The organism is Corynebacterium hansenii (assembly GCF_030408795.1).
Taxonomy (GTDB): Bacteria; Actinomycetota; Actinomycetes; order Mycobacteriales; family Mycobacteriaceae; genus Corynebacterium; species Corynebacterium hansenii.
In genome coordinates this window covers 2803633-2860322 of record NZ_CP047211.1, presented here as the reverse complement: position 1 = coordinate 2860322, position 56690 = coordinate 2803633, and the positions used below count along the sequence as shown (strand labels likewise).

Here is a 56690-nt window from a genome sequence, read left to right as displayed (position 1 = left end):
TCCACGTGGTCCCCGTTTCGGCCCTCGTCGGCGACAACGTCGTGGACCGGTCGGAGCGCACGCCCTGGTACGGGGGTCCGAGCGTCCTGGAGATCCTGGAGGGCCTGGAGACCGGCGCCGGGCGCGACGGCGATTTCCGGCTGCCGGTGGAGTACGTCATCCGCGACGCCGCGACCGAGTACCGCGGGTACGCCGGGTGCATCGCCGCCGGATCGGTGGCCGTGGGCGACCGCGTCGGATTGCCCGGCGGGCGCGAGGCGGCGGTCAGCCGAATCACCGTCGCCGGCGAGGACGCGGAATCGGCTGCGGCGGGGGAATCGGTCGCGCTGAGCCTCGACGCCGAGTTCGACCTGGCGCGCGGCGATCTGATCTCCGGCGGCGACCGGCCGGAGGACGTCCGCCGCTTCGCCGCCGTCGCCGTGCATCTCTCCGATGCCCCGCTGGCCGTCGGGCGCGTGGTCGAGGTGCGGTACGGGGCGGCGCTGGTCCGCGGCCGCATCGCGTCGGTGGATGCGCTCATCGACGTCGAGACCGGGGAGCCGACAGGCGTGGCCGATTCGCTGTCCGCCAACGACGTCGCCGAAGTCACGGTGGAGGTGGCGCAGCCTTTGCCCGTCGAGCGCTACCGCCCCGGCGGCCGCGTCGGGGCGTTCCTGCTGGTGGAACCGGGTACGGGCGACACGCTGACGGCGGGCCTGGTTAGGTGACGGCGCTCATCCTCGTCGCGCATGGCTCCCGGCACCCGCGGGCGGAGCCGTGCCTGGCGGCGCTGGCGGAAGCCGTCGCCGCGCGGGTGCCCGCCGCCGACGACGTCCGCGTGGCGTGGCTGGAATTGGTCGCCCCCTCCTTGCGTGACTTGTGCGCCGAGTTCGCCGGCCGGGGGATCCGCGACGCGGTGGTCGTGCCGCTGCTGTTCACGGAGGCCTTCCACCGCACCGTCGACCTGCCCGCGCAGGCGGCGGACGCCGGAGCCGCGACGGGGGTGCGCCTGGACGTCCGCGATGGCATCGGCCTCGGCGAAGGCGTGAAGAAGGCAGTGGTCCGCTCCTTCCTCGCCGCCGCCGACGACCCGCGCGATGATGTTCTGCTCGTCGCGGTCGGGTCGTCGTCGCTGGCGGCGAACGATGCCGTGCACCGCTTCGCCGCCGAGCTCGACGGGATGGTGCCGGGCACCGTGCGCGCGGCGTTCTCCGTCGGCGCCGGGACGCCGTCGGCGGCGGAAGCGCTGGGCGGCGTCGTCGCGGGCACCGTGGTGGTGCCCTTGTTCACCGCGCCCGGGCTGCTGTGGGACCGCGTGCGCGACCGGGCCGCCGAGGTGCCTGGGACGACGTGTGCCGAACCGCTGGGGGAGTTGCTCGCCGACGTCGTCCTCGCGCGATGGCTCGATGGTAATTTCGGCGAAAGAACCCGAGGGAAGGAACGCCCGGCCCCGTGTCCGGCAATGAAGAGATGAGCGAAGAAGCGGGAGCTTCGAATGACGGCACCGCCAGCCGTCAGGTGATGTTGATCTGCTCCGGCATCGGGATCGTCCTGTACTCGCTGTTCGGCGTGGCGCCGTTGTTCGTCGGGTACCACGTGGGGCTCGAGATGCTCCCCTGGTTGCTCGTCACGTTGCCGTTGATTCCCGTCCTCGTCGTGGTGTACCTGATCATCGCGGTGGTCCGGCGGGCGAAGGCGCCGATCATCGCCGGCGGACTGACCCTCGCCGCGAAAGTGGGGTTGTTCTCCAGCATGTTCGTCTCCGGTTTGGCGGAGTACGCGGAGCCGATGTTCGAGTTCCTGGCGTTCGTCCCGCTCGTCGGATTGATCGCGATGCTCATGGCGGCCTGGTATTTGCCGACGCGACCCAATGTGCGCGAATGCGCATGAAATCATTAAATGAAACTACCTATATGATGTTAGGTTCCTGTTAATCCCTGAATCATGGGCTTGAAGGGCATCGAAACAGGAGGCTGCGCATGTCCGTGAAGAAGATCCTCGTCGGCTTCGTGGCGGTGGGCTCGCTGGCCCTCGCCGCGTGCGGGACGGGAGACGCCGGAGACGACGGATATCCCACCACGCTGAAGCTGGCGGACAAGGACACCGCCGACAATTTCCACCCCGCATCCGGCTACGGGCAGACCGGCATCAGCCCCATCTACGACGGGCTGCTCAAGCCCGATGCGTCCGCCGGCTCGGACGTCATCCCCCGCCTCGTGCCCGCGCTGGCCGCCGAGGAGCCCAAGGCCAACGCCGACGCCAGCGAATGGACCGTGAAGCTGCGCGAGGGCGTGACCTTCCACGACGGCACCGCCTTCGACGCCGCCGACGTGAAGGCCACCTACGACGTCGCCCGCGACGCGTCGAAGGGCTCGAAGGTCTCCATGCGCTACGACGTCATCGACGAGGTCAAGGTCGTCGACGACAACACCGTCACCTTCAAGCTGGCCTACCCCTACGGCGGCTTCGCCTCGCGCCTGACCCTGGCCATCGCCCCGTCCGAGCTCGTCGGCGAGGGCGACGTGGTCAACGGCCCGCTCGGCGAGAAGCCCGTGGGCACCGGCGCCTACAGCGTCACCGAGCGCACCGGCGACCTGGTCCGCTACACCGCCAACCCCGACTACTGGGGCGGCAAGCCCGAGGTCGGCGAATTCCTGGTGACCCTCGCCTCCGACGACGCCGCCCGCGCCCAGCGCGTGGCCTCCGGCGAACTCGACGGCGCGCACGTCCCGCCGTCGGTGGCCAAGAACTTCGAGGGGCGCAGCGGCGTCGAGGTGGTCACCGCCACCACCGCCGACTGGCGCGGCATCTCGCTGCCCAAGCACCCGTTCCTCAAGGACCCCGCGGTGCGCCGCGCCCTGAACCTCGCCGTCGACCGCGACGCCATCGTGTCCGGGCCGCTGCTGGGCAAGGGCCGCGCCATCTCCACCGCCGTGCCGGAGATCTACGGCGACAGCCACAACCCCGACGCCACGTTCGGCCACGACACCGCCGAAGCCGAGCGCATCCTGGACGAGGCCGGCTGGCGCAAGGGCGCCGACGGCGTGCGCGAGAAGGACGGCGTCCGCGCCGAAATCCCGCTGTACTACTCCGGCGAGGACACCCTGCGCCGCGACGTGGGCATCGAGTTCTCGGCCCAGATGGCGCGCATCGGCGTGAGCTTCCCCACGACCGCGTCCACCTGGGACGACATCACCCCGCGCCTGGGCGAGGCGGCGGCCGTCCTCGGCGGCGGCTCCGCCCCGTGGGACGTGGACATGTTCGCCTACGACCTGCTGCACACCCGCGAGGCCGCCACGTCCGAGTACTCCAACCCCGGCGACTACGGCAGCCCCGAACTCGACGCGAAGCTCGACGAGGCCCGCCGGGCCACCGACGCCGGCGAGCGCGCCCGCCTCTACCGCGAGGCCCAGGCGATGTACGCCGAGAACCCGTCCAACATCTTCCTGGCCACCATCGACCACGTGTACCTGGCCAAGGAGAACAAGTGGAACCGCGGCTCCACCATCCTCGAGCCGCACATCCACGGCGCGACGTGGGGCCCGTGGTGGAATCTGCGGGACTGGAAGAAGTGAGCGTGGCGGGCGGATTCACCGAGCACCGCGACAACCTCGGGGGCCTGGGCCGGATGGTCGCCGCGCGAGCGGCGATCATCGCCGCGACGACGGTGCTGGTCTCCTTCATCATGTTCGGCCTGGCGGCGCTGTCGCCGTTCGACCCGCTGGCGTCCTACCTGGGCACCGGCTACGCGGAACTGTCGCCGGCCGAACGCGCCGACGTCGCCGCCGCCATCGGCGCCGACCAGTCGTGGTGGCGCCAGTGGCTCGACTGGTTCACCGGCGTTTTCACCGGTGACCTCGGTTTCTCGCGCTCCTACGGCCGCCCCGTCGCCGACGTCCTGTCCGAGCGCCTGCCCTGGACGATCCTCCTGTCGGCGACCGGCATGACCATCGCCGTCGCGATGGCCGTCGCACTGGGCACGTGGGCGGGCCGCCGCCCCGGCGGCGTGGTGGACAAGGCCGTCGTCGCGTTGGGCGTGTTCATCGGCGCGACGCCGTCGTTCATCTACGCCCTCGGCGTGGTCCTGATCTTCGCAGTCACCCTCAACGTCATCCCCGCGGGCGGCGCGTCGCCCATCGGGGAGCAGCCGTCGCTGTTCTCCATCGGCCCCTACCTGATCGCCCCCGCGCTGGTGCTGGCCGTGACGCAGCTGCCGTGGCCGCTGCTGGCCGTGCGGCAGGCGACCGTCGAGGCGATCGGCTCGGACGCGGTGGAGAACGCCCTCGTCCGCGGCGTGCCCCGCACGGTGGTGCTGCGCCGCCACATCGCCCCGATGTCGCTGATGCCGCTGGTCACCCTCGTCGGCGGGCGCCTGTCGGAGCTCGTCGTCGGCGCCGTGATCGTCGAGGCCGTGTTCAGCTGGCCCGGCCTGGCCGAGGCGACCGTCGAATCGGCGAAGGCCGTCGACTTCCCGCTGCTGGCGGCGACGACCGTGCTGACCACCGTGCTGGTCATGGGCGGCAGCCTCGTCGCCGACGTGACCTACAAGCTCCTGGACCCGAGAGTGAGGGACGTGTGATGGGCGCGAAGTCCAAGGTGAAATACCTGCCGCTGGCCATTCTGCTGGCCTACGCGTTCCTGGTGCCGCTGATCTCGCCGGCGCCGACCGCCGATTTCTCCCGCGCGCTGCTGCCCCCGGGCGGCGAGTGGATCGCGGGCACCGACCACTACGGTTTCGACCTGTGGGCGCGCACGGCCGCGGGCCTGCGGGTGTCGCTGTTCATCGGGCTGGTGTCGGCGTGCACCGCCACGGCGATCGGCCTGATCATCGGCCTGACCGCCGCGGTGCGCGGAGGCTGGGTCGACCGCGTGCTCATGCGCGGCACGGACACGGTGAACTCGATCCCGCACCTCATCCTCAGCGTGGTCATCGTGGCTCTGTTCAAGGGGTCGATCCCGGCGCTGGTGCTGGCCATCGCCCTGACGCACTGGCCGCAGGTCGCCCGCGTGGTGCGGTCGACGGTGCTGGCCGTGCGCGAATCCGAGTTCGTCGCCGCCGCGCGCGGGGCGGGCGCCCGGGGCCGCAGCGTCCTGGTCGGCCACCTGCTGCCTGTCGCGGCGGGCCAGGCGGTCATCGCCATCGTCATGCTCACCCCGCATGCCGTGTGGCACGAGTCCGCGCTGTCCTTCCTCGGCCTGGGCCTGCAGCCCGACCAGCCGTCGCTGGGCACCCTGCTCGACCAGGCCCGCGGGGACATCCTCCGCGGCGCATGGTGGGCGCTGGCCGTCCCCGGCACGGTGCTGCTCGCCGCATCCCTGTCCCTGCTGACGCTGGTGCCGCGCGACATCCTCGTCGGCCGGTCCGCGAAGGAGCCCGCATGACCGGAACAGTCAAGGAAGCCATCGCCGGCGTCGTCGATTACACCGTCGCCGTCGGCCCCGAGGGCGACGCCCCGATCGTCCGCGACGCGACCGTCCACCTGGTGGCCGGCCGCGTCCACGGCCTGATCGGCGGCTCCGGCGCCGGCAAGTCGACCATCGGCCGCGCCATCGCCGGCCTGCGCCCCCGCGGCGCCCGCACCACCGGCCGCGTCATCGGCGAGGGCACGGCCGGCCTGGTCCCGCAGGCCCCGGCGTCGTCGTTCACGCCGGTGCGGCGCCTCGGCCCCCAGCTCGCCGAAATCCTCGCCGCGAACGGGGGCGACGAGGGGGACGTCGCCAAGCTCCTGCACCGCGTCCACCTGCCCGCCGACACCGCCCGCATGTTCCCGCACCAGCTGTCCGGCGGCATGGCGCAGCGCGCCGCGATCGCCGCGGCGCTGGCCACCGGCCGGCCCGTGATCGTCGCCGACGAGCCGACCAGCGCGCTCGACCCCGAGCTGACCGCCGGCGTGCTCGGCCTGCTCCGCGAGGTCGCCGACGACGGCCTCGCGGTGCTGCTGATCAGCCACGACATCGAGGATCTGCGCGTCGCCGGCCTGTGCGACGACGTCAGCGTCATGCGGCGCGGCGAGATCATCGAGCAGGGCCCCGCCGAGCGCGTCTTCGCCTCGCCCGCCCACGACTACACCCGCGCGCTGCTGGCCGCGCTGCCGTCCGGCGGCATGCGCCTGACCGCGCCCTACGAAAGGGGCTGACTTGCTGTCCGCACAAGGAGTTTCCGTCGCCTTCCGGGGGCGGCCCGTGCTTTCCGACGTTTCCGTCGACATCCGGCCCGGCCGCATCCTCGGGCTCGTCGGGCCCAGCGGAGCGGGCAAATCGACGCTGGCGAAGGTGCTGTCCGGGCGCCTCGACCCCGATGCGGGAACCGTGGCCGGCGGCGGCCCCGTGCGCGTCGCCATGATCGGCCAGGCCCCGCGCGACGCCTGCGACCCCCGGTGGACGCTGCGGCGGACCATCGGCGAGCCGTTCCGCATCGCGGCGGGCGGGCGCATCGGCCGGGAGGCGCCCGGCGAACGCGAAGCCGTCGACGCCGCCGCGGATTCCGTGCTCCTCGACGCCGCGCTGCTGGAACGCCTGCCCGCCGAAGTGTCGGACGGCCAGCTCCAGCGCGCCGTCATCGCCCGCGCCCTGGTGCAGGAGGCGAAATACCTGATCTGCGACGAGCCGACGTCCATGCTCGACCCCATCACCGCCGCCGGAGTCGTGTCCGTGCTGCGCGAGCGGGCCGGCGACGGCGCCGGCGTCCTCTTCATCTCCCACGACCACCGGCTGCTCGGCGCGATCGCCGACGAGGTCATCGAACTGGGGTAGGGGCGGGCCGCCGCCGGCAACTGGCACGATGGGGGAATGGCAAACGACGGACTGATCAAAAAGACCAGTGCGCTGATCGGCGTGGCGGCGGCGGTGCTCGTCGTCGTCGAATTCATCGGCGTCGACGCATCACCCGGCCCGTGGATCGCCTACGTCACGGGCGCCTACGGGATCCTCGCGGCGATCTACTGCATCATGCGGTTCATGCTGAGAAAGTGGGCGGGGGCGGCGAGCGGACTCATCCTCGCCGCCGGCACCGCGTCGTTCTTCGTCCTCACCGAACCGACGGCCATGAACACCGCCGGATTCGCGGCCGTCATCATCGGCGCCGCCGCCACCGGCATCACGGCGCTGACGGGAAAGTGACGGGCTACTCGCCGCGGGTGGCCTCGACCATCTCGTCCCACTCGACGATCTTCTTGCGCTCGCGGCCCTCGGCCTCGCCCAGCTTCCGCTCGGCGGCGTCGAGGGAGTACCAGCCGTCCCACGTCACGTAGGGCACGCCCTTGGACTCCAGGAACGCCAGGGCGTCGTCCTCGCCGGGCTTCGACGGGGCGAAGGCGTTGCCGGCGTCGTAATCCTCCAGCAGGTTCGCGACGGTCTCGTTGGCGTCGCCCTTGGTGTTGCCGATCAGGCCGACGGGGCCGCGCTTGACCCAGCCGGTGGTGTACAGGCCGGTGATGTGCGCCGCGTCCTCGCCGACGCCGTCCAGCACGCGGCCGCCGGCGTTCGGGATGACCGCCTTGCCGTCGTCGAACGGGATGCCCGGCAGCGCGTCCGAGCGGTAGCCCACGGCGCGGTACACGGCGCCGACCGGCCAGTCGGTGAACTTGCCGGTGCCGCGGACGCCGCCCTCGCCGTCGAGTTCCATGCGCTCGGTGCGGATGCCCGCCACCTTGCCGTCCTCGCCGAGGATCTCCACCGGCGACTCGAAGAAGTGGATGAAGAGCTTGTGCGGCGCGCCCTTCGGCTCGCGGATGGCGTAGTTCTCGATGATCGAGCACACCTGGTCCACGATCTTCGACTCGCGGCGGCTCGACTCCGAGGCGGCGTCGTAGTCGATGTCCTCCGGATTCACCACGACCTCGATGGTCGGGGAGTGGTCCAGCTCCTTCAGCTCCAGCGGGGTGAACTTCGCCTGCGCCGGGCCGCGGCGGCCGAACACGTGGACCTCGCGCGCCTTGTTGGTGCGCAGGGTCTCGTAGACGTTGTCCGGGATCTCGGTGACGTGCAGCTCGTCGCCCGTCTTCGCCAGGATGCGGGCGACGTCCAGGCCGACGTTGCCCACGCCGACGACGGCCACGGACTCGGCGGACAGGTCCCAGTCGCGGCGGAACAGCGGGTTGCCGTCGTAGAAGCCGACGAATTCGCCGGCCCCGTGGTGGCCCTCGAGGTCCGCGCCGGGCACGTCCAGGTCGCGGTCTCCGACGGCGCCGGTCGCGAACACGACGGCGTCGTAAAGCTCCTTGAGCTCGTCGAGGGTCACGTCCTTGCCGAACTCCACGTTGGCGATGAGCCGGACCTCGGGCTTGTCCAGCACGCGGTGCAGGCTCTTGATGATGCCCTTGATGCGCGGGTGATCCGGGGCGACGCCGTAGCGGATCAGCCCGAACGGGGCGGGCATCTTCTCGTACAGGTCGATGCTGACCTCGCGCCCGGACTTCATCAGGGCATCCGAGGCGTACACGCCGGCGGGGCCGGAACCGATGATGGCGACGCGGAGGGGACGGGACATGCTGAGTTGGACCTGCTCTTCTCGGGGATCGGATCCGTGCGTGCCGGATCGTGGGGCGGATCGAGATTTCCGCACCATACTAATGCTGACGGGCAAGAACCTCCATCTTGTGTGAGGTGAACCTAAGCCGGGGCGTCTTCCGGTGTGACTCTGGTCACGTATCACGCCCAAATGTGACGGTCATGGTGGACCGATCCGGCTAATAGGGGTACCCAGGTCGTTTTGGCCGTTGCGCGGTCGATGTAAGGTGACTCACAATTCGGGCAGAGAAAGAATCTTGACTCACTGAACCCCGGGATTCGCGCAGGTGGATCGAACCGGGTCCATAGGCGTGCGCCGAATCCGGCGCACGGGAAAGGACGCAAACCGTGAGCGAAAACTCGAACGCGGCCACGGCGGTGCTCGTCACCTCCGTCGACCAGGCAGGCGACGATCGCGAGGTCATCGAGGCGGTGTCCTCCGCCTTGGGCGGGGCCCGCGAGGTGCGGACGGTGGGCGCCCAGTGCGGCGTCACCGCCGATGAGGTCGTGGGCAACCCCGACCACGCGCTCGGGCAGATCGTCACCGCCGTCGAGTCCGAGCGGGCCTCCGGCGAGCAGCCGATGGTGCTCACCGCCACCGGCAACCTCGACTTCGACGCCCGCGTCGCCGCCGTCACCGGCTCCGGCGTGATCCTCGTCGCCAACGGCGAGGGCTGCACCGGCGACGCCGCGCTCACCCGCATCCGCATGGCCGTCGCGGAGCTGCGCGCCCGCTACGCCGCACCGCTGGCCGTCGTGCTCACGGGCACCGTGGCGGAGAAGCCGAAGCTGGATGTGCCCGTCGTTTCGCTTGACGACGCCGACGCGCTCGCGTCCGCCCTCGGCGCCGAAGTCCCGGTGATCATGACGCCGCAGCGCTTCCAGTGGTGGCTGCTGAAGCAGGCGAAGGAGAACCGCCGCCACATCGTGCTGCCGGAGGGCGAGGACGACCGCATCCTCATCGCCGCCGGCGAGCTGCTGGCCTCCGACATCTGCGACCTGACCATCCTGGGCGACCCGGAGTTCATCCGCGACCGCGCCCGCGTGCTCGGCCTGGACCTGTCCAAGGCCTCGCTCATGGACCCGGCGACGTCGGAGCACCTCGACGCCTTCGCCGAGGAGTTCGCGGAACTGCGCAAGTCCAAGGGCATCACGCTCGAGGAGGCGCGGGAGACCATGAACGACATCTCCTACTTCGCCACCATGATGATCCACAAGGGCCTCGCCGACGGCATGGTCTCCGGCGCGGCCCACACCACGGCGCACACCATCAAGCCGTCGTTCCAGATCATCAAGACCAAGCCGGGCGCCTCGACCGTGTCCTCGCTGTTCCTGATGGTCATGGACGACCGCCTGTGGGGCTTCGCCGACTGCGCCGTGCTGCCCAAGCCGACGCCGGACCAGCTCGGCGAGATCGCCGTCGTCTCCGCGGAAACCGCGTCGAACTTCGGCATCGAGCCGCGCGTGGCCATGATGTCCTACTCCACCGGCGAGTCCGGCACGGGCGAGGACGTCGACCGCGTCAAGGAGGGCCTGGCCAAGGCCCGCGAGCTGGCCCCCGAACTCGCCGTCGACGGCCCGCTGCAGTTCGACGCGGCCATCTCCCCCTCCACCGCGAAGAAGAAGATGCCGGACTCGGCCGTGGCCGGCAAGGCCACCGTCTTCGTCTTCCCCGATCTCGACGCCGGCAACATCGGCTACAAGATCGCCCAGCGCTGCGGCGGCGCACTCGCCATCGGACCGATCCTCCAGGGCCTCAACAAGCCGGTCAACGACCTGTCGCGCGGCGCGACGGTCGCCGACATCGTGAACACCGTCGCCATCACCGCCATCCAGGCAGGAGGGAACTAAGCCATGTCGCGTCACGCCCTGGTCATCAATTCCGGATCCTCGTCCATCAAGTTCCAGCTCGTCGACCCGTCGAAGGACGCCACCGAGCCGCCCTACGTGTCGGGTCTGGTCGAGCGCATCGGCGAGGAGAACGGCACCATCGTCCTCAAGGTCGGCGGCGAGAAGATCGAGGTCACCGAGCCGATCACCGACCACGCAGACGGCCTGGACAAGGCGTTCCAGCTGATGGACGACAACGGCTGCGGCCCCCACTCCGTGGAGATTGCCGCGGTCGGCCACCGCACCGTCCACGGCGGTAAGCTCTTCTCCGGCCCGCAGCTGATCAACGACCAGATCGTCGAGATGATGCGCGACCTCATCCCGCTGGCGCCGCTGCACAACCCGGCGAACATCGTCGGCATCGAGGAAGCCCGCAAGCTGCTGCCGGACGTGCCGCACGTCGCGGTGTTCGACACCGGCTTCTTCCACACCATGCCGCCGGCCGCCGCGCTGTACCCCCTCAACGCCGAGGTCGCCGCCGAGCACGACATCCGCCGCTACGGCTTCCACGGCACCAGCCACGAGTACGTCTCGGGCCAGGTCCCGGCGCTGCTGGGCAAGGACCCGCGCGAGGTCAACCAGATCACGCTGCACCTGGGCAACGGCGCGTCCTGCGCCGCCATCCGCGGCGGCGAGGCCGTGGACACCTCGATGGGCATGACGCCGCTGGCCGGCCTGATGATGGGCACCCGCACCGGCGACATCGACCCGGGCATCATCTTCCACCTGTACCGCCAGGGCATGTCCATCGACGAGATCGACAACCTGTGCAACCGCCGCTCCGGCCTGAAGGGCGTCTCCGGCGTCAACGACTTCCGCGTGCTCCAGGAGCGCATGGACGACAACGACCCCGACGCCTGGGCCGCGTACCAGATGTACGTGCACCAGCTGCGCCGCTACATCGGCTCCTACATGCTCATCCTGGGCCGCCTGGACGCCATCACGTTCACCGCCGGCGTCGGCGAGAACCACGTGGGCATCCGCCGCGACTCGATGGCGGAGCTGGAGAACTTCGGCATCAAGATCGACCCGGAGCGCAACGCCGGCCCGAACGACGGCCCGCGCGTCATCTCCACGGACGACTCCACCGTCAAGGTCCTGGTCGTGCCGACCAACGAGGAGCTGGCCATCGCCCGCTACGCCATGGCCTACGCGAAGTAGCGTCGCGCCCCTCACCGGGGACGGGAAAACCCGCCGGATTCATCCGGCGGGTTTTTCGTGTGCGGAGAAGCGGGATCAGTAGATGTAGACCGAGTCGCCGACCTGGAGGTTCTCGAAGAAGAACTTGGCGGCCTCGTGGGACAGGCGGACGCAGCCGGCCGACTGGACGCCGGTCGAGCCCTCGTGGAAGGCGTGGCCGTTGTTGGTGAAGTACACCGCGTACGGCATCGGGGCGTTGTTGAACTCGCGGGAGATCTCGTCCTTGACCTTGCGGGTCACCTTGAAGGAGCCCTTCGGGGTCTCCTGGCCGGGCTTGCCGTGGGACATGCCGGCCGGGCCGTAGAGCAGCTTGCCGTCCTGCTGCAGCCAGGTGCGGTTGCCGGAGAGATCGACGCAGGCGCGGGCCGTGGCCGGGCACGGGGACTCCGGCGGGGCGTCGGCGGCGCGCTCCTCCTGGGCCGGCGCGGGGGCCGGGGCGGGCGCGGGAGCCGGCTTCGGCTCGGGCTTCGGCAGCAGGGGCTCCACGGCGTCGCGGATCTCGCCCGGAACCTGGGCGCGGTCCATCAGGCCGTCGATGTCGGCCCGCGAGGGGCCGGGGGCGACGTTCCCGAAGTCCGGGAGGGGCTGGGCGCCGGCCACCGTGGGGGCCATGGCGAGGCCCGCGATGACGGCCAGCGGCGCGACCATGCGCGCGATGCGGCGGAGGCGGGAGGGCTTGCGGTGGTTTCCGGTCATGAAGCGCACTTTACTGCGCCCGCGCCATGCGCAAAAGCCGAATTCCGGTGCTGGGGGTGCCGGATCAGCGCCAGGTGCGGGGGCGGATCAGGTTCGCCATGTCCACCAGGCGGTACCGGTGCCGGGGGAACGGGGACGACCGCGCCAACTGCCTCAGGCCGGCTTCGAGGCCGGCGCGGAGACCGGCGACGGTGAACGGGACGTCGAAAAGCTCGTTCCTGCTCGCCGCGTGGTCCAGTCCGCTGGCCCGCAGCCAGTTCAGGGCCGCCACCATCACGGCGATGCGCAGCTGCTCCAGCCGCGGCTCGTTGGTGGGCAGCTCCACCAGGCGGCGCGCGGCGCGGCGGATGCGCGACTCCGTCAGCGTCTCCGGGGCGCCCGAGGTCAGCAGCAGGATCGTGGTCAGCCGCGCCAGGCGATGGTGGCGCGACGCCGCCGGCACGCGGTCGAGCATCGAAATGGCCATCTCCTGCTGGCCCTCCACCGTCAGCTGGCGGGCCAGACCGAACGCCGAGGACACCGTCGTCGGGTTCGTCGCCCACACCATCGCGTACAGGCGGGTGGCGTGGAAGCGCATCGAGGCGTGGTCGGCGGCGTTCGTCGTCCACGTCTCCGTCAGGTGGCGCAGCATCGACTCGGGGATCTCGTCCAGCTGCTGGTCCAGATTCGCCGTCGCCCGCGCCGTCACCGGGTCCAGGACCTGCTGGCGCGAGATGCCCGCCCGCTGCTGCAGCAGCTCCAGCGTCGCCGCCAGCGCCAACTTCGGGGCGGGCTCGCCGGGCAGCATGGCCAGCACGCGGTTGAAGGACTCGAGCGCCGAATCGTAGTCGTCGAGAAGCAGTTCCGTGACGCCCGCGTACCAGCCCCACCGCCAGTCCTTCTTCAGCCGCGGGGGAGCGGAGCGCAGGCCGTCGCGGGCCTCCTCCGTCGAGCCGAGGTCCAGCTGCGCGCGGACGATGGCCAGGGGGATCTCCACCGACGCGGAGTTCTCGGGGTTCTGCAGCGCCGCGGTGAGGGTGTCGATGAGCTCGCCCGGCTCGGTGAACGACGACGCCGACAGCAGCCGGGCGCCCGGGTCCGTCGGGTCGACCAGCGGCACCGGCAGCGCGGCGGTGATCTCCTGCGGCGTGATGGTGACGTCGCGGGCGATGCCGTCGACCAGCTGGTCGGTGCGGAACACCCGGTGCTTCGTGCCGTACGTCGAGCGCTGCGGCGAAAACAGCGTGCCGATGTGCGGGTACTGCACGCCGTCGCGCACCGCCAGGATCTCGCGGAGCACGCCGGTGAGCTGGATGGCCATGTCCTCGGCGCTGGTGAAGCGGGCGTCGGGGTCCTCGTCGCACGCGCGCAGCAGCAGCCGGTACAGCGACAGGTGGCGGCGGAACAGCGGCACCTCCATGGGCGTCGGCAGCCCCGGGTCGTAGACGCCGCCCGTCGACGGCAGGTCCGTGATCAGCGACGCCAGCGTGCGGCCCACCGTGTAGATGTCCGACGCCACGGTCGGGCCCGTGCGGCCCACTTCCGGCGCCTGGAACCCGGGCGTGCCGTAGATGTGGCCGTAGGCGCCGATGCCCGTCACCGCGCCGACGTCGATGAGCTTCACCTGGTCTTCGGTGAGCAGCACGTTGTCCGGCTTCAGGTCGTTGTAGACCACGCCCCGCGAATGCAGGTAGTCCAGGGCGGGCAGCACCTCCAGGATGTAGCCGACGGCGACGTCGACGGGCATGACGCCGTCGGGCTGGGCGCGCTTGCGCTGCCGCAGCGACGGGCCGCCGACGTACTCCATGACGATGAACCCGGTGTCGGTCTCGGTGGGCTCGATGAAGTTGATGATCTTCACGATCCCCGGGTGCGTGATCTCCGCCAGGAACTCCCGCTCGGCCTGCACGACCGCCAGGTCGCGCTCGTTGGACGACGCCATCATGCCCTTGAGCACCACCCAGCGGTCGGACACGTTGTGGTCCTGCGCCAGGTAGATCCAGCCGAGGCCGCCGTGGGCGATGGGGCCGGCGATCTCGTACTGCCCTGCGACCAGGTCGCCCGGGCTGAGCGTCGGGGTGGGCTTGCCGGTGGCGGCGACCTTCTCCGGCTCCATCACGGCGTCGCGCGGGTTGGTCGGCGGGATGAACGGCAGCTGCACCATGCCGTCGGCGACGGTGCGGCCCTGGCGGGCGCGGCTGCGGCGCTCGCGGAACGTGTCGAGGGCGCGGCGGTGCGACTCGGCGGACGGGTCGGGGGCGGTCGCCGCGGGGCTTGGCGACGGCCCGCCGCCGGCGTCGTCATCGTCGTCATCCGCGAAGGGGTCGAAGGGCGTGGCGACGGTGCCCGGCTCGGAGTCGTCGGCGAAGGGGTCGAAGGCGACGGCCTCCGTCGGCGGCGCGGTCTCGTCGGCGAAGGGGTCGAACGTGACGGCCTCGGTGGGCGGGGCGGTCTCGTCGGGGCCGGGATTCGCGTTCGCGCGTTCGGGGTCCGTCATCGCTCCACCTCCGCATACGTGCCCGAGGGCTGGAAACCGCCGGGCAGGAAGGCGCCCAGCCACGTGTCGTAGAGCTGCTGCCACGTGCCGTCGCCGCGGATGCGCTCCATGGTCAGATTCACCTGCGAAGCCAGGCCCACGTTGCCCTCCTTGACCCCCACGGCGTAGTTCTCGGTGCTCAGGCCCCGGCGGACGATGGCCGTGCCGGGGTCCTGGTCGTTGATGCCGGCCAGGATCGTGTCATCCGAGACCACCGCATCGGCCTGGTGCTGCTGGAGCGCGACCAGGCAGTCCGACCAGCTGCGCACCAGCAGCAGCATCGCGCCGGGCGCCTCCTCGCGGACGATCTCCTCCGGCGTCGAGTCGGCGGCGACGCACACCCGGCGGCCGTTGAGGTCGGCGGCCGAGGAGATCGCGCCCTCCTGGTTCTCGGCGTCGGAGGCCGGCACGAGGATCCCCGCCCGCGCCGTCAGGTACGGCGCGGAGAAGTCGACGGCGGCCTCGCGGTCGGGCGTGACGGACATCGTGCGCACGACGGCGTCGACGCGGCCGCTGTCCAGGGCCTCGATGCGCTCGGTCGAGTCGACGTAGCGGAACTCCACCGCGTCCGGGGAGCCGAAGATGTCGCGGGCGATCTCCTGCGCCAGCGCGACTTCGAAGCCCGCGAGTTCGCCGGTGGTGGAGTCGCGGAAGCCCAGCAGGTTCAGGGACTGGTCCACGCCGATGATGATGCGCCCGCGGTCGACGATCTCCGGGATCCGGTCCTCCGCCGGGCCGGTGCCGGGGGCGGGGGTCGCGTCGGGGACGACGCCGTTGGGCAGGTTGGGCGGGCGCGAATCGGCCTTCTCGTACCGGGACTCCGGGGGCAGCGGCATGCCGCCCTGGGCGCCCTCGATGATCTCGTTGAAGGGGTCGCCGACCAGCGGCGCCTGCGGGGCGCACGCGGCGAGCGCGAAGGAGGCGGCGAACAGCGCCGCGGCGAGGGGGCGGGATCGGCGCATCACAGGTACTCCAGCAGGCGGTGGCGGAAGCCGACGACGACGCAGATGGTCGCGCCGATAGACAGCAGCACGACCACGGCGGACAGGGCGGCCGACGCCTGGCGGGCGTCCTCGATTTCGCGGCGCAGCTCCAGGCGGGCGTCGGCGATGGCGGTCTGCAGCGCGGCGTCGAGCTCGCCGAAGGCATCGGCCGACGAATGCGGCAGCGCCCCTTCGACCGTCGCCGCCTCCACCGCGCCGGCGTAGTCGCCGCGGTCGAGGCGCGAGCGCATCTCGGCGTGGCCCTTGCGCCACTCCAGGAGCGCCGTCCTGGCCTTCCCGGCGGCGGCGCCGGGGTCGCCGGACTCGTCGATGAGGTCGCCGATGTTCGTCGCCGCTTCGTCGAAGTCCGCGACCTCGCCGGGCTGGCGGCGCACCAGCGCGAGGGTCTCGGAGGCGCGGGCCTGCTGCGCGGCGATGCGCGCCTCGGTGAGCGTCTGCACCGGCGAGTAGGAGCCGCCGAAGGACGTCGACCCGCGCCACGACAGCGTCGTCGCCAGCGAGACGGCCAACAGCGCGATGACCATGAGCGCCGTCGCCGCCGTCAGCCCCATGTTGAACAGCCGGCCGGTGCGGCGCGTCATGCGCCACTGGACGAACAGCAGCATCAGCACCGCCGCCAGCAGGCCGGACAGCGGCACCCACGGCAGGCCGGTGAGCTTCGCGCGGTCGGCCGCCACCGACTGGCTCGTGTCCTCGTACAGCGCGGCGGCGGCCGGCAGGATCTCGGAACGCATCAGCCCCGACGCCTCGGCCAGGTACGCCACGCCCACCGGATGGCCCTGGCGCGCGTTGGCGCGGGCCGCCTCCACCAGACCCGTGTACACGGGAATGAGCCGCTGCACGGTCGCGATGTTGCGCATCGACTCGCCGTCGACCTCCGTGATGCCGGCCGCGGCGCGCGTGCCGGCCAAGGTGGCCTGTGCGATGGCGTCGTCGTAACGCTCCCTGAGCTGCGGTGCGCTGTCCAGGCCGCCGCGGCTGAACGACGTGTTCGCCGACGCATCGGCGATGGTCAACGCCGAGTACAGGTTCTGCGCGGCGTTGGCCTGCGGCTCCGACGCCGACGACACCGTGGACAGCTGCTGCTGGCGGTGGTTCGTCGACTGCGACATGGCCAGGCCGGCCGCCAGGATGGCGACGATGAGCACCACTGCGGCCAACGTCAGCCGCCCCGGCGACGTCAGCAGGAAGGACATGGTCCGCTTCGGGAAATCCAGCGCCGGGGCCATCCGCTCGCCGAGGATCGACCCGAACGTCGTCGTGCCGCCGCCGAGCTCGAGATCGTCGACGCGCTCGTCCGGATCGCGGTCGTCCTTCGGGGCCTGCGGGGGCGGGTACATCGCCGGCAGAACCCACGGGGGATCGCCGGACGTGCGCTGCGGAGTCGGCGCCGGCGTGGAGTCGAGCCCGGACCCGCCCGGGGACCGGCGACCCGTGAACCGCGTTCTGCGTGGTCGGTGCCGGACTTCGGCGGCATCTGCGGCCATTGCGCGTCGCCTCCCGTCGGTGCAGATCAGTCCCCGCGAGCGCGGGGGAGCTCTGTTACAGATGTTAGTACCGTTGCCATGTGAGGCAAGGCACAGGGAGGGGTGCCCGCGGCGACCGCGTACCCTTGGGGCCATGCTTCACGACGGCAATGGCTGGGCCGCTGGCCCCGACGGCTCCAGATTGTGGGGGAAACTCGGCGCCGCGGGGCTGCTCCTGCTCACCCCCGGCGGGCGGGTGCTCATGCAGTACCGCGCCGAATGGACGTCGTGCCCGCTGACGTGGGGGGTGCCCGGCGGCGCCCGCGATTCCCACGAGACCGCCGCCGAAGCCGCGCTGCGCGAGTCCGAGGAGGAAACGGGGATCACGGCCGATCAGGTCCGCGTCCTCGACGCCGAGGTCACCGCCGGGCCCTACCCGGCCGACCCGGAGCGCCCGGAGCTCACCGGTGACTGGACGTACACCACCGTGTACGCCATCGCCGACCATGAGCTGGAGACGTTCCCCAACGCCGAGTCGCTGGACCTGCGGTGGGTGCCGTTCGACGAGGTCACCGACCTGCCGCTGCTGCCGGCGTTCGCGCGGTCGTGGCCCGGCGTGCGCCAACGGGCGGAGGAACTGCTGCGCGCGGCGCTCGGAGACTAGCGGTCTGCCAGCGCCGCCAGCCCGGAGGCCACGGCGGTGACGGACAGGACGGCGGGCCAGGCCCCGATCTTCTTGGCGGCAGGGTGCGACGCGCCGAAGGCGCCGACGTATGCGCCGAGCAGCCCGGCGGTGGCCAGCGGGCCCTTGCGGGCGTACCAGGTGCGGGCGGAGTAGATGCCGGCCGCGGCGAGGATGACGCCGCCGAGCGGGCGGATGCCGGTTTCGCGGGCGGTGAGCCACCCGCCGATCAGGCCCGTCGCGATGAGCGGGGCGGTCTGCACGTCTTCGGCCTTCTTCAGTTTCATGTCCATGGGGGCCAGAGTATCCGCGCTAACCTGGCGGCATGCTGAACAATGTTCCGGACGGGGTTTCGGGGGGCCGCGCGCGGCGCCGCGCGATGCTCGCCGATTCCGCCTTGTACCTGGTCACCGATGCCCGGCGCCACATCGATCCCGGGTTCGGCGAATTGGCCCGGTTCGCGGATGCCGCGCTGGCGGCCGGCGTGGACATCATCCAGTTGCGCGACAAGGGGTCGGCGGGCGAGCGGGAGCTCGGGGCGATGGAGGCGGCAGAGGAGCTCGCGGCGCTGGCGGTGCTGCGCGAGGTCGCCGACCGCCACGGCAAGCTCCTCGCCGTCAACGACCGCGCGGACATCGCCATCGCCGCCCGCGCGGACGTGCTGCATACGGGGCAGAAGGATTTGCCCGTCGCCGTCGCTCGTGCGCTGATCGGCCCGGACATGCTGCTGGGCAAGTCGTGCAACACCCCGGAGCAGGTCGACGCGGCGAGCGCGGACCCGGACCTCGATTACTTCTGCACGGGCCCGGTGTGGGCGACCCCGACGAAGCCCGGGCGCCCGGCCGCGGGGTTGGACCTGGTCCGGCACGCGGCGGGGGTCCTGCGTGACGACGCCCATGCGCACCCGTTCTTCGCCATCGGCGGAATCGACCCGGGCAATGCCGCGGAGGTCGCGGCGGCGGGGGCCTCGAAGATCGTCGTGGTCCGAGCCCTGACCGGGGCGGCCGACGACGCCGAGCTGCGCGGCAACGCGGCGGCGCTGCGGGAGGCGGTGGGCGCGCGATGACGGCCCGCAACCTCGCCCACGTCGCCGTCGTCGGCGCCGGCGTCATCGGCCTGTCCACCGCGTTCCGGCTCGCCCGCGCCGGGCACCGCGTGAGCCTCCACGCGCCGAGTGCGGCGACCGGCCCGAGCTGGGTCGCCGGCGGCATGTTCGGCGCCTTCACCGAGGCGTGGCCGGGGGAGGAGACCATGCTCCACCTCGGCGCGGCGTCGCTGGAGCGTTGGCTGCCGCTGCTGGAGGACCTCGAGGGCGCGCCGGCGGAGCGGTCGCGCATTCTCACCGGCCGGGGCACGGTGCTGGCCGGCGTGGATGCGGCGGACGCCGCCGACGTCGAATCGATCGCCGCCACCACGGAGGCCCACTACCCGGGCGCGCTGCGCCACGTCACGCGCCGGGAGCTGCGCGAGCTGGAGCCGTCGCTGGCCCCGGTGCTGCGCGGCGCCGTGGTGTGCGACGACGAATGGAGCGTGGACAACCGCCTGCTGCTGTCCGAGCTCGGCGGCGCGTGCCGCGACCTCGGCGTCGAACGGTCGCTGATGCCCGTCACCGACGTCGATGAACTGCGCGAGGGCACCGGCGCCGACTTCGTGGTTGTCGCCGCCGGCGCGGGATCGGCGGAATTGATCGACGTTCCCGTCCGCGAAGTGAAGGGGGAGGTGCTCCGGGTGCGCAAGCGCGGTTCGTCGGAAAGCGCCCCCGCGCGTACCATCCGCGCGCGCGTCCACGGCCGCCCCTGCTACCTGGTGCCCCGCAGCTGGGGCCTTGCCGTCGGCGCGACCGAATACGAGCACGGGCACGACCTCGAGGCGACGGCCGGCGGCGCGCGGACGCTCCTCGACGACGCCGCGCTGGTGTTCCCCGGCATCGACGACTACGCGTTCGCCGAGGTCACCGCGGGCCTGCGGCCGTACTCTCCCGACAACGCGCCGATGATCGGCGAGGTCCGCGAGGGCATCATCGCGGCCTGCGGCCACGGGCGCAACGGTATCCTTTTGGCCGCGGTCACCGCCGACGCCGTCAAGGGCATCGTCGAGGGCGAACCGCTGCCCGAGGCCGCGAGCGCGGACCCCAACCGATTCCGCGGGGACGCATGAACGATAAGGACACCATGACCACCACCGTTTCCGTCAACGGCGCCGACCGCGAACTCGCGGCCGACGCCACCATCGCCGACGTCGTCGACGACATCGCCGGCGGCCCGCGCGGCGTGGCCGTCGCCGTCGACGGCGTCGTGCTGCCCCGCGAGCGCTGGGGCGCCACCGTCGGGGAGCTCGCGCCGTCGGCCATCGACGTGCTCACCGCGGTCCAGGGGGGTTAGGCCATGGGCGATCCCCTCGTCATCGCCGGCCGCGAGTTCGGTTCGCGCCTGATCATGGGCACCGGCGGCGCCGCGAATCAGGCGGTGCTCGGCGAGGCTCTGCGGGAGTCGGGCACGGAGCTGACCACCGTCGCCATGCGGCGCGTCGACTCCGGCGGCGGCACGGGCGTGCTGGGCCTATTGGATGAGCTCGGCATCGAGGCGCTGCCCAACACCGCCGGGTGCCGCACCGCCCGCGAGGCCGTGCTCACGGCGCGGCTGGCGCGCGAGGCACTGGGGACGTCGTGGGTGAAGCTGGAGGTCATCGCGGATGACCGGACCTTGCTTCCCGACGCCCTCGAACTCGTCGACGCGGCCGAGCAGCTGGTGGACGACGGATTCACGGTTCTGCCGTACACGAACGACGATCCGGCGCTGGCCAAGCGCCTGGAGGACATCGGCTGCGCGGCGGTGATGCCGCTGGCCGCGCCGATCGGCACGGGCCAGGGGATCTTGAACGAGCACAACCTGGCGATGATCGTCGAGCGCGCCGGCGTGCCCGTCATCTGCGACGCGGGCATCGGCACGGCGTCGGATGCGGCGCGGGCGATGGAGCTGGGGTGTTCGGCGGTGCTGCTGGCGACGGCCGTGACCCGCGCGAAGGATCCGGTGCTCATGGCCGCGGCGATGCGCGACGGCGTGGCAGCGGGGCGCCTCGCGTACAGGGCGGGGCGGATCCCGAAGAGGTCGTGGGCGCTGGCGTCGTCGCCGGACTACGAGGATCTGGGGTAGGCGGCTCTACTCCGCCCCGCCCTTCCCGGCCCGCGCCGCACCGTCCCGTCCCCGCACCGCCACTTTTCGGCCCCCTCTCCGCAGATGCGCCACTTACGTGCAAATGCGCCCGTTGCAACGGGCGCATCTGCCTGGAACTGGCGCATCTGGCCCAGGGTGAGCGGTGGCCGGGCGGCGGAGTTGGCGCAACTGCATGGAACGGGCGCATCTGGCCGGGGTGAGGCGGGGTGTGCGGTGGCGGGCGGCGGAATTAATGGGGGGCGGCACACGGGCCGTCGTGAAGCCGAAGCCGGCGCCGCAGCCGCCGCTAAAACGTCTCGTGCCTCCGCTGATGCTCCTCGACGAACGTCTCGGAGTGCTCCGCGAGCTGCAGCAGCGGCGGGACGGCCTTGGCCAGCCGGCGGACGTCGTCGGGGCTCATGGTCAGGACGATGCGCTCGATGATTTCGCCCCAATGGCCGATCATCTGCTCGAGCAATTCGGATCCGGTGTCGGAGACGTAAAGGTCCTGCGCGCGGCGGTCGACGGCGTTGTGCTCCCGCTTGATCAGGTTGTTGTCCAGCAACCGGCGTACGGTGGCCGAGACGTTGGACGGCCGCAGGAACCGCAGCCGCGCGATGTCGGACACGCCGCAGCCGGGGTGGGTGGAGATGAAATGCAGCACCTCCATCTCGGACTGCGAAATGTCCAGCCGCTGGTTGGGTCGTTCCCCGAGGCGGCGCGTGGCCGCGAGGAAGTCGTACAGCCCGATCGCGATGCGCCGGATGTTCTCCTTCATCGCCTCGTCGAAGTCCGGATTTATGCCCGGGTTCTCGGCGGAGGAAGCGGAAACCATGGAGTACCTTCCTTTCTCGGATCCGGGATCGCCGCGGGATTGCTGCGGGGTCCGGAATAGTCCCTCAACTATATATTCAGTGTAGAAAGTCGAGTGTTACATGCGTGCCGAAATCTCCGGGAAAAATGCGGGCGTCCCCCTGCCCCTCCTGGCGGCGCTGGCGTTGGCGACGATGGCCGGACCGCTGTCGATCGACACCTACCTTCCCGCATTTCCGCTGGTGGCGGATGATTTGGGTACGACGCAGCCGGGCGTGCAGCTGTCGCTGACGCTGTTCATGGCGGGGATGGCGGCGGGGCAGTTTTTCATTGGCCCGATGTCGGATTCGATGGGCCGCCGGCGGCTTCTGCTGGGCAGCCAGCTGTTGGCGGCGGTCGCGGCGTTCGCGTGCGCGGCGTCGCCGGACATCTGGGTGATGTGGTCGGGGCGCCTGATCCAGGGCGTCGCGGGCGGCGCGGGGGTGGTGCTGGCGCGGGCGGTGGTCGCGGATCTGGCGGCGGGCAAGTCGGCGGCGCGGGCGTTTTCGCTGATGATGCTCATCAACGGCATTGCCCCGATCATGGCCCCGCTGATCGGCGCGGTGCTGTTGGTGCCGTTCGGGTGGCGGTCGATTTTCGTGTTCATGGGCGCGTTCAACCTGGCGGCGATGGGGGTGCTGGCGGTCGTCGTCAAGGAGTCCCTGCCCCCGGAGGCCCGCAGCGACGGCGGCCTGCGCGGCCTGTTCGGCGGCATCGCGGAGGTGGTGCTGATCCGCGGTTTCCTGGGGTACGTCATCGCGTTCTGGTTCAGTTTCGGCGCGATGTTCGCCTACATTTCCGGGTCGCCGTTCGTCATGCAGGGGCAGCTCGGCCTGGGCGTGGGCACGTATTCGGTGCTGTTCGCGATGGCGTCGGCGATGATCGTGCTGGGTTCGGCGGTCAGCGCGCGGCTGGTGAACGCCATCGATCCGCGGCGCCTGCTGGGCTTCGGCATTGCGGTGCTGCTGACGGTGTCGGTGCTTTTGCTTGCCGACGCCCACGTGGACCCCACGGTGTGGATCATCGCTCCGCTGCTGATGCTCGCGCTCGGGGCGATGGGGTTCGTCATGGGCAACGCCACGGCGCTGGCCACGGGGTTGGCGAGGCGGCGCGCGGGGGCGGCGTCGGCGATGCTCGGGGCGGGCCAGTTCCTCGTCGCCGGGGCGGTGTCGCCGCTGGTCGGACTGGGCGCCGATGCCGCGGTGACCATGGGCACCGTGATGACGTGCTCCGCCGCCATCGCCCTCGCCGGATTCGCGTGGGCGGTCAGGCGGGAGAGCTACACGTCGTAGTCGACGACGACGGGCGCGTGGTCCGAGGCGCCCTTGCCCTTGCGCTCCTCGCGGTCGATGAACGCGCCGGTGACGGTGTCCGCCAGCGCGGGGGTGGCCAGCTGGAAGTCGATGCGCATGCCCTGGCGCTTCTGGAACCGCAGCTGCTGGTAATCCCAGTACGTCCACTGGCCCTCGGTGTGGGGGCGGGTGACGTCGCGCCAACCCGCGTCCTGGACCGCTTCGAACGCGGCGCGCTCCGGGCCGGTGACGTGCGTCTTTCCCTCGAAGAACGCCATGTCCCAGACATCTTCATCGAGCGGGGCGATGTTGAAGTCGCCGCCGATCATGGCCTTGTGCGCCGGGTCGTCGTCAAGCGCGGCCCTGCCCGCGTCCCGCAGGGCCTCGAGGAAGCGGAGCTTGTAGTCGTAGTGCGGGTCGCCGATCTCGCGGCCGTTGGGCACGTAGACGCTGTGGACGCGCACGCCGCCGCAGGTCGCGGCGATGTGGCGGGCCTCCGCCAGTTGCTCGGCCTCCGGGTCCTTGGCGAAGCCCGGCTGCCCCGGGAACCCCGCCACCACGTCCTCCAGGCCGACGCGGGAGATGATGGCCACGCCATTCCACTGGTTCAGGCCGTGGTGGGCGACCTCGTAACCGAGCTCCTCGAAACGGGCGGACGGGAACTGATCGTCGCGGCACTTCGTCTCCTGCACCGCCATCACGTCGATCGCATGGCGCTCGAGCACGCCGACCATGCGGTCGAGGCGGGTGCGGGCCGAATTGACGTTCCAGACGCAAATACGCATGCGGCAACCGTACCCGCCGGGAACAAAGGGGAGGCCACGCGCGTTGGATCGGTCGACGGATGCGCGACGCGGAAAGGTGGTATCCGGCATGAAGGCAGATCGAATGCGGGTGGACCCGTTCACGACCGCGAACCCCAACGAATTCGACCCGTTCGCGCGCGCGACGACCCACCCCGCGCCCTTCGTGGCCCGAACCCCCGTGCCCGCCGACCACCCGCTGCTCGGCCGGCCGCGCCACCCGTGGATCACCCCGGCCACCGCCGCCGCGGCCGAAGCCCTCGGCTACGACCCCGAAGCCGTCAACGCGCCCCTGATCAGGCGCTTCGGCGCGGTGTTCGTCGACGCCGCCGTCTACGGCGTCCTGCTCGCCGTGCTCATGGTCATCGCCGGCATCTTCGGCCCCGCCGACGCCGCGCCGATCGTGGCGGCCGCCGCCCTGTTCGCCGGCCCGGCGGGCTTCTACCTCTACCGCGCGATGGGCGACGCCATCTTCGAGGGCTCGCCCGGCAAGCACGCCCTGGGCCTGCACATGGGCGGGCCCAACGGCCTGCCCGTCTCCGGCACCGACGGCCTGCGCCGCAACCTGTGGATCCTGCCGTCGATGATCCCCGGCCTCGGGTGGATCGTCAGCCTGGCCATGATGGGCTGGATCGGCCTGAGCGCGGGAAATGACCCGCTCGGCCGCGGAGGGCACGAGCGGGCCATCGGCACCCGCGTGACCGAGAAGGACTAGCCTCCCCGGCCCCGGGCTACGTCCCGACCGGATCGATGTTGATCGAGTCGACCACGCCGTCGCCGTCGAAGTCGTAGTGGCGGGTGTCGAACTCGCCGTCGCCGTCGGTGTCGTACAGGAGCGCGTCGGCCACCCCGTCGGGGTCGAAGTCGTAGGCGCGGGCATCCGGCTCGCCGTCCCCGTCGAGGTCGAAGTCGATCTTGTTCACCATCCCGTCGTTGTCGTAGTCGGAGATGGTCGCGTCCACGTCGCCGTCGCCGTCGACGTCGACCTGGATCTCGTCGATCTTGCCGTCGCGGTTCAGGTCGGACTTCGAGACCACCAGATCCGGGTCGATGGAATCGACGATGTCGGACATGTCGCCGAAGGGCAGGTTCCCGAACTCGGGGGCGGGGGCGTCCGACGCCGGCTGCGGCTGCGGCTGGGGCTGAGTCTGCTGGGGCTGGACCTTCGTCTCGTCGCCGCGGACGTCGTTGATGAACTGGGTGAAAACGTTGTTGCCGGACATGATGTGCCGTTCCTCTCGGTCGTCTGTCGCCTTGTGGCCTGTTCACCGATGAGATGCGCCGGCAGCACGGAAGGTTCCCGGTCGGCGGACATTTTCTTCGCTTTACGACGAAACCGGCGCCCCCGCCGAAATGGCGGGGACGCCGGGGCGTCGTCAAGCGAAGGGTTAAGCGTTCAGGCCTTCCGCGCCCGTGTCGGCCGCATCGTCCGAGCCGCCGTAGTTCGGGTCCTCCTCCACCGCGTCGACGATGCCGTCGCCGTCGGTGTCGGAGTAGCGGATGTCCGTGTAACCGTCGTGGTCGCGGTCGATTTCGAGGGAATCGATGCTGCCGTCGTGGTTCTCGTCCGACCAGACGTGGTCGACGCGGCCGTCGCCGGAGGTGTCCACGTGGAGCTCCGCGAAGTTGTCGCCCACCGGCTCGCGCATCTCGGCGTCGACGATGCCGTCGCCGTCCAGGTCGAGGGAGAGGGTGTCCACCACTCCGTCGCCGTCGGTGTCGGTCGCCGCGAGGACCTTCGCCGAATCCAGGTCGATGGTCCCGTCCGGGCCGGAGACCTGGCCATAGACCTCGTACTCGCCCGAGTCGACGTTGGACGACTGGCCCTGGTCGGCGGCGCGCTCGGGAGCCGGGGCGGGGGCCGCCGAGGCCGGGGGAGCGGAGGTGCCGTTCACGAACTCGTCGACCTCCGCCTTGGTGTTCAGCGTGGTGTCCAGGTTCGCGTCGCCGGTCGTGTCGAACTGAACCGCGTCGACCTCGCCGTCGCCGTCCAAGTCGGTGACGACGGTGTCGATGTACCCGTCCTTGTCCAGGTCCATGACGATCTGGTCGATGGAGCCGTCGCCATCGAGGTCCGCGGTGGACTTCACGTCGGCGGCGGACTCCTCCAGAACCTCGTCGAGGCTGATGCCCAGGCCGGACTCGGGGGCGGGGGCCGTGGCGTCCGCCTGCGCCTCAACCGGGTTCTGCGGCTGGTTCTGATCGGTGGTGCGGTCGGTGGTGCGGTCGTCGTTTCCGGACATTGTCTCGATCCTCTCGGGGGTCGCTTCTGCGGTGGTTTTCCGCGTTGGTCGACGATGTGATGCGCCGACCGGTGCGGAATGTTCCCGTTGCCGGAAGATTATCCACGACTATTTTCGTGGGGGCACCTTTATGATGTCGAACGACCCATCCGACCCGAAGTTAGGACACGAATGACGGCGACGCAGGCCGACGCACGCGCCGCGCTGCGGCGCGAAGTCGAATCGGCGGCGAAGACCCTGTCGTCCGCGCTGAAGATCCTCGACCGCTACGGCCACCGGGACGCCGCCGAGGCGATCCGCCGAACCTGGGGAGACACCGCCCTGCGCGGCACCGTCGTGGTCGTCGGCGAGGTCAAGCGCGGCAAGAGCTCGGTGATCAACGCCATCACCGGCGCCCGGGATCTGCTGCCCGTCGACGTCGACGTCTGCACGTCCGCTCCCGTCCAGGTGCTGCGGTCGGACGAGAACACCGAGGTCATCGACCTGAACTTCGGCGACCACATCGAGCGGGCGCCCCTGGCGGAACTGCGGGAATGGTCCACCATGACGGGAGCCCGCGTCGCCGACCCCGACACCCCCGAGCTGCCCACCGGCGTGACCGTGCGCGTGTCCGGCGACCACGTGCCCAGGGCGCTGTTCATCGACACCCCCGGCGCCGGCGGCTTGGACCGCGACGCCATCGACGTGGCCCTGGAACGCGCCCGCGGCGCCGGCGTGCTGCTCATGGTCTGCGACGCGACGACGCCGATCACCGCGCCGGAAATGGAGATCCTCGCCCGCGCGGCGAAGGCGGCGGGCTCCGTCATCGTCGCCGTGACCAAGACGGACAAGAACCTGCGGCGCTGGCGGGCCATCGTCGCCGACGACCGCCGGCTGATCCGCCGGCACCTGGGCCGCGACGTGCCCGTCATCGGGGTGTCCAGCCTGCGCGCCGTCGACGCCGCCGAAATGACGGACCCCGAGCGCCGCGCCCGCGTCGAGCGCACCTCCGGCATCGCGGAGCTGCGCGGGCGCATCAGCGCCGAAATGGCCCGCGGCGCGCTGCTGTCCAAGGTGGCCGCGCTGTCCATGGCGGAATCCGCGCTGGAGGGCGTCACCGCCACCATCGACAAGGACCTCGCCGCCGTCGACCGCGCGGAGGAAGTCGTCCCGGAACTCGAGGCGCGGCGCGACGAGCTGCGCCGCCTGCGCGACCACGGCCAGGAATGGGAGCAGATCCTGGCGCGCAACATCACCGTCGCCAGGCAGTCGATCATGGCCGGCTTCGACGCCGAAATGGACCGCATCCGCGAGCACTGGATCCGCACGATCAACGGTTCCGGCATGAAGGTGCTGCGGTCGAAGCCGCAGGTGTTCACCTCGCGGATCGAGGAGGAGCTGTCGGCGGCCGCCGAGACGACCGTCAACCGGCAGCTGGAGGTGCTGCGCCGCGAGGCCCACGCCCTGTTCGGCGACGACCACGAATGGGAGGCGATGGCCGGGGCGGCGCTGATGAGCATCGCCCCCGGCTCGGGCTCCGACGGCCGGCACTCGGTCGCGTCGAAGACGGAGAACCTGCTCGACCCGGGCATGGTCACGCTGGGCATCATTTCGGGCCCGGCGATCGCGTCGGCGGGCGGCGGCGCCCTGGCCGCGATGGGGCTGGCCACCATCGCCCTGCCCGCGGCCGTCATCGGCGGCGGCTGGCTGGGCGTGAACATGGCGTACCGCGCCATGCGCAACGGCAAGCAGCACCTGGTCACGTGGACGCGCGAGACGGTGGCGGCGCTGCGCATGAGCGTCAACCGCAACATCGACACGCTGGTGACCACGGTGCGCACGGAGATCGTGCTGCGCTACCGGGCCCGACTGCGCCGCGAGGGCGACGAGCTCAAGCGCCGCATCGAGGACGCCCGCGCCGCCGCCCGCGCCTCGGAGGAGGAGCGCCGGCAGACGCTGGCCAGGCTCAACCGGAACAAGGAGATCGTGGCCAAGATCCGCGGGGATCTGGCCACCTCCGCGGGCACGCTGAGGGGAGTGGGGCGCTGATGGATGCCGTGACCCAGGAAATCGACCGGGCGCTGCACGCCCTGGCCGCGGGCGGCGGCGATCTGCCGGACCACGCCAACCGGTTGGGCGGGATCCTGTTCTCCCCGCCGCGGGTGCTGGTGGTCGGCCGGCTCAAGGCAGGCAAGTCGACGCTGGTCAATGCGTTGATCGGAGAGAACGTCGCGGCGACGGGCACGTTGGAGACCACCAACGCCGTCACCGTCTTCCGCCACGGCGCGCCGTCGCGGGCGGAGGTCGTGGGCAACGACGGCCGCCGCGAGCGCGGCGTGCTTGACGACGGCGTGCTCGTCGACGTCCGCCGCCCCGTTCCGGAGGTCGCCTACGTCGACCGTTTCCTGCCGTCGGCGGCGGTCGAGCGGATGACCATCATCGACACCCCCGGCATCGCGACGCTGACGGTGGAGAACCGCGACGCCACGGAACGGGCCCTCATCGACGGGTACGCCCAGACCCGCGACGCCTCCGTCGACGCCGATGCGGCGGTGTTCCTCTTCGATTCCTCGCCGCGCATGGACGAGCGCCAGTTCATCGGCAAGCTGGGGTTCACGCCCCTGAACACCGTCGGCGTGCTGGCGCGCGCGGATTCCTTCGGCGAGGGGGCGTTCGGCCGCCGCGACCCGCTGGAGCACGCCGACCGCTACTGCGGGGTGCTGCGGGGGCGGCTGGGTTCGCTGATGGCCGAGGTCGTGCCGGTGTCCGGGCTGATGGCGGAGTCCGCGGCGACGGGGCGGGTCACCGAGCCCGTGGCGCGAGCCGTGGCGGATCTGGGCCGGCTGGAGCCGGAGGACCTCGTGGAGGAGCTGGAGACCGACGAGCCGACGCGCATCGACGCGCGCCTGCGGAACCGGGCGCTGGATCTGCTCGGCGAGTACGGCGTCGCCCGCGGCGCGGGAGTGGCGGCGCAGGGGGCGGTGGCCCTCAACGAGTGGCTCGAGGAGCGGTCGGGCATCGCCCGTCTGCGGCGCGTCCTGGAGGGCGGGCTGCTGCGCTACGCGGCGCTGGGCCGGGCGGCGCGACTGCTGCATCAGCTGGAGTTGCTGGGGTATTCGCACCCGCTTTCCGCCCACGTGCGCCACGTGCAGGGGGTGCTGGCGGGCCGGCCCGCGATGGCGCCGGTCATGCTCTTCACCGCGTACCGGGGGTTGGCGGCGACGTCCCCCGATTCGCCCCTGATGCCTTTGCTTTACGACGCCTTGACCGGCGGGAATTCCGCCGAGAAGCTCGGGCTTCCGGCGGCGGCGGATCCGTCGCAGGTGCGGCTGAGGGCGCGGGAAATGTACGACGAGTTGCAGCGCATGGCGCTTCTGGGACGATCTGCGGCGGAAGAAGACTCCCGAGTTCGCCTGCTCGCGATGGTCTCGGCACTGTTAAGCTGACCGAATCGTTGAGGAACCCGAAAGGAACATGACCATGTCCGGTTGGCGTTTGGCCATCGACTTCGGAACGTCCAACACGGCCGCCGCGCACCGCGCGGCGGCCACCGGTCAGGGCGGGCCGGCCGCCGAGGCGCTGGCGTTGTCGCACCACGGCAACCTGCTGCCATCGGCGGTGTTCGCGGATGGCCAGGGTCTGCTCGTCGGTCATGTGGCGTTGAATCAGGCCGAGGGCCGCCCCGATGCGTTCCTGCCGGAGCCCAAGCGCGCCGTCGGTTCCGAGACCGTGCTGCTGGGCGGCACCAGGATGCCGGTGGCGGAGGTCATCGGCGCGGTGATCGGGTCGGTGCTAGACCGGGCCCGCCGCTTCGCGGGCGGCTCCATGCCGGACGACGTCGTGCTCACCCACCCCGAGGGCTGGGGGCATACCGAACTGGTCCGCCTGATCGAGGGCGCCGAGCGCGCCGGGATCGAGCGCCGGCGGCTGTCGCTCGTGTCGGAGCCGCGGGCGGCGACGTACTGGTACTCGTTCAAGCGCCCGCTGCCGCCGGGGCAGAAGGTTGCGGTGTTCGACCTGGGCGGCGGCACGCTCGACGTGGCGGTGCTGACGCCCGCCGCCGACGGTTCGCTGCAGGTCATCGCGGCACGCGGCGACAATTCGCTCGGCGGCCGCACCCTCGACGCCCGCATCCGCTCCTGGGTGGAGGCCGAGCTCGAGGAGAACGACACCGAGCTCCTGCGCGCGCTGCGTTCGGGGGCGGCGGGGGCGTCGCTGGCGCTGGACCGCGCCATCAAGACGGCCAAGGAAGTGCTGTCGGAGGCCCCGCGGGCGACCATCACCGTCGCCGCCAAGGGTCGCGAGACCACCCTGATGCTCACCCGCGGCGAGTTCGAGGAGCTGATCAAACCCGACGTCGACCGTGCACTGGACGTCACCCGGGCGACGCTTCTCGACGCCGGCCTGCGACCCGATCCGTCGACGCCGCTGTACTTGACCGGCGGTTCGGCGCGGATCCCCTACATCCAGGACCGGTTGGGCGAGCTGTGCCAGGTGGCCACGCTCGACGACCCGAAGACGGTGGTCAGCCGCGGTGCGCTGATGGGCCCGACGCGCCGGGCCGACGACGTTGTCGCCGGCGTGACCACGTGGATCGCCCCCGGCTCCATCGCCGCCGGCGCGGGACCGATGGCGGTCGCCCCGGTGCCGCCGGTCCAGACTCCGCAGAATGCGCCCCGGCCGCAGCCGCAGCCTCGACCGCAGCCGCATCCCCAGCAGCAGACCCGGCCCCAGCCGCAGCAGTTCCGGCCGCAGCAGCCCTATGCGCAGATGCCGCCGCATGGCGCCCCCGCCAACCCCTACGCAGGGCAGGGCCGCCCCCAGCAGCCGCAGCAGCCGCAGCAGTTTGCCGCGGTGCCCAGCTCCGTCTCATCGAAGGATGCGGGCAAGTCGAGGACGACGGTTTTCGCCGTCTTCGGCATCGCCGCACTGCTGCTGGTCGGCGGCGGAATCTGGGCCGCGCGGTCCGGCGGCGGCGAGGGCGTCGACGGCGGGGAGACCACCACGCCGACGGCGGCCACGACCACGACTGCGGGGGGCTCGAAACCGACCTCGCCGTGGCCGACACCGGCGCCCACGGACTACAAGGAGGCGACGGATACCGTTCGGGACCGCCTGCCCGAGGGGCTGGCCCGCGGTTTGCGGCAGTGCAACGCGACCGATACGTCGATCAGCGTCGGCCTGGTCAGCGAGAAGGTTCCGGGTTACCTGTGCGGGTACGAATACAACGGCGGCGGGGGCTCCAGAACGGAGCCGACGATCGGCAGCATCGCGCCGGACCCCCAGATCGTGGATGCCGTGCGCCGCGCCGGCGAGCGCACCACCAGCGACCTCGAGACGCTGTCCGACAAGGACGGCAAGGCTATCTACCTCTATTCCGCGAAAACGTTCGCGTATTTCCTTTACGTCGACGACGCCGGCGGCTACGTGTTCAGCTCCGGCCACGTCGAATCCGCGGAGAACGTCCGCACATTCCTTCGCAGCAGGGGCCTGATCTAGCCCGCTCCCACGCCCGCTTCGACCAGCGCCGCCTTCAGTTTCGCGCGGCCGCGGTTGAGGCGGGTTTTCACCGTCGCCACCGCCACGCCCTGATGGTCGGCGATGTCCTGGTACGTGAAGTCGGCGTATTCGCGCAGCACCACGGCTTCGCGGAACTCCGGCGCCAGTTGCGCCAGAGCGGCGCGGACCACGTCGACCGTCGTCACGCGATCCGACACTCCCGGCGCCCGGTCGACCTCGTCGTCGCCGGCGTCGGACTCGGGGGTTTCGCGGCGCTTGCGCACCAGCATCAGCGCCGCATTGGCGGCGATGCGGTGCATCCACGTGGAAAAACGCGAATGCCCCTCGAACCGGTTCAAATTGCGCCAACCGGCGATGAGCGCATCCTGCAGCGCGTCCTCGGCGTCCTGCCGATGCGACGTGATGGACAGGCACACGGCCCACAGATGATCGCGATGCGGCGCCACCAACTCCCGGAACGCGCCCGAATCACCCTCCCGGGCGCGGGCCACCAGGTCCAGTTCCACATCGCGATCGCGGCTCATGAACCGTCTCACCACTCCATTCCGGGGTCGGCGTCGCCCATGTCCGGCGACGGATCGACATCGGCGTCGTCCGCCGCGTCGATTCCGGCGAGGTCATCGACGTCGTCTCCGGCGCCCGGATCCCCGGGCAGCACGGGCACGTCGTCGAGGCCGTCGACGTCCGGGTGCACGGCACCGGTGTCGTCGGGGGCGTCGGCGGCGTGACCGTCGTCGATCGGGTCGTCGAGGGGGTCGTCGGCGTCGTCGGCCAGGGAGATGGCGTCGAGGTCGTCGTCGGCCGGGGCGTCGTCGGGGGCGTCGTCGGGGACGATCGAGTCGTCGACGTCGTGGGCGTCCGGGTCGAGCGCGTAATCGAGAAGCCCGTCGAAGACGTCGGCGTCGAGGTGCATCGGCGCGGTCTCGGCCAGGTTCAGGTCCGGCTGGTTGTCGTCGAGCATGGCACCTCCCTTTCTGGAGGGGAATTATTCCACGGCACGCGCGCGGAAGGAACGCGATTCATGGTGGGTCGCCGATGAGATGCGCCGGGGCGCGGAAATGTTCCCGGGAATCAGCCGGTCCAGACCGCGTAACGGTGGCGGTGGTGCTCGCCGAAGCCCAGGCTCCGGTACAGGGCGACGCCGGCCTCGTTGCCCGAGACCACCTGCAGGTAGCACTCGTCGGCGCCGTTGGCGGCGCCCCAGTGCATCATGTGCAGTCCCATCAGGGTCCCCAGTCCGCGGCGGCGCAGGTCGGGGGTGACCTCCACGGCGGAAAAGCCCAGCCAGCGGCGGCCGTCGCCGGACTCGGTGAGGGTCCCGCGGGTGATGGCGACGGTGCGGGGCGCGCCATCGCCCTCGTCGAGGAGCAGACGGCCGAAGCACATGCGGCCGTCGATGTCCTCGCGCAGCAGCTGCAGCGCCCGGCGCGGCAGGGCCCGGCCGCGGAAGTGGTACAGCGCCAGCCATTCCTCGTCGGGCTGGTCGAGGACCTCCGCGCGGATGCCGGGCAGCGCGTCCGGGGCCGACGGCTCGGGCAGGTCGTCGGCCGAGCGCGTCATGACGATGATGTCCGGCCCGATCTCCCACCCCTCGCCGGCGACGAGCTGCTCCGCGGGCCGGCAGATCCGGTCCGGCACGGCGATGCGCACCGGCAGGCCGTGGCGGCCGTAGAACGCGCGGATCTCGTCGAGCGGCACCGGCGCCGTGCCCGCGCCCGGTCCGATCGGCAGGGCCGAATTGGAACGCTCGGTGATGCCGTCGCCCGCGCGCATCAGCCACTGGCCCGCCCACGTGTGCTCGATGCCGGGGAACGCCTTTGCGGTGGCGGTCTCCACCGCGCGGATGTCGGAGTTGCGCACGACCTTGTCGGGCAGCGCCTTGACCACCAGCACGCGGAAGGGGGAGAAGTCGACGGGTTCGCCCTCCTTCGGACGCACCACCAGCGGGTCGAGCGATTCGACGTGGCCGATGAGGTCGGTGACCTTCTTGCCGGACGCCGCGGCCTCCTCCGGCGTCAGCTCGCGGCGCACGATGACGCGCCTGCCGACGGCGACGTCGCCCACGCCCCAGCGGGACGTCGGCAGGCCGGGGGAGTCGGGGTACTCGGGCAGGCTCATTCGGAGCGCCCCTTGTCCAGCGAATCGGGCTCGTCGTGGCCGAAGGGGTCCTCGTCGACGCCGGGCGTCCACGTGATGCCGCCGGTCGTCCACCCTTCGCGCTTGATCTCCTTCTTGGCCATGCGCTTCCACCTGCCCGTCAGCACGTCGGTGTAGAGGAAACCGTCGAGGTGGCCGACCTCGTGCTGCAGGCAGCGCGACAGCAGACCGGTGCCCACCACCGTGACCGGCTCCCCGTTTTCGTCCAATCCCGTGACCGTCGCGTGCTCGGCGCGGGCCGTCGGAAAGCTCAGTCCGGGGACGGACAGGCAGCCTTCGTCGTCCGAGCCGTCGTCCGCCGGCATGGTCCTGGGGATCTCGGAGGTCTCCAGCACCGGGTTGATCACGCAGCCGCGGCGGAACTCGCCGGTTTCATCCGGGCAGTCGTAGACGAACAGGCGCAGATTGCGGCCCACCTGGTTGGCCGCCAGGCCCACGCCGTTGGCGGCGTCCATGGTCTCGTACATGTCCGCGATCAGCTCGGCGAGCTCCGAGACGTCCCCGGTCACGGGCTCGGTCGGGGTGTGCAGAACGGGATCGCCGCAGACGACGATGGGCAGGATGGTCATGCTGGAATTCTACGCGCCGGGTGCGGGGGCCCCGGCGGCCCGGGCCCGAACGCGTGCTTAAGTGGAGGGATGGAAACGGGGACGGACACGGGGATGGGCGCCGAGGATTTCCTCCGCCGCGCGCTGGCCTTCGAGCGGCGGTGGTCGACGTCGGTGCGGCGCGGGCCGAGGCAGGCCGGGCGCCGCGAGGAGGCCATCCGCGCCGAGTTCGGCATGGGCGCCGTGCGGTACCACCAGCGCCTGAACCTGCTGCTGGATGCGCCGGAAGCGGAGGCCGCGGATCCCGTCACGGTGCATCGGCTGCAGAGGCTTCGCGACGGGTCGGCGTAGCTCCCGGGATGGTGTCTAAACCTTTACTTAACAGTTAGGGGTGTGGGTCGTTACGATGGGGGCGTGAACGAGCTACATGACCAAGGCAACTTCCCCCGCGCCGGCCGCCACCGCAACCCGGGCGATCGGGACGGCGGCCTTCGGGCCGCTCCCGCCGCCGGGTACGACGATTACGACGACTACCGCGGGGATGACCGCGCCGACCGCCCCGCCGACTCCGGCGGCGGCATGCCCCTGCGCGGCCTGGCCATGATCTGCATCTTCATCGGCGTCTGCCTCATGGGCTGGGGCCTCTACGCCTGGACCTCGGGCGGCGAAAACGGCGACGGCGGGGAGGGCGGCGACGGCACCGTCGCGGAAGCCCCCGCCGCCGGCGCCCCCGGAACCGGCGACCGCCCCGGGGGCGACCAATCCGCCGCCGGCCCCGGCGGCCGCCCCGACGCCGAGGCTCCGGCCCCGCCGCCCGCCCCCGCCGCGCCGGGCGAGATCCGCCGCGCCGATTACCGCATCACCGTGCTGAACAACTCCAACGAACAGGGCCTGGCGGCCAGCGTCTCCGACTCCCTGTCCCGCGAGGGATGGGGCCGCGGCGCGACCGGCAACGCCGCCGAGGGGCAGACCGGCATCTGGGAGCGGACCACCGTCCACTACAACCCCGGCAACGCCGCCGAGAAGGCCGCCGCGGAGCAGATCGCTCGCGACAACGGCTGGGACGTCGCCCCCCGCGACCAGCGTCTTTCCAGTGCCCCGGGCGGCATCATCGTGGTCACCGCGGCGGACGCCCGGCGCTGACCGCGGGGGCGGTCCCCGCCTCCGGGGCCGACGCTGAGAACGGGCGGTCGGGCTAGTAGTCTTATCTCGCCCACAGCGAACCCACACGATGGAGACCGTCACCGCCATGAAGCCCCGCACCCGCCGCACCGCCCACGCATTGGTCGCACTGGCGGCGTCCGCCCTGGCACTGGGCGCATGCGGCTCCGGCGGCGACGGCGGCGGCGACCGCGGCACCCGCGAAACCACCGCGACGTCCGCGGCCGTCAGCGTCGACCCCGACGCCCCGAAGCTCACCGACCGCGAGGGCTCGTTCAACTTCGTCCGCATGGCCGACGACGGCCGCTCGCACATCCTGGGCCACGTCAAGGTCCTCTCCGCCGGCGGCTGGCTGGGCCTCGCCGACGACGAAATCGCCTTCACCTCCCTCGACGACGGAAAGTACCGCGTCATCGCCCGCGGCGCCTCCGGCTGCCCCGGCGTCGGCGAGACCACCGACGAGGGCCTGGGCGTCATCGGCGAGATCCACGCCGAGAAGGGCTCCGCGAAGGTCTGGAACACCCCCGTCGAAGGCGAGGCCGGTTCCTTTTCCACCGTCGTGCTCGCCGACTCCGACGGCACCGTCCTGTCGTGCGGCAAGAGCGTCGACTGGACCGAACCGAGCACCCCGGAAACCTCCGCCACCACCTCCGCGACGTCGTAAGGCGCCGCCGGGCAAGGCCCCCGACCTGCGGGGTCGTTTCGCCCGGCGCACCACCCGGTGTGGTGAAATGGCTTCATGATCGAAGAATTCGCCGGATCGCCGCGCCACACGCTCGGCGTCGAGTGGGAGGTCGCCTTCGTCGACCGCGACACCCGCGAACTGGTGCCGTGCGCGGCCGATGCCCTGGAGATCATCGGCCGCGACCACCCCGGGCACCGCATCCAGCGCGAATTCCTGGCCAACACCGTCGAGCTGGTCACCGGCGTCCACGACACCGTCCCCGACGCCATGGAGGACATCGGCGAGCAGCTGGAGATGGTCCGCGCGGCGGCCGACGAGCTCGGCGTCGACGTCTGGGCCTCGGGCTCGCACCCCTTCTCGCGCGGCACCGGGCAGCGGGTCAGCGAGAAGACCTCGTATTCGGAGATCATCAACCGCACCCAGTGGTGGGGCCGGCAGATGATCATCTGGGGCATCCACGTCCACGTCGGCGTGCGGTCGGAGGACCGCGTGTGGCCCATCATCAACGCGCTGCTGGTCAATCTGCCGCACATGCTGGCGCTGTCGGCGTCGTCGCCCGCGTGGAACGGCGAGGACACCGGGTACGCCTCCAACCGCACCCTGCTGTACCGGCAGCTGCCCACCGCGGGGCTGCCGCCGGACGTGCGCGACTGGGAATCGTGGCGCTCGTACATGGCGGACCAGTGGAAGTCGGGCGTGATCAACCACACCGGCTCGATGCACATCGACATCCGGCCGGCGTCGAAGTACGGGACCATCGAGGTCCGCGTCGCCGACGCGACCTCGAACACGCGGGAGCTCGCGGCCATCGTCGCGCTGACCCACTGCCTGGTGGTGCTTTACGACGAATTGCTCGACCGGGGCGCCGACCTTCCGTCGATGCAGTACTGGCACAACGACGAGAACAAGTGGCGCGCCAGCCGCTACGGCATGGACGCGCTGATCATCGTCGACCGCGACACCAACGAACGGTGGGTCAAGGACGACCTCGCCGACCTGCTCGCGCGGATCGCGCCGATCGCCCGGAAGCTCGGCTGCGCGGAGGAATTGGAGGGCGTGCACGACATCATCCGCGGCGGCGCCGGCTACGAGCGGCAGCGTCGGGCCGCCGGACGGGCGGGGGCGCTGCCGTCGCTGGCGGAGGAGGAGGACGTCCTCGCCGTGGAGGCGAAGCTCGGGCACAGCCCCTGGGTGGCGGCCGTGGACCTGGCCGTGCGCGAGATGGCGGCCGGGAAACCGCTGGAGGCGTAGGGCGCCGATTCAGTCGCCCCGCGGCGCGGGACGGAGACGGGGCTCGGTCTCGTCGTCGCGGGACAGCGCCGCGCGGTCGATGAGGCCTTCCTTCTGCGCCACGTGGCCCAGCCGGTTGCCGATGATTGGCGAGGTCATCAGCGCGAACAGCACGATGAGCAGCATCATGCCCAGGTCGCCCGCGACGGTGGCGCCCCCGCCGCCGTTGGCGAAGATGTGCAGCACGGTGCCCAGCAGCGTCATGGACAGCCCGAGCGTCTGCGGTTTGGTCGACGCGTGCATGCGGCCGATGGTGTCGCGGAACCGGGCCAGGCCGAAGGCCGTCGCCAAGCAGAAGAAGCCGCCGCCGAGGATCAGCGTGATGGAGATGACGTCCACGATGAGCATCAGAAATGGTCCTCCTTCTCGTCGACGTGCTTGAGGTCTTCCTCGCGCGCGGCCTGCTGGGCGGCGTCGCGCGACGCTTCGCGGGAAGCCTCCCGCGAGGACGCGCGGACCGTCGCCCGGGGGCGCTTGTCCGGCACGCGGAAGCGCGCGACCGACAGCGAGGAAATGAACCCGAGCAGCGCGATGACCAGCATCGCGTAGGCCACGGACGTGTCCATCGACCACGCGATGTACACGGCGAGCATGCCCTGCGACATCGCGATCATCGACTCCAGGGACACCAGCCGGTCCATCGAGTTGGGTCCGGCGAGCAGCCGCCCCAGGGCGATGAGCGAGGCGACGAAGTACAGGCCCGCCGTCACGGCCAGCAGGGTGGAATAGAGCTGCGGGTCCATCAGTCCTCCTTCCGGTCCGCGGCGTCGGCCCGGACGCCCGCGTGGTCGTGGCCGAAGTCGCCGGGGGCGGGGGCGTCGTCGAGCTCCCTGTTCTCGAAGGCCCGCACGACCTGACGCTCCAGCCGGCCGAGCTGCGCGATGGTCTTGTCGATGCGCCCGGTCGACGACCCGTCGAGCAGGTGCATGGTGACTGTCTTGCGGCGGTTGTCGATGTCGATGACCAGGCCGCCGGGCTGCAGGTTGATCAGCGCGATGGCCGAGGCGAGCGTGAGGTCGTCGCGCGTGCGCATGGGGACCTCGACGACGGCGCTCGGCGGCGGGTCCGAGCGCCGCAGCGCCAGCCACGCGACGGTGAACGACGCGACGATGAAGTCGACGAAGAACGTGGCGAAGAGCCCGATCATCGCCGGCCAATTCACGCTGATGTCGCTGACGGGCACGCGCGGCATGGGCACGAAGATGGACACCAGCAGCGCCACGCCGATGCCGCCGGCGACGTTCGCCCACGTGACCTCGCCCCACAGCAGCTGCCACATGACGATCAGCCATACGAACAGGATGAACGACGGCCGGCTCTTGCGGCGCTCCTCCTCGAGTTCGCGGATCTTCCGCTTGCCGACGCTCACCGGTCTTCCTCCTTCTCCACGGAGTCCCCGCCGCCGTCGCGGGCGCGGGCGGGATCGAGCGTGCGGCCCGGTTCGGGCAGGGCGCTCTGGTCGTCGTGGTCGCGGACGCCGAGCACCGCCGACCGGTAGCCGTCGACGTCGGAGACGTTGGCGGCGGCGCGGTCGGAGACGCCGGACAGCGGGCCCGCCATCACGGTGACGGCGACGGATGCGGCGACGAGGAACACCGTCGGGGCGACCATGCCGAAGGGCATGCGGCCGACGTCCTCGCGCTCCTCGAGCGACACGACGCGGGTGTCCTCGCGCAGCGGGGAGACCCTGGCCAGGGCGGTGCCGCCCTCGGGGGCGTCGGAGCGGTCGCGCCAGAACGCCTTCGACCAGACGATGACCATGGTGTACAGGGTCAGCAGCGAGGTCAGCACCGAACCGCCGACGAGCACCCACGCGGTGGCCGTGCCCGACTGGGCGCCGGCCTCGATGAGCATGATCTTGCCCAGGAACCCGGAGAACGGCGGGATGCCGCCGAGGTTGAGCGCCGGCACCAGGTACAGCAGCGCCAGCAGGGGGGAGGCCTTGGCCAATCCGCCCAGGCGGCGCAGCGACGACGAGCCGGCCTGGCGCTCGATGAGGCCGACCACCAGGAACAGCGCCGTTTGCACCAGAATGTGGTGGACCATGTAGAAGATGGCGCCGGACAGGCCGAGCTCGTTGCCCAGGGCGATGCCGAAGATCATGTAGCCGATGTGCGACACCAGCGTGAAGGACAGCAGCCGCTTGATGTCGTTCTGCGCCATGGCGCCGAGGATGCCCATCACCATCGTCGCCAGGCCCGCCCACATGAGCACCCCGTCCAGCGCGCCGTCGGGGAACATCACCGACCGGGAGCGGATGATGGCGTACACGCCGACCTTCGTCAGCAGGCCCGCGAAGACGGCCGTGACCATCGACGGGGCGGTGGGGTAGGAGTCCGGCAGCCACGACGACAGCGGGAACACCGCCGCCTTCACGGCGAACGCGACCAGCAGCACCGCGAAGATGGCGGTGCGGGTGCCCGACGGCAGCTCCTCCATGCGGATGGACACGTGGGCGAAGTTCACCGTGCCCACCGAGGCGTAGACGAAGCCGATGGCCATGAGGAACACCATCGACGACAGCAGGTTCACCATCACGTAGCTCACGCCCGCGCGGATGCGCGACGCCGATGCGCCCAGCGTCAACAGCACGTACGACGCCAGCAGCAGCACCTCGAAGCCGACGTACATGTTGAACAGGTCGCCGGCCAGGAAGGCCATGGACACGCCCATGTTCAGCAGCATGTACGTGGGCACGAACACGGAGATCGGGTCATCGTCGTCGCCGTCCCGGATGCCCTGCCCGATGCCGAACCAGTGGACGGCGAAGAGCACGAGCTGCGATACGGCGATCATGACCGTCGACAGGCCGTCGGCGACCAGCGTGATGCCGATCGGCGAATTCCACCCGCCGATCTGGACCGTGTGGATGCCGTTGACCTGCACCAGGTACACCAGCCAGACCGCCAGGACCAGCAGGAGGACCAGCGCGGCGATGCTCAGCAGCTGCTGCAGGCGCGGGCGCCGCGAGAACAGCAGCGCCAGGCCCGCGGTGACCGCCGGGATGAGCACCGGCATGGGGATGAGGAAGAGGATCAGCTGCTCAGTCGTCACCGGAATCGTCCTCCTCCACGGGCTTCTCGAAGCTGTCCGGGCCGAACTTGTCGCCGGCCTCGGTGGGCCGGCCCGTCGTCGGGTCGTCCGAGCGGTCGTGGTCCGGCGCCGCCGAGGGGTCGTCCGGGCGGCGCATGGCCACGAACTGGTCCTCGCGGTCGTCCTGCACCTGATCGCCGACGCGGTACCGGTGCTGGCGGTAGGCCAGCGCCAGCAGGAACGCCGCCAGCCCCATGGTGATGACGATGGCGGTCAGGATGAACGCCTGCGGCAGCGGATCCGCCGTCTCGCCGCCGGCGCCCGAACCCCGGCCCCAGATCGGCGGGTCGCCCGGATTGCCGGCGATGAGGATGAGCAGGTTGATGCCGTTGCCCATCAGCAGGGCGCCCATGAGCATCTTGGTCATGGCGCGGTCCAGGAACAGGTACACGCCGGTCGCGATGAGCACGGCCACCGTCGCCAGCAGCACGAAGTTGATGATCACTTCGCGGCCTCCTTCCCGGACTTGTAGCGGAACTGGCGCGTGCGGCCCAGCTTGGTCAGGGCCACGCGGCGCGAGCGGGCGCGCTCGGCGCGGCGGTCGGTCTCCACGTCGATGCGGCCGCCGAGGCTGCGCAGGATGTAGGTGACGGTGCCGATGACGATGAGGTAGACGCCGACGTCGAAAAGCAGCGGGGACACCAGGTGCATCTCGCCGATCAGCGGCAGCTCCAGGTCCACGATGTGGCTGGCCAGGGGCGGCCACCCGACGATCATCGGCCAGAACACCGCCAGCGCCGAGGCGCCCAGGCCGGTGCCGAGGATCTTGTCCGTCGACCACGGGATGGTCTCGGCCAGTTCGTAGCGGCCGCCGGCCAGGTAACGCAGCGTGATGGCCAGCGATGCGACCAGGCCGCCGGCGAATCCGCCGCCGGGGGCGTTGTGGCCCGCGAAGAAGAGGTACAGCGACAGCGCCATCATCGACGGGAACAGGAAGCGCGTGGACACCACGACCATCAGGGGGCGGCGGCCGGCGTCGACCCGCGACCCCGACGTGGCCAGCCAGCGCGGGTTGCGCTCGCGGCGCGTGCGGCGGGTGGTCACCCGCGGCAGGTTGTGCACCGTGTGCGTGCGGAACACCAGCGACGCGATGCCCACGGCCACGATCACCAGCACCGAGATCTCGCCGAAGGTGTCCCACGCGCGGATGTCCACGAGCAGCACGTTGACCGCGTTGGCCCCGTGGCCGTCCTCCAGCGCGATCCGCGGGATCTCCCCCGAGACGGGGTCGGTGCCCCGCGCGGCCATGGCGAACGCGCCGATGACCGCCGCGGCGGCGCCCACGGCGACGGCCAGCCACGCGCGGGCGCGCTCGAGGCCGGTCGGCTGATCGGTGGTCTTCGGCGGCAGGGTGCGCAGCACCAGCACGAACACGACCATGGTGATGGTCTCGACCAGCAGCTGCGTCAGCGCCAGGTCCGGGGCGCCGTACAGCGCGAAGACGATGGCCAGGCCGTACCCCGTCACGCCGACCATGATCACGCCCGACAGCCGGTTGCGCATCCGCGTCGCCGCCAGCGCCGCGATGATGATCAACAGCGCCGCCGCGCCCTGCGGCGCGGTGTCCCACAGCTCCATGCGCAGGTCATCGCGGTCGCCGACCACCAGCGCGGCGATCGGCAGCAGGATGAAGACGCCCAAGATGGTCGCCTCGGTCAGCGGCAGCGAACCGCGCTGCGTGAACGCGGTGACGCGCAGCGACAGGCGGCGGGCGAAGTCGAGGATCCAGTCGTAGGCGACGTCGGCGTCGCCCAGCGCCGGCTTCTCGAACTGCAGCTCCCGGACCAGCGTCCGCTGCCAGTGCATGATCGCGCCGGTCAGCAGGATGACCGCCGTCAGCGCCAGCGGCACCGTGAAGCCGTGCCACAGGGCCAGGTGGGGGTCATCCGCCGAATCCGGGAAGGCGGCGACGAGGTACGGGCGGATCACGGCGTCGTAAAGCCCGGGCAGCAGGCCCGTCGCCAACCCGGCGACGGCCAGCAGCCAGGCCGGGGCGGTCATGAGCGGGCTCGGGCGCCGCATTTCCTCGACCGCCCGTGACGTCCCGCCGCCCGACGAATGCGTCTGCGGCTTCGTGGCGAACGCCGCGCGCATGAAATAAAGGGAATACGCCACGGTGAGGATCGACCCCACCACCAGGCCGATCGCGGTGAAGACGCCCGGCATGCCGCGCAGAGGATCGGCCTCCAGCACCGCCCCGAGCGCGGCTTCCTTGGCCACGAACCCGAACAGCGGCGGCGCTCCCGCCATCGATGCCGCGGCCAGCCCCGCGATGATGGCCAGCTGCGGGCGGCGGGCGCCCAGCCCCGACAGCTGCCGCACGTCGCGCGTGCCCGTCGAATGGTCGATGGCGCCGACGATCATGAACAGGGTCGCCTTGAACATCGCGTGGCCCAGCGTCAGCGCCAGCGCCGCGAGCATCGCCGCGCGCGTGCCTATCGACGCCACCGTGATGATGAACCCCAGCTGCGACACCGTGCCATAGGCCAGCACCAGCTTCAGGTCCTTCTGCCGCAGCGCCATCCAGCCGGCCATCACCATGGTGACCAGGCCCAGCGGGATGATCGCCAGATGCCAGGTCTCCGTTGCGCCGAACGTCGGCGACAGGCGGGCGACCAGGAAGACGCCGGCCTTCACCATCGCCGCGGAATGCAGGAACGCCGACACCGGAGTCGGGGCCGCCATCGCGCCGGGCAGCCAGAAGTGGAACGGGGCGATCGCCGACTTGGTCAGGGCGCCGAGGACCAGCAGCACCACCGCAGTGGCGATCGCCGGGTCGTTCAGCTCCGCCCAGCTCTGGGCATCCGGCGCGGTCAGCGCCGAGAACTCCCACGATCCCGTCGTGTGGCCCATGAGGATGATGCCCACGAGCATGACCAGCCCGCCCATCGTGGTCACCAACAGGGCCTGGCCGGCGGAGCGGCGCGACGACGCGCGCTCGGCGTAGTAGCCGACCAGCAGGAACGACAGCACGGACGTGATCTCCCAGAACACGTACATGAGCAGCATGTTGTCGGCGACGACGAGGCCGTACATCGACCCCGCGAACATCACCATCTGCGCCGCGAACGAACCCATCCGGCGGCGCTTGCCGGGCGGGGCGTCGTGGAAATAGCCGCCGCAATAGACGAGGACCAGCACGCCGACGACGAGCACCAGCGTGCCGAACAGCGATTCCAGCGGGCCCAGCCGCAGCACGATGTCCAGGTGGACGGCCGGCATCCACTCGAACCGCTCGACGGGAACGGGATGCGGCGCTCCGGGCCCGGCCGTCGCATGGCCCACCAGGTGCGAGCCGGTCCAGGCGGCGCCCGCCGCCAGGGGCAGGGCGAGAACGGGGAACCCGCGCCTGCCGAGACCGCGTATCACCCAAGGTGCCGCCGCCGCAGTGGCGATGAGGAGGCACAGGATGATGGTCACTCCACCAATCATGCTGAAAAGGAGTACGTGTCCGCAACAGCGATCACCCTCGGCGAATGCCGAGGGTGATCGGAAAGTGCCCGGGTCGGGCGGGGAAAGCGCGCCGCGTGCGCGTCACCCGTGCAGGCGATTCGCCGCGCAGGTCATCGCGGTCATGGTCGCCGCCTCCGGCGTGGTGCCGAAGCCCATGGCCCAGACGGAGCTCTTGTTGTGCGTCGCGTACAGGAAGGTCGCGGTCGCCTCGAAGATCTCGAACTGGTGGAACTCGAGGATCTCGACGCGGTAGCCGGAGTCGGCCATCAGGTTGGTCACCGCGGAGACGGGGCCCATCGCGGTGACCTCGCGCAGCTCGGTGCGCTCGGCGTCGGTGCCGCGGCCGGTGGTGATGGTCGCGCGGTAGGTCGCGCGGCCCGCCAGGCCCTTGACGGAGGTGAACTCGCGGATGGCCAGCGAACCGCCGGTGGGCGAGTAGGTGGTCATGAACGTGCGCCAGTCCATGCCCCGCGCCTCCTGGCGCAGGCCGCGCGGCAGCCGGTGGCCGAAGCGGGCGCGGAAGGGGTCCTCGGTGAAGGTGCGGGAGGTGGACGCCGCCTTCGCGGAGGGGCGCTTCCCGCTATAGGTCATCGTCGTCGAGGTGTTCTTGTGCGTGCGGGTGGTGAACATTCTGTGCGGTCCTTCGGATAAGTCCAGAGAAGAAGAAATTTGGTGGACCGACCCATGGATGCGTGGGTGCGTAGCGGCCAGAGACCCCGTGTGGAGGGGTCAGTCCATGCCTCCACCGGGGTTCGTAGCCTCGGCTACTCGCGTAAGTCGAATGTTCTTCTGCATGTGGGCAACCGTAGAACAACGCGGGTGCGGCCCGCAAGAAAACGCGCCGATCGGAGGTGCGGCGCGTCACACCCGGTCCCCACCCGTAACGGGGATTCGGGCGTGAATCACCGCCCGATCGTGGCCAGGATCAGGGCTTCGGCGACGGCGATGTCGCGGATCTCGCGGGGGTCGACGGACTCGTCCGCCGAATGGATGCGGCACTGCGGTTCCTCCACGCCGTAGAGGACGATGTCGGCGTCGGGCACGGCGTCGAGAAGCGTCGCGCACAGGGGGATCGACGCGCCCTCGCCCATGCGCTCGGTCTCGCGTCCGTAGGACGCGGCGAGGCAGGCTTCGACATGCTTGACGACGTCGCCTTCGACGTTCGCGCTGAACGACGACGCCAGCACGTCGCGCTCGATCTCCATCCGGGCGTTCCATGGCACATGGGACTCCAGGTGCGCCACGAGCTTGTCCTGCGCCTCCCGCGGGTCCATGCCCGGGGGCACTCGGAGGTTGAGGTGCGCGGTGACGGAGGAGGGGATGGCGTTGACGGCGTTCGTGGCCGGCGGGCAGTCGATGCCGGTGACGATGAGCGCCGGGCGCGCCCACGTCAGATCCGCCACGGTCGCGTCCGAGCCGTCGGAGATCAGCTCCACTCCGTCGAGCACCCCGGCGTCGGAGCGGAACATCGCGTCGTCGTAGCCCAGGCCCTCCCACGTCTGGCCGCAGTCGAGGCCGTCGATGCGCGTCGCGCCGTTTTCGTCGCGCAGCGAGTCGAGCAGGCGCATCATCGCCGCCAGCGCATCGGGGGCGGCGCCGCCGAACATGCCGGAGTGCACCGGCCCCGCCAGCGTTTCCAGGGTGACGTCGACGTCCGCGCTGCCGCGCAGCGTGGTCACCAAGGTCGGGCGGCCCACGGCCACGTTGCCCACGTCGGCGATGAGGATGACGTCGGCCCGGAACAGCTCCGGCCGCGTCCGCGTCAGGTCCTCCAGGCCGGCCGAGCCGCGCTCCTCGGAGCCCTCCACCACGATCCTGATCCCGGGCAGCTCCACGGGCGACGCCGGGTCGTCGGCAAGCTCCCGCAGCGCGCGCAGGGCACGCAGGGCCGCGAGGTGCATGACCACGTTGCCCTTGCAATCCGCCGTGCCGCGGCCGTACCAGCGGCCGTCGCGCTCCGTCAGCGTCCACGGGTCATCCGTCCACGCGGCGACGTCGCCGGCGGGCTGGACGTCGTAGTGGGAATAGAGGAGAACCGTCGGGCGGCCCTCCGGCGCCGGGATGTGGCCCGTCAGCGCGATGGAACCGTCGACCGTGACGTGCGAATCGAGGTCCACGCCCGCGTCCGCGAACAGCTCCGCCACGTGGGCGGCGGCGTCGCGGCAGGCGGCGGCGGTGGCCTCGTCGCCGTGGACGGACGGGAAGGCCACCAGCTCCGACAACTGCTGCCGGATGGTGTCCCGGTCGGCCGCGACGCGGTCGCGCAGGGCGGAGATCAGGGCGGGGTCGATGTCGGCGTCGTGCATGTCAGCGGTGCTCATGCGCGCCAGCATAGGCGCGCCCGCGGATCAGGCCCCGTACCCCGGCGTCCCGGCCCGCGTGAGCGTGATGTTCTTGACGAACGCCCGCGACGAAAGGTCCAGCAGCGCCGTCGTCATCACCGCGAGGTCGTCCGCGGAGAGCATGGTCGCGCGGGTCTGCTCGTCGACCCAGTCGGTCATGTCGGTGTCCACGTACCCCGGGGACAGGGTGGTGGCCATGACGCCCGCGCCGGAGTGCTCGATGGTGTACGTCTCCAGCATGCTGATCAGCGCCGCCTTCGAGGCACCGTAGGCCGCGTAGCCCTCTTCGGCGTACACGCCCGTCGACGACGCCAGCGCGACGACCTTCGCCCCCTTGTCGGGACGCGCCTCCGCGGCGGCGGTCAGCAGGGGCGTGGCCGCCTGCATCATGACGAACGGCGCGCGGACGTTGATGGCGAACAGCTTGTCGAAGCGCCGCAGCGGCATGTCGGCGAACGGCGCGCGCAGCCCCATGCCGGCGTTGAGGATCAGCGCGTCCAGGGAACCGTACTTCTCGCCGTGCGCGGCGATCGGCGCCGCCGCGGAATCGGCGTCGGACAGGTCCGCGGGGCAGACCAGCACGTCGGGCGACCCGGCGGCGCGCAGGGCGTCGGCGGTGTCGGCGAGGGCGTCGGCGTTGCGGGCCACCAGCGTCAGCGCCCAGCCGTCGGCGGCGAGCCGGTCGGCGATGGCCCGGCCGATGCCTCGAGTGGCGCCCGTGACCAGGGCGGAGGGGGTGTGGGTCATGATCGGGGTTTTCCTTTTGTTTCGTTCGGGTGCGCTGTTTCGTTCGGGTGCGGCGTGCTGCGGGGAGAAGCGCTAGCCGCCCAGCGCGGCGAGGCCCAGCGACATGTACTCCGGCACCGTCGACCCGGCGTCGTCTTCGCCCGCGTCGGCGCCCTGGCGGGTGCGGTGGGCGATGCCGGCGGCGATGACGCCGATCTTGAAGTAGGCCAGCGCCAGGTAGAAGTCCCAGTTCGGCAGGGTGGAACCGGTGGCCGTGGCGTAGCGCTGCGCGAGTTCGTCCGGGGAGGGGACGCGCTGCGCGGACCAGGCGGCGTCGAAGCCGAGGACCCGGTCGAGCTGCGGGGACCGGTAGGCGCACATCATGGCGACGTCGGACAGCGGGTCGCCGAGCGTCGACAGCTCCCAGTCGACGATGGCGAGGATCTTGCCCGGGTCGTCGTGGTCGAGCATGACGTTGTCCAGGCGGTAGTCGCCGTGGACCACCGACGGCGCGGGCGCCTCGGCCTCCACCGCGACCACGCGGTCGAGGAGGGCGTTGCCCAGGCGCTCGACGTCGGGGATCTCCTCGGCCTTCACGTGGCCCCACTGCTTGAGCCAGCGCTTCGCCTGGCGGGTGAGGTACCCCTCGGGGCGGCCGAATTCGCCGAGCCCGGCGGCCCGGTAGTCGGTGGCGTGGAGGGTGGACAGGGCGCCGACCATGCCGTTGATGGCGGCGTCGAGCTGCGCGTCGGAGAGTCCGTCGAGGTCGGAGGCCGCGCGGATGATGCGCCCGTCGACGAACCCGGAGACCAGGAACTGCGCCCCGATCACGGACTCGTCGGTGCACAGCGCGATCATCTCGGGCACGGGCACGTCGGTGCCGCCCAGGCCCCTCATCACGGTGAATTCGCGCTTCATGTCGTGGGCGGAGGGCGTGACGCCGGCCATCGGCGGACGGCGCACGGCCCAGCGGTGCCCGCCCTCGTCCTCCACGAGGAACGTCAGGTTGGACTTGCCGCCGGTCAGGCGGGTCGCGGTCAGCTCGCCGACGATCTCCGGCTTGACGACGAGGCCCGCACCGTCGGCGGCCTTGCCTTCCAGGTAGTCGCGCAGCGGGCCCAGCGGCAGCGCCTCGCGGGTCAGGGAATCGGACGCGTTCACTTCGGCACCCCCATCCGGCGGCGGGTGGCGGACACGGCGCGCTTGGCGATGGACCACCGGTGGACTTCCGAGGGGCCGTCGTAAATGCGGAAGGGACGGACCTCGCGCAGCAGGCGTGCCAGCGGCAGGTCGTCGGAGACGCCCAGGCCGCCGCACAGCTGGATGGACCGGTCGACGACGCGGTGGATGGCCTCCGCGCCGAAGGCCTTGGCGATCGACGTGTTCGTGGTGCCCAGATCGCCGGCGTCGAGGTCCTCGCACGCCCGGCGCAGCAGCGCGCGGGTGGCGGCGAGGTCGATCTCGTTGTCGGCGATCATCTGCTGCGCCATGCCCAGGTCGCCCAGGCGCTCGCCGAACAGGCGGCGGGTCACGCAGCGCTCGAGCGCGATGTCGTGGGCGCGCTGGGCCGAACCCAGCCAGCGCATCACGTGGGTCATGCGCGCCGGGCCGAGGCGGACCTGCGCGTAGCGGTAGCCCTCGTCGACCTCGCCGAGCACGGCGTCGTCGCCGAGCTCCAGCCCGTCGAAGACGACCTCGCAGTGGCCGCCGACCATGGACGTGTCGGAGGTCTTGATGTGGCGGACGACCTCGATGCCCGGCTCGGTGGCGTCGGCCAGGAACATCGTCGCGCCGCCGCGGTCGCCCGGCTCACCGGAGGTCCGCGCCATGATGATGAAGAAGCCCGCGCCGTCGGCGCCGGTGATGAAGACCTTCTTGCCGTCGATCCGCCAGCGGTCGCCCACCCGGGTGGCCTTGGTGGCCAGGGCCGCCGGGTCGGCGCCCGCGCCGGGCGCGGGCTCGGTCATGGCGAACGCCGAACGGACCTCGCCGCGGGCGAGCGGGGCGAGGAAGCGCTCGCGCTGCTCCTCGTTGGCCACGTGCGCGAGCATGTGCACGTTGCCTTCGTCGGGGGCCGCGATGTTCAGGGCCGTCGGGCCGAAGGTGGAGTAGCCCGCGGCCTCGAAAACGGGGGCGCGGTCGACCATGTTCAGGCCGTGGCCGCCGTACTCCTTCGGGGCGTGGGGCGCGAACACCCCGGCCTTGCGCGCCAGATCCTGCATGTGGACGCGCAGGTCGTCGCCGTAGGTGATGTCGCCGCCGTGCTCTTCTTCCAGCGGCAGGATCTCGGATTTGATGAATTCGAGCGTGCGGGCGGCCAGATCTGCGTCCGGTGCCTGGTTGTCAGCCAATGTGGGTCCTCGGTTCGGGTGTCGGGTCCGGTCGATTGCGTCGAGCGGGGCCGGCGGGCGATGCGTTCCGGCCTGTGCGCCGGCGCCGCATGCGCCCGTGACCTTCGTTTCATATAAGATATATGACTGTGTCGGGGGTCACAATGGGATGGTGGAAACCGGGTGTGGGCCGGCGGGTTCGCGGGGGTGGGGATGTGTGGCGGCGGCCGGCGTGATGCGCGTGGTGCCCGAGGGGGATGGGCCGTCGGGGTGGTCGGAATGGTCCGCGCAGTGCCGCCGAAGCTCGGGCCGCTCGGGGCTGCCCGTGGGCGTCGCAAAGCAAAAGCCTTGGCGAACCCGGCATGTCTTGCACTCGCATGTGCCGAGTGCTAGAAACGGGGATTAGCACTCGCGTTGAGCAAGTGCCAACAACGTGAAACGAAACAGCTGGGCCGGTCGAGGCCGCGGGTGACACTTACCGCGGTCGCATGCCGTCGCGGGCGTCGGGCCAGCACCGTCAAAGTGTCGTCGACCATCAACGGAGGATCGCAGCCTCATGGCCAAGATCATTGCATTCGACGAGGAGGCCCGCCGCGGCCTCGAAAAGGGCCTCAACACGCTGGCCGACGCCGTCAAGGTGACGCTCGGCCCCAAGGGCCGCAACGTCGTCCTGGAGCGCAAGTGGGGCGCCCCGCTCATCACCAACGACGGCGTGTCCATCGCCCGTGAGATCGAGCTCGAGGACCCCTACGAGAAGATCGGCGCCGAGCTGGTGAAGGAGGTCGCCAAGAAGACCGACGACGTCGCCGGCGACGGCACCACCACCGCCACCGTCCTCGCCCAGTCCCTCGTCTCCGAGGGCCTGCGCAACGTCGCGGCCGGCTCCAACCCGATGGGCATCAAGCGCGGCATCGAAAAGGCCGTCGACGCCGTCACCGCCGAGCTCCTGGCCACCGCCAAGGACATCGAGACCAAGGACCAGATCGCCGCCACCGCCGGCATCTCCGCCGGCGACCCGGCCATCGGCGAGCTCATCGCCACCGCCATGGACAAGGTCGGCAAGGAAGGCGTCATCACCGTCGAGGAGGCCAACACCTTCGGCCTCGACCTCGAGCTCACCGAGGGCATGCGCTTCGACAAGGGCTACATCTCCGGCTACATGGCCACCGACCTCGAGCGCCAGGAAGCCGTCCTGGAGGACCCGTACATCCTCCTGGTCTCCGCCAAGATCTCCAACATCAAGGACCTCCTGCCGCTGCTGGAGAAGGTCATGCAGTCCGGCAAGCCGCTGCTGATCATCGCCGAGGACGTCGAGGGCGAGGCCCTGTCCACCCTCGTCGTGAACAAGATCCGCGGCACCTTCAAGTCCGTCGCCGTCAAGGCCCCGGGCTTCGGCGACCGCCGCAAGGCCATGCTGCAGGACATCGCCATCCTCACCGACGGCCAGGTCATCTCCGAGGAGGTCGGCCTGTCCCTCGAGACCGCCGACCTGCCGCTGCTGGGCCGCGCCCGCAAGGTCGTCGTCACCAAGGACGACACCACCATCGTCGAGGGCGCCGGCGCCCAGGCCTCCATCGAGGGCCGCGTCAACCAGATCCGCGCCGAGCTGGAGAACTCCGACTCCGACTACGACCGCGAAAAGCTGCAGGAGCGCCTGGCGAAGCTGGCCGGCGGCGTCGCCGTCATCAAGGCCGGCGCCGCCACCGAGGTGGAGCTGAAGGAGCGCAAGCACCGCATCGAGGACGCCGTGCGCAACGCCAAGGCTGCAGTCGAGGAGGGCATCGTCGCCGGCGGCGGCTCCGCCCTGCTGCAGGTCGCCCACGTCCTCGACGACGAGCTGGGCCTCACCGGCGACGAGGCCACCGGCGTGCGCATCGTCCGCGCCGCCCTGGCTTCCCCGCTGAAGCAGATCGCCCTGAACGCCGGCCTGGAGGCGGGCGTCGTGTCCGAGAAGGTCTCCGGCCTGCCCCAGGGCGAGGGCCTCAACGCCGCGACCGGCGAGTACGTCGACCTGATGGCCGCCGGCATCAACGACCCGGTGAAGGTCACCCGCTCGGCGCTGCAGAACGCGGCGTCCATCGCGGCGCTGTTCCTGACCACCGAGGCCGTCGTCGCCGACAAGCCCGAGCCGGCTGCCCCGGCCATGCCGGGCGGCGACGAGATGGGCGGCATGGGCGGCTTCTAAGTCCCCGGCCCGCCTGGCCGGTTCGCCCGGTCTCGCTTCCGTCCGCTTCCGGTGGGTTTACCGGGGGAGACGCGGGCTGCGCCGGAAAGCGCAGGTAGAGAAGGGCCTCGTAGAGAAGGCCCCGCAGCACACGATTTCGGTGTGGTGCGGGGCCTTTTCGCATGCCCGGCGTCGTCCATGTCCTGCCGGTGGCCGGTTTCCCCTTCACTTTGGCCATTTCGCGCCGGTCACCGCCACTTCTTCCTCACAGTTTGCCGACCGCCCTGCCCATCGCGCCGACCGCCCTGCCCATCGCGCCGACCGTCGTGTCATTTGATCGACGGTCGTGGAATCCGCCCGTCGTAACCGCTGGTGGTCAGGAGTGCTACTCGGGACCGTTGATCAGATGACACGAACGCCATCGCCACGCCCGGGCACCAGGCGAGCTGCCATGCCGCGAAGCCGGATTACATGAGATGACGTGCTTGCGCGTGACATGACGTTCTTGCATATGGCATGAGGTGACATGCCATGGATTCACATCACATGACATGACGTGCTTCCCCATGGCATTTGGTCACGGACACGAGGTCACGCGAGCGGGCGGACCGAATCCGCGTGCCGCCGAGGACCCTGCTTTGCGACGAAGGGGAACCCGGGCGGCGTCGGAAAGCAAAAGTTCCGTCGGGACGGCTGCGGATCGTGCTATTCCGTGGCGCGTGCTTTTCCGTAGACCGCGCTTTTCCGTCGCGTCCGTTGGCGCCGACCGACGTGAGCGTGCCGATCATGCTTGGCCTGCGTGAGCGTGGCGTTTGCGCAAACCAGGGAGGTTATTCGGGGTTTTGCGCCGGCCGTCGTGTCGTTTGATCAACACTCATGGAAACCGTCCGTCATAACCGCTGGTGGTCAGGAGTGCTACTCGGGAGCGTTGATCAAATGACACGAACGCCTTCGCCACGCCTGGGCACAAGGCGAGCTGTCTTGGCGCGAAGCCGGATTACATGAGATGACGTGCTTGCGCGTGGCATGACATCACGTTCTTGCATATGGCATGAGATGCCGTGCCACGGGTGTGAATGACAACAGTCGGCCCGGCCAGAGTTGTAATTCGGCCTGATCAGGGGTTGGAATTACACGCGCGATTCGGGCCGGAGATGAGCGCGCACGCCCGGGCATACGCGCAGGCATTCCCCCCTCCGCCACCCCACCCACCGACCCCCGCTACCGGTATCGCCAGCCGTTCTCGACCTCGAGATTGAAGTAGATGTCCCGGCAATGCTTCGCATCCCACCGCGACGGCGAGCGCGGGGCGCCGAGGGCATGGGCGGCCTCGTCGCAGATCTCATCGACGACGTGCTCGAAACGGTGCTCGAGGTCGTAGTCCGTGTACCGGAGAATGGTCACATCCCGACGCACCAAGTTGTTCTGGCGGGCGCGGTCGACGCGGAACACCTCCTCATCTGTGTGGAATCGCACGGAATCGAACTCCACCACCAGGTTCGCCTCGACGATGTAGATGTCCCACATGTACGGGCCGATGGTCACGTTCAGCCGCACCGTCCACCCGCGCATCTGCACCGCACGCGCGAGCTGCCCCTCGATCTTCGACCTGCGGTTCTCCGGTGCCCAGGCCAGCAGCGGCAGAACACGGTTCGCGTGCCGCGCGGGCAGGCGGCGCGCATCCGCGAGAACCGCGGCCCGCGAATCCATGGTGGGGAACCGCGCGTCGATCGTCTCCGCCACCGCCCGCGCCGGCCACACGTCGAGGAGATCGGCGAGCGTCTGCGCGACCGTCGTGAACGGCAGCCCGGCGACCGGCGCCCACTGCACCCGACCGCGCGGATGGCCCTTCGCGCCGCGCGGGCTGCTCCGCGTGCGGGGGACGATAACCTCGAGCTCCGCGGGTTCGCGCTTCTTCAGCCCGTGCGCGAACGCCGCGGTGCGATGGGAGAACACCGCGTTCGGCGACCTGACCAGCACCAACTCCATGCGCAGGCGCAGCTTGCCGACGACGACGCGGTACCTCCCCCGCCCCTCTCTCACGAGCCACCCACGGTCGAGCGCCACCGTGAAATCCCCGCGCGTCAGCCCCAGCTCCGTCAGTTGCCCGCGCGTCCACGTCGTCGGTGGCTCGACCGACCGCGCACCGCTCGAATCCCCCGGGCGCGCGTCGCCGCCGCGGGACCGTCCCCCCGAATGGTCCATGGGCGCATCGTGGCACGGAACCGCCGCGGGCGCCCGGTGGGCCGACTGCCGGGGTGTCTTTCGGCCGTCGTGTCATCCGATCGACGCTCATGGAAACCGCCCCTCGAAACCCCAGGTGGGCGATGCCGCCATCCGGGACCGTCGGCCACATGACACGAACCCCGCCGACGCCCACCCCAAAGACCGCGTGACGACGGAAACCGGCACCCGGTGAGCGTCGCAAAGCAACGAAAGCGGCGCGCACCCACCGCGGGGGCACCCTCCCGCCCGCCCGGACGCCCCCGAAAAGCGCACCCGCGCCCAAAGCGTGGCCCGCGCCACTGCTCACCGCCCCGAATCGGGGGCGTCGCGCGGGTAGACTCAAGGCATGGCTGACACGAACGAAGAGGACTTCCACATCGTCGACCTGGCGGCGACCGAGGGATACGTCGTCGACGACTCGGACGAGGACGACCCGGTGCTGGTCACCCCGTCGGGTGAACCGGTGCAGACGTGGCGCGAGAACTACCCGTACGAAGAGCGCATGACGCGCAAGGAATACGAAAAGACCAAGCGCGCCCTCCAGATCGAGCTGCTGAAGTGGCAGAACTGGACCAAGGAAACCGGCCAGAAGCACATCATCCTCTTCGAGGGCCGCGACGCCGCCGGCAAGGGCGGCACCATCAAGCGCTTCAACGAGCACCTCAACCCCCGCGGCGCCCGCACCGTCGCGCTGGAGAAGCCGTCGCCGCGCGAGTCGACGTCGTGGTACTTCCAGCGCTACATCCAGCATTTCCCGTCGGCCGGCGAGATCGTCTTCTTCGACCGCTCCTGGTACAACCGGTCGGGCGTCGAGCGCGTGATGGGCTTCTGCACGGAGTCGCAGCACGCCGAGTTCCTCCGCGAGGTGCCGATGCTGGAGAACATGCTGCTGGGGTCGGGGATTTCGCTGACCAAGCTGTGGTTCTCGGTGACGCAGAAGGAGCAGCGCACGCGGTTCGCCATCCGCCAGGTCGACCCGGTGCGCCAGTGGAAGCTGTCGCCGATGGACCTCGCCTCGCTCGACCGCTGGGACGATTACACCCGGGCGAAGGAAGAGCAGTTCCGCTACACCGACACCGACGAGTCGCCGTGGATCACCATCAAGTCGAACGACAAGAAGCGCGCCCGCATCAACGCGATGCGGTACGTGCTGTCGAAGTTCGAGTACACGAACAAGGACCATGAGCTCGTCGGCGACCCGGACCCGAAGATCGTCCTCCGCGGGCGCGATCAGATCGGCGACTAGCGGCGGTTTTTCGCTTCGCGCCAGCTGCTTTGCGACGGCCCGGCCCCCGCACCATCCGGTGCGGGGGCCGTTTCGTTCGCGGGGTGGCGCGCCCTACTCCTTCATCGGCTCGATGGGGTTGCCCTGCCAGCGGGTGCCGGCGGGGACGACGTCGCCGCGCATGACCAGCGACGCCGGGCCGATGGTCGTCGACTCGCCGAGGCGCGACGCCGGCAGCGCCACGGAGTGCGGGCCGAGGGTGGAGCCGGGGGCGAGTTCGACGGTGTCGAGGCTCATGACGCGGTCCTGGAACAGGTGCGTCTGCACCACGCAGCCGCGGCCGACGGTGGCGCCTTCGCCGATGCGGCACAGGTCCGTTTCGGGCAGCCAGTAGGACTCTAGCCACACGCCGTGGGCGACGTCGGCGCCGAGCCAGCGCATGGCGCGGTTCAGTCCGCCGGTGCCGGTGCCGGGCACCAGGTACCAGGGGGCGGCGACGGTCTCGACGAAGGTGTCCTGCAGCTCGTCGAGCCACACGAAGCGGCTCCACAGGACGTGCTCGCCCTTGCGGTGGGTGCCCACGCAGATCCACTTCATGGCCACGGTGATCAGCATGCCCAGCAGACCCGCGGTGAGCAGCACCGGCGAGCCGATGAACCACGCCGCCGACAGGCCGACCAGAACGGCGAGGAACTGCTGGCCGGACCCGTCCGCGCCGACCACGGCGTCGGCAAGCGCGGCCACGCCCACCGCGGTGCCCTGCATGGCCAGCAGCACCAGCACGGCCAGGGCCAGCGACGTGATCGGGGCCAGCAGGCGCAGGGTCTCGACGGCGCCGCGCGCGGCCTTCACGCCGAAGCCCGGGCTGTAGGTGCGGTCCTCGCCGCCCTCGGCCTCCACGGCCACGCGGCGCAGGCGCTCCGGCGGGGAGCCCCACCAGTTGGAGCCGGCCTTGGCCTTCTTCGGCGTCGACGACAGCACGGCGACCAGCGAATTCTTGCCCAGCTTGCGGCCCGGTCCGGCGATGCCGGAGTTGCCCAGGAACGAGCGGCGGCCGATGCGGGTCTCCTCGAGCAGCAGCCAGCCGCCGCCGAGCTCGTACCCGCCGACCATGGTGTCGTCGGCGAGGAAGGAGCCCTCGCGGATGTCGGCGAACTTCGGCAGCACGACCGCCGTGGAAATCTCGGCGTCGCGGCCGACCTTCGCGCCCAGCGCGCGCATCCACCACGGGGTGAGCAGCGAGGCGTAGAGCGGGAAGAGGTCGGTGCGGGCGGCGTCCATCAGGCGCTCGGTCGCCCAGGCCTGCCAGCCCACCCGCGAGCGGACGGGGTGCACGCCGGGCTTCAGGCCGATGGACAGCAGGCGCACGAGGATCAGCGTCAGCAGCGCGTACACCGCCACCGCGGCGATGGCGGCCGGGGCCGTCCACGCGAACGCGAGGCCGACGGCGCCCGCCCACGTGGTGGCCGACGACGCGCCGGAGCCGATGATCGCCGCCGCCGTGCCCAG

General features: G+C 70.9%; 52 protein-coding genes and 1 pseudogene (2 of these 53 only partly in view). 26 read left to right on the top strand and 27 right to left on the bottom strand.

Translation table 11 applies throughout. The features are described from left to right. From CHAN_RS12710 to CHAN_RS12670, 8 genes and pseudogenes are all read left to right on the top strand, one after another. A protein-coding gene (locus CHAN_RS12710) for a sulfate adenylyltransferase subunit 1 (RefSeq protein WP_290290292.1) crosses the window boundary here: on the top strand, positions 1–707 show its 3' portion. The gene continues 505 nt to the left of window position 1, outside the view; only the last 707 of its 1212 coding nucleotides appear in the window; its start codon lies off the left edge, out of view; the stop codon is at positions 705–707. Further along, positions 704–1453 (top strand): sirohydrochlorin chelatase, encoded by a 750-nt coding sequence (locus CHAN_RS12705; protein WP_290290290.1) that lies wholly within the window; start codon positions 704–706, stop codon positions 1451–1453. The genes CHAN_RS12710 and CHAN_RS12705 overlap by 4 nt, the downstream gene beginning before the upstream one ends. Next, on the top strand, positions 1432–1869 hold the full coding sequence (locus CHAN_RS12700; RefSeq protein ID WP_290290288.1) for a hypothetical protein: 438 nt from the start codon (positions 1432–1434) through the stop codon (positions 1867–1869). The genes CHAN_RS12705 and CHAN_RS12700 overlap by 22 nt, the downstream gene beginning before the upstream one ends. Before the next feature lie 89 nt (positions 1870–1958). Continuing rightward, on the top strand, positions 1959–3554 hold the full coding sequence (locus CHAN_RS12695) for an ABC transporter substrate-binding protein (RefSeq protein WP_290290286.1): 1596 nt from the start codon (positions 1959–1961) through the stop codon (positions 3552–3554). Positions 3555–3607: 53 nt separating this feature from the next. Then, positions 3608–4558, top strand: coding sequence for an ABC transporter permease (locus tag CHAN_RS12690; protein ID WP_290293527.1), 951 nt, complete (start codon positions 3608–3610; stop codon positions 4556–4558). Continuing rightward, positions 4558–6116 (top strand): annotated as a pseudogene (locus CHAN_RS13715) (ABC transporter permease subunit). The gene CHAN_RS12690 and the pseudogene CHAN_RS13715 overlap by 1 nt, the downstream one beginning before the upstream one ends. 1 nt (position 6117) lies before the next feature. Continuing rightward, on the top strand, positions 6118–6732 hold the full coding sequence (locus CHAN_RS12675) for an ABC transporter ATP-binding protein (RefSeq protein ID WP_048739755.1): 615 nt from the start codon (positions 6118–6120) through the stop codon (positions 6730–6732). Between the two features lie 36 nt (positions 6733–6768). Continuing rightward, positions 6769–7098, top strand: a complete 330-nt coding sequence (locus tag CHAN_RS12670) for a hypothetical protein (RefSeq protein WP_290290278.1) — start codon at positions 6769–6771, stop codon at positions 7096–7098. Positions 7099–7102: 4 nt separating this feature from the next. Here the strand turns inward: CHAN_RS12670 and CHAN_RS12665 are convergent, their stop codons facing one another. Further along, the gene (locus tag CHAN_RS12665; protein WP_290290276.1) at positions 7103–8467 is read right to left on the bottom strand and encodes an FAD-dependent oxidoreductase; all 1365 of its coding nucleotides are present in this window, start codon (positions 8465–8467) and stop codon (positions 7103–7105) included. 602 nt (positions 8468–9069) lie between these two features. On the opposite strand from CHAN_RS12665, the gene pta reads away from it, so the two are divergent. Together pta and CHAN_RS12655 are read left to right on the top strand one after the other, a co-directional pair. After that, on the top strand, positions 9070–10338 hold the full coding sequence (pta, locus tag CHAN_RS12660; protein WP_377748502.1) for a phosphate acetyltransferase: 1269 nt from the start codon (positions 9070–9072) through the stop codon (positions 10336–10338). Between the two features lie 3 nt (positions 10339–10341). After that, the gene (locus CHAN_RS12655) at positions 10342–11538 is read left to right on the top strand and encodes an acetate kinase (protein WP_290290274.1); all 1197 of its coding nucleotides are present in this window, start codon (positions 10342–10344) and stop codon (positions 11536–11538) included. A gap of 75 nt (positions 11539–11613) precedes the next feature. Here CHAN_RS12655 and CHAN_RS12650 read toward each other — a convergent pair whose 3' ends face one another. From CHAN_RS12650 to CHAN_RS12635, 4 genes are all read right to left on the bottom strand, one after another. Next, complete coding sequence (locus CHAN_RS12650) at positions 11614–12273, bottom strand: L,D-transpeptidase (protein ID WP_290290272.1); 660 nt, start codon at positions 12271–12273, stop codon at positions 11614–11616. A 64-nt stretch (positions 12274–12337) separates the two neighbouring features. Beyond that, positions 12338–14749: a serine/threonine protein kinase gene (locus tag CHAN_RS12645; protein WP_290290270.1), complete on the bottom strand. Its 2412-nt coding sequence runs from the start codon at positions 14747–14749 to the stop codon at positions 12338–12340. After that, positions 14746–15750 (bottom strand): glutamate ABC transporter substrate-binding protein, encoded by a 1005-nt coding sequence (locus CHAN_RS12640; RefSeq protein WP_048739766.1) that lies wholly within the window; start codon positions 15748–15750, stop codon positions 14746–14748. Before CHAN_RS12640 ends, CHAN_RS12645 begins: the two co-directional genes overlap by 4 nt. After that, on the bottom strand, positions 15750–17132 hold the full coding sequence (locus tag CHAN_RS12635; protein WP_053088025.1) for a GlnX family signal transduction membrane protein: 1383 nt from the start codon (positions 17130–17132) through the stop codon (positions 15750–15752). The genes CHAN_RS12640 and CHAN_RS12635 overlap by 1 nt, the downstream gene beginning before the upstream one ends. A 280-nt stretch (positions 17133–17412) precedes the next feature. Between CHAN_RS12635 and CHAN_RS12630 the strand changes: the two genes are divergently transcribed. After that, entirely contained in the window at positions 17413–17922 is a 510-nt protein-coding gene (locus CHAN_RS12630; RefSeq protein WP_290290266.1) for an NUDIX domain-containing protein, read from the top strand. On the opposite strand, the gene CHAN_RS12625 is transcribed toward CHAN_RS12630, so the two are convergent. Continuing rightward, positions 17919–18233, bottom strand: a complete 315-nt coding sequence (locus CHAN_RS12625; protein WP_048739771.1) for a hypothetical protein — start codon at positions 18231–18233, stop codon at positions 17919–17921. The genes CHAN_RS12630 and CHAN_RS12625 overlap by 4 nt on opposite strands. Positions 18234–18265: 32 nt before the next feature. On the opposite strand from CHAN_RS12625, the gene thiE reads away from it, so the two are divergent. From thiE to CHAN_RS12605, 4 genes are read left to right on the top strand one after another with little or no spacing between them, the layout of a single operon-like run. Then, positions 18266–19006 carry a thiamine phosphate synthase gene (thiE, locus tag CHAN_RS12620; protein ID WP_377748495.1) on the top strand — a complete coding sequence of 247 codons (741 nt, stop codon included), beginning with the start codon at positions 18266–18268 and terminating at the stop codon, positions 19004–19006. Continuing rightward, positions 19003–20097: a glycine oxidase ThiO gene (gene thiO, locus CHAN_RS12615; RefSeq protein WP_290290264.1), complete on the top strand. Its 1095-nt coding sequence runs from the start codon at positions 19003–19005 to the stop codon at positions 20095–20097. The genes thiE and thiO overlap by 4 nt, the downstream gene beginning before the upstream one ends. Positions 20098–20111: 14 nt before the next feature. Continuing rightward, a complete protein-coding gene (gene thiS, locus CHAN_RS12610; RefSeq protein WP_048739931.1) occupies positions 20112–20321 on the top strand; it encodes a sulfur carrier protein ThiS in 210 nt (69 codons plus the stop codon). Between the two features lie 3 nt (positions 20322–20324). Next, on the top strand, positions 20325–21092 hold the full coding sequence (locus CHAN_RS12605) for a thiazole synthase (protein ID WP_290290261.1): 768 nt from the start codon (positions 20325–20327) through the stop codon (positions 21090–21092). A 307-nt stretch (positions 21093–21399) separates the two neighbouring features. Here the strand turns inward: CHAN_RS12605 and CHAN_RS12600 are convergent, their stop codons facing one another. After that, a complete protein-coding gene (locus tag CHAN_RS12600; protein WP_053088026.1) occupies positions 21400–21927 on the bottom strand; it encodes a MarR family winged helix-turn-helix transcriptional regulator in 528 nt (175 codons plus the stop codon). A 100-nt stretch (positions 21928–22027) separates the two neighbouring features. Here CHAN_RS12600 and CHAN_RS12595 point away from each other — a divergent pair, with 100 nt between their 5' ends. Beyond that, a complete protein-coding gene (locus CHAN_RS12595; RefSeq protein WP_290290258.1) occupies positions 22028–23236 on the top strand; it encodes a multidrug effflux MFS transporter in 1209 nt (402 codons plus the stop codon). Here CHAN_RS12595 and CHAN_RS12590 read toward each other — a convergent pair. Beyond that, positions 23224–24021 carry an exodeoxyribonuclease III gene (locus tag CHAN_RS12590; protein WP_290290256.1) on the bottom strand — a complete coding sequence of 266 codons (798 nt, stop codon included), beginning with the start codon at positions 24019–24021 and terminating at the stop codon, positions 23224–23226. The genes CHAN_RS12595 and CHAN_RS12590 overlap by 13 nt on opposite strands. A gap of 88 nt (positions 24022–24109) precedes the next feature. On the opposite strand from CHAN_RS12590, the gene CHAN_RS12585 reads away from it, so the two are divergent. After that, a complete protein-coding gene (locus CHAN_RS12585; protein WP_290290254.1) occupies positions 24110–24754 on the top strand; it encodes an RDD family protein in 645 nt (214 codons plus the stop codon). 16 nt (positions 24755–24770) lie between these two features. On the opposite strand, the gene CHAN_RS12580 is transcribed toward CHAN_RS12585, so the two are convergent. Then, complete coding sequence (locus tag CHAN_RS12580; RefSeq protein WP_290290252.1) at positions 24771–25262, bottom strand: hypothetical protein; 492 nt, start codon at positions 25260–25262, stop codon at positions 24771–24773. Positions 25263–25427: 165 nt separating this feature from the next. After that, positions 25428–26282, bottom strand: a complete 855-nt coding sequence (locus CHAN_RS12575) for a hypothetical protein (protein WP_290290250.1) — start codon at positions 26280–26282, stop codon at positions 25428–25430. 171 nt (positions 26283–26453) lie between these two features. Here CHAN_RS12575 and CHAN_RS12570 point away from each other — a divergent pair, with 171 nt between their 5' ends. The 3 genes from CHAN_RS12570 to CHAN_RS12560 are packed head-to-tail and all read left to right on the top strand — an operon-like array spanning position 26454 to position 31760. Further along, positions 26454–28310: a dynamin family protein gene (locus tag CHAN_RS12570; protein WP_048739784.1), complete on the top strand. Its 1857-nt coding sequence runs from the start codon at positions 26454–26456 to the stop codon at positions 28308–28310. Next, complete coding sequence (locus CHAN_RS12565; protein ID WP_048739786.1) at positions 28310–29707, top strand: dynamin family protein; 1398 nt, start codon at positions 28310–28312, stop codon at positions 29705–29707. The genes CHAN_RS12570 and CHAN_RS12565 overlap by 1 nt, the downstream gene beginning before the upstream one ends. Positions 29708–29735: 28 nt before the next feature. After that, positions 29736–31760, top strand: coding sequence for an Hsp70 family protein (locus CHAN_RS12560; RefSeq protein WP_290290245.1), 2025 nt, complete (start codon positions 29736–29738; stop codon positions 31758–31760). On the opposite strand, the gene CHAN_RS12555 is transcribed toward CHAN_RS12560, so the two are convergent. The 4 genes from CHAN_RS12555 to CHAN_RS12540 form a co-directional block, all read right to left on the bottom strand. Further along, positions 31757–32305 (bottom strand): RNA polymerase sigma factor, encoded by a 549-nt coding sequence (locus tag CHAN_RS12555; RefSeq protein WP_048739788.1) that lies wholly within the window; start codon positions 32303–32305, stop codon positions 31757–31759. The genes CHAN_RS12560 and CHAN_RS12555 overlap by 4 nt on opposite strands. Positions 32306–32313: 8 nt before the next feature. Further along, on the bottom strand, positions 32314–32742 hold the full coding sequence (locus CHAN_RS12550) for a hypothetical protein (RefSeq protein ID WP_290290243.1): 429 nt from the start codon (positions 32740–32742) through the stop codon (positions 32314–32316). 110 nt (positions 32743–32852) lie between these two features. Next, on the bottom strand, positions 32853–33899 hold the full coding sequence (locus CHAN_RS12545; RefSeq protein WP_290290241.1) for an N-acetylglutamate synthase, CG3035 family: 1047 nt from the start codon (positions 33897–33899) through the stop codon (positions 32853–32855). Next, complete coding sequence (locus CHAN_RS12540; RefSeq protein ID WP_048739794.1) at positions 33896–34507, bottom strand: peptide deformylase; 612 nt, start codon at positions 34505–34507, stop codon at positions 33896–33898. The genes CHAN_RS12545 and CHAN_RS12540 overlap by 4 nt, the downstream gene beginning before the upstream one ends. A gap of 69 nt (positions 34508–34576) precedes the next feature. Here CHAN_RS12540 and CHAN_RS12535 point away from each other — a divergent pair, with 69 nt between their 5' ends. From CHAN_RS12535 to CHAN_RS12520, 4 genes are all read left to right on the top strand, one after another. Next, the gene (locus CHAN_RS12535; RefSeq protein ID WP_290290238.1) at positions 34577–34837 is read left to right on the top strand and encodes a DUF3263 domain-containing protein; all 261 of its coding nucleotides are present in this window, start codon (positions 34577–34579) and stop codon (positions 34835–34837) included. 63 nt (positions 34838–34900) lie between these two features. Continuing rightward, entirely contained in the window at positions 34901–35629 is a 729-nt protein-coding gene (locus CHAN_RS12530) for a LytR C-terminal domain-containing protein (protein WP_290290236.1), read from the top strand. Between the two features lie 106 nt (positions 35630–35735). Beyond that, positions 35736–36311 carry a hypothetical protein gene (locus CHAN_RS12525; protein ID WP_048739939.1) on the top strand — a complete coding sequence of 192 codons (576 nt, stop codon included), beginning with the start codon at positions 35736–35738 and terminating at the stop codon, positions 36309–36311. 75 nt (positions 36312–36386) lie between these two features. Beyond that, entirely contained in the window at positions 36387–37583 is a 1197-nt protein-coding gene (locus CHAN_RS12520; protein ID WP_048739800.1) for a glutamate--cysteine ligase, read from the top strand. 9 nt (positions 37584–37592) lie between these two features. Here CHAN_RS12520 and CHAN_RS12515 read toward each other — a convergent pair whose 3' ends face one another. The 11 genes from CHAN_RS12515 to CHAN_RS12465 all read right to left on the bottom strand — a co-directional run bounded on the left by CHAN_RS12515 (position 37593) and on the right by CHAN_RS12465 (position 49587). Continuing rightward, a complete protein-coding gene (locus CHAN_RS12515) occupies positions 37593–37970 on the bottom strand; it encodes a monovalent cation/H(+) antiporter subunit G (protein ID WP_290290230.1) in 378 nt (125 codons plus the stop codon). Next, positions 37970–38365 (bottom strand): monovalent cation/H+ antiporter complex subunit F, encoded by a 396-nt coding sequence (locus CHAN_RS12510; protein ID WP_353959818.1) that lies wholly within the window; start codon positions 38363–38365, stop codon positions 37970–37972. The genes CHAN_RS12515 and CHAN_RS12510 overlap by 1 nt, the downstream gene beginning before the upstream one ends. Then, a complete protein-coding gene (locus tag CHAN_RS12505) occupies positions 38365–38991 on the bottom strand; it encodes a Na+/H+ antiporter subunit E (RefSeq protein ID WP_290290228.1) in 627 nt (208 codons plus the stop codon). Before CHAN_RS12505 ends, CHAN_RS12510 begins: the two co-directional genes overlap by 1 nt. Continuing rightward, complete coding sequence (locus CHAN_RS12500; RefSeq protein WP_290290226.1) at positions 38988–40676, bottom strand: Na+/H+ antiporter subunit D; 1689 nt, start codon at positions 40674–40676, stop codon at positions 38988–38990. Before CHAN_RS12500 ends, CHAN_RS12505 begins: the two co-directional genes overlap by 4 nt. Further along, positions 40666–41160, bottom strand: a complete 495-nt coding sequence (locus tag CHAN_RS12495) for a Na(+)/H(+) antiporter subunit C (protein ID WP_048739805.1) — start codon at positions 41158–41160, stop codon at positions 40666–40668. The genes CHAN_RS12500 and CHAN_RS12495 overlap by 11 nt, the downstream gene beginning before the upstream one ends. Next, positions 41157–44135, bottom strand: a complete 2979-nt coding sequence (locus CHAN_RS12490; protein ID WP_290290222.1) for a Na+/H+ antiporter subunit A — start codon at positions 44133–44135, stop codon at positions 41157–41159. The genes CHAN_RS12495 and CHAN_RS12490 overlap by 4 nt, the downstream gene beginning before the upstream one ends. A gap of 114 nt (positions 44136–44249) precedes the next feature. Continuing rightward, positions 44250–44798, bottom strand: coding sequence for a 2-isopropylmalate synthase (locus tag CHAN_RS12485; protein WP_053088034.1), 549 nt, complete (start codon positions 44796–44798; stop codon positions 44250–44252). A 272-nt stretch (positions 44799–45070) separates the two neighbouring features. Then, positions 45071–46489: a dipeptidase gene (locus tag CHAN_RS12480; RefSeq protein ID WP_290290218.1), complete on the bottom strand. Its 1419-nt coding sequence runs from the start codon at positions 46487–46489 to the stop codon at positions 45071–45073. Positions 46490–46516: 27 nt separating this feature from the next. Further along, entirely contained in the window at positions 46517–47257 is a 741-nt protein-coding gene (locus CHAN_RS12475) for an SDR family NAD(P)-dependent oxidoreductase (RefSeq protein WP_290290216.1), read from the bottom strand. Between the two features lie 72 nt (positions 47258–47329). Beyond that, the gene (locus CHAN_RS12470) at positions 47330–48397 is read right to left on the bottom strand and encodes a phosphotransferase family protein (RefSeq protein WP_290290214.1); all 1068 of its coding nucleotides are present in this window, start codon (positions 48395–48397) and stop codon (positions 47330–47332) included. Next, the gene (locus tag CHAN_RS12465; RefSeq protein ID WP_290290212.1) at positions 48394–49587 is read right to left on the bottom strand and encodes an acyl-CoA dehydrogenase family protein; all 1194 of its coding nucleotides are present in this window, start codon (positions 49585–49587) and stop codon (positions 48394–48396) included. Before CHAN_RS12465 ends, CHAN_RS12470 begins: the two co-directional genes overlap by 4 nt. A gap of 535 nt (positions 49588–50122) precedes the next feature. Between CHAN_RS12465 and groL the strand changes: the two genes are divergently transcribed. Continuing rightward, complete coding sequence (gene groL / locus CHAN_RS12460; protein ID WP_048739811.1) at positions 50123–51751, top strand: chaperonin GroEL; 1629 nt, start codon at positions 50123–50125, stop codon at positions 51749–51751. A gap of 1200 nt (positions 51752–52951) precedes the next feature. Here the strand turns inward: groL and CHAN_RS12455 are convergent. Beyond that, positions 52952–53935 (bottom strand): DUF559 domain-containing protein, encoded by a 984-nt coding sequence (locus tag CHAN_RS12455; RefSeq protein ID WP_290290209.1) that lies wholly within the window; start codon positions 53933–53935, stop codon positions 52952–52954. 367 nt (positions 53936–54302) lie between these two features. Between CHAN_RS12455 and ppk2 the strand changes: the two genes are divergently transcribed. Beyond that, positions 54303–55202 carry a polyphosphate kinase 2 gene (ppk2, locus tag CHAN_RS12450; RefSeq protein WP_048739813.1) on the top strand — a complete coding sequence of 300 codons (900 nt, stop codon included), beginning with the start codon at positions 54303–54305 and terminating at the stop codon, positions 55200–55202. Positions 55203–55295: 93 nt separating this feature from the next. Here the strand turns inward: ppk2 and CHAN_RS12445 are convergent, their stop codons facing one another. Then, a protein-coding gene (locus CHAN_RS12445) for a Pls/PosA family non-ribosomal peptide synthetase (RefSeq protein ID WP_377748494.1) crosses the window boundary here: on the bottom strand, positions 55296–56690 show its final stretch. The gene runs 2595 nt beyond the window's last position; 1395 of the gene's 3990 nt are visible here — the last part of the coding sequence; its start codon lies off the right edge, out of view; it ends in the stop codon at positions 55296–55298.

Coding starts and splice junctions, on each gene's coding strand:
- CHAN_RS12695 (WP_290290286.1), top strand. CDS start 1,959: ATGTCCGTGAAGAAGATCCTCGTCGGCTTCGTGGCGGTGGGCTCGCTG.
- CHAN_RS12690 (WP_290293527.1), top strand. CDS start 3,608: ATGGTCGCCGCGCGAGCGGCGATCATCGCCGCGACGACGGTGCTGGTC.
- CHAN_RS12670 (WP_290290278.1), top strand. CDS start 6,769: ATGGCAAACGACGGACTGATCAAAAAGACCAGTGCGCTGATCGGCGTG.
- CHAN_RS12665 (WP_290290276.1), bottom strand. CDS start 8,467: ATGTCCCGTCCCCTCCGCGTCGCCATCATCGGTTCCGGCCCCGCCGGC.
- pta (WP_377748502.1), top strand. CDS start 9,070: ATGGTGCTCACCGCCACCGGCAACCTCGACTTCGACGCCCGCGTCGCC.
- CHAN_RS12655 (WP_290290274.1), top strand. CDS start 10,342: ATGTCGCGTCACGCCCTGGTCATCAATTCCGGATCCTCGTCCATCAAG.
- CHAN_RS12650 (WP_290290272.1), bottom strand. CDS start 12,273: ATGACCGGAAACCACCGCAAGCCCTCCCGCCTCCGCCGCATCGCGCGC.
- CHAN_RS12645 (WP_290290270.1), bottom strand. CDS start 14,749: ATGACGGACCCCGAACGCGCGAACGCGAATCCCGGCCCCGACGAGACC.
- CHAN_RS12640 (WP_048739766.1), bottom strand. CDS start 15,750: ATGCGCCGATCCCGCCCCCTCGCCGCGGCGCTGTTCGCCGCCTCCTTC.
- CHAN_RS12635 (WP_053088025.1), bottom strand. CDS start 17,132: ATGTACCCGCCCCCGCAGGCCCCGAAGGACGACCGCGATCCGGACGAG.
- CHAN_RS12630 (WP_290290266.1), top strand. CDS start 17,413: ATGCTTCACGACGGCAATGGCTGGGCCGCTGGCCCCGACGGCTCCAGA.
- CHAN_RS12625 (WP_048739771.1), bottom strand. CDS start 18,233: ATGGACATGAAACTGAAGAAGGCCGAAGACGTGCAGACCGCCCCGCTC.
- thiE (WP_377748495.1), top strand. CDS start 18,266: ATGCTGAACAATGTTCCGGACGGGGTTTCGGGGGGCCGCGCGCGGCGC.
- thiO (WP_290290264.1), top strand. CDS start 19,003: ATGACGGCCCGCAACCTCGCCCACGTCGCCGTCGTCGGCGCCGGCGTC.
- thiS (WP_048739931.1), top strand. CDS start 20,112: ATGACCACCACCGTTTCCGTCAACGGCGCCGACCGCGAACTCGCGGCC.
- CHAN_RS12605 (WP_290290261.1), top strand. CDS start 20,325: ATGGGCGATCCCCTCGTCATCGCCGGCCGCGAGTTCGGTTCGCGCCTG.
- CHAN_RS12600 (WP_053088026.1), bottom strand. CDS start 21,927: ATGGTTTCCGCTTCCTCCGCCGAGAACCCGGGCATAAATCCGGACTTC.
- CHAN_RS12595 (WP_290290258.1), top strand. CDS start 22,028: ATGCGTGCCGAAATCTCCGGGAAAAATGCGGGCGTCCCCCTGCCCCTC.
- CHAN_RS12590 (WP_290290256.1), bottom strand. CDS start 24,021: ATGCGTATTTGCGTCTGGAACGTCAATTCGGCCCGCACCCGCCTCGAC.
- CHAN_RS12585 (WP_290290254.1), top strand. CDS start 24,110: ATGAAGGCAGATCGAATGCGGGTGGACCCGTTCACGACCGCGAACCCC.
- CHAN_RS12580 (WP_290290252.1), bottom strand. CDS start 25,262: ATGTCCGGCAACAACGTTTTCACCCAGTTCATCAACGACGTCCGCGGC.
- CHAN_RS12575 (WP_290290250.1), bottom strand. CDS start 26,282: ATGTCCGGAAACGACGACCGCACCACCGACCGCACCACCGATCAGAAC.
- CHAN_RS12570 (WP_048739784.1), top strand. CDS start 26,454: ATGACGGCGACGCAGGCCGACGCACGCGCCGCGCTGCGGCGCGAAGTC.
- CHAN_RS12565 (WP_048739786.1), top strand. CDS start 28,310: ATGGATGCCGTGACCCAGGAAATCGACCGGGCGCTGCACGCCCTGGCC.
- CHAN_RS12560 (WP_290290245.1), top strand. CDS start 29,736: ATGACCATGTCCGGTTGGCGTTTGGCCATCGACTTCGGAACGTCCAAC.
- CHAN_RS12555 (WP_048739788.1), bottom strand. CDS start 32,305: ATGAGCCGCGATCGCGATGTGGAACTGGACCTGGTGGCCCGCGCCCGG.
- CHAN_RS12550 (WP_290290243.1), bottom strand. CDS start 32,742: ATGCTCGACGACAACCAGCCGGACCTGAACCTGGCCGAGACCGCGCCG.
- CHAN_RS12545 (WP_290290241.1), bottom strand. CDS start 33,899: ATGAGCCTGCCCGAGTACCCCGACTCCCCCGGCCTGCCGACGTCCCGC.
- CHAN_RS12540 (WP_048739794.1), bottom strand. CDS start 34,507: ATGACCATCCTGCCCATCGTCGTCTGCGGCGATCCCGTTCTGCACACC.
- CHAN_RS12535 (WP_290290238.1), top strand. CDS start 34,577: ATGGAAACGGGGACGGACACGGGGATGGGCGCCGAGGATTTCCTCCGC.
- CHAN_RS12525 (WP_048739939.1), top strand. CDS start 35,736: ATGAAGCCCCGCACCCGCCGCACCGCCCACGCATTGGTCGCACTGGCG.
- CHAN_RS12520 (WP_048739800.1), top strand. CDS start 36,387: ATGATCGAAGAATTCGCCGGATCGCCGCGCCACACGCTCGGCGTCGAG.
- CHAN_RS12515 (WP_290290230.1), bottom strand. CDS start 37,970: ATGCTCATCGTGGACGTCATCTCCATCACGCTGATCCTCGGCGGCGGC.
- CHAN_RS12510 (WP_353959818.1), bottom strand. CDS start 38,365: ATGGACCCGCAGCTCTATTCCACCCTGCTGGCCGTGACGGCGGGCCTG.
- CHAN_RS12485 (WP_053088034.1), bottom strand. CDS start 44,798: ATGTTCACCACCCGCACGCACAAGAACACCTCGACGACGATGACCTAT.
- CHAN_RS12480 (WP_290290218.1), bottom strand. CDS start 46,489: ATGAGCACCGCTGACATGCACGACGCCGACATCGACCCCGCCCTGATC.
- CHAN_RS12475 (WP_290290216.1), bottom strand. CDS start 47,257: ATGACCCACACCCCCTCCGCCCTGGTCACGGGCGCCACTCGAGGCATC.
- groL (WP_048739811.1), top strand. CDS start 50,123: ATGGCCAAGATCATTGCATTCGACGAGGAGGCCCGCCGCGGCCTCGAA.
- CHAN_RS12455 (WP_290290209.1), bottom strand. CDS start 53,935: ATGGACCATTCGGGGGGACGGTCCCGCGGCGGCGACGCGCGCCCGGGG.
- ppk2 (WP_048739813.1), top strand. CDS start 54,303: ATGGCTGACACGAACGAAGAGGACTTCCACATCGTCGACCTGGCGGCG.